46 protein-coding genes are annotated in these 57671 nt (G+C 55.3%); 22 read left to right on the forward strand and 24 right to left on the reverse strand.

The annotated features are described in order from the left end of the window. Positions 1–1116: 1116 nt before the first annotated feature. On the reverse strand, positions 1117–2085 hold the full coding sequence (locus BUE18_RS13325; protein ID WP_073476485.1) for a hypothetical protein: 969 nt from the start codon (positions 2083–2085) through the stop codon (positions 1117–1119). A 224-nt stretch (positions 2086–2309) separates the two neighbouring features. On the opposite strand from BUE18_RS13325, the gene BUE18_RS13330 reads away from it, so the two are divergent. From BUE18_RS13330 to BUE18_RS13345, 4 genes are all read left to right on the forward strand, one after another. Beyond that, complete coding sequence (locus BUE18_RS13330) at positions 2310–3206, forward strand: radical SAM protein (RefSeq protein WP_073476487.1); 897 nt, start codon at positions 2310–2312, stop codon at positions 3204–3206. Between the two features lie 3 nt (positions 3207–3209). Further along, entirely contained in the window at positions 3210–4385 is a 1176-nt protein-coding gene (locus BUE18_RS13335) for an MFS transporter (protein WP_073476488.1), read from the forward strand. 309 nt (positions 4386–4694) lie between these two features. Continuing rightward, the gene (locus BUE18_RS13340) at positions 4695–8939 is read left to right on the forward strand and encodes a diguanylate cyclase (RefSeq protein WP_073476490.1); all 4245 of its coding nucleotides are present in this window, start codon (positions 4695–4697) and stop codon (positions 8937–8939) included. 141 nt (positions 8940–9080) lie between these two features. After that, on the forward strand, positions 9081–10406 hold the full coding sequence (locus tag BUE18_RS13345) for a DUF4388 domain-containing protein (RefSeq protein WP_073476492.1): 1326 nt from the start codon (positions 9081–9083) through the stop codon (positions 10404–10406). A 284-nt stretch (positions 10407–10690) separates the two neighbouring features. Here the strand turns inward: BUE18_RS13345 and BUE18_RS27960 are convergent, their stop codons facing one another. From BUE18_RS27960 to BUE18_RS13360, 3 genes are all read right to left on the reverse strand, one after another. Then, positions 10691–12769, reverse strand: coding sequence for a methyl-accepting chemotaxis protein (locus tag BUE18_RS27960; protein ID WP_073476493.1), 2079 nt, complete (start codon positions 12767–12769; stop codon positions 10691–10693). Between the two features lie 329 nt (positions 12770–13098). Then, positions 13099–13632, reverse strand: a complete 534-nt coding sequence (locus BUE18_RS13355; protein WP_244549321.1) for a hypothetical protein — start codon at positions 13630–13632, stop codon at positions 13099–13101. Between the two features lie 390 nt (positions 13633–14022). After that, entirely contained in the window at positions 14023–14223 is a 201-nt protein-coding gene (locus tag BUE18_RS13360) for a hypothetical protein (protein ID WP_073476497.1), read from the reverse strand. Between the two features lie 600 nt (positions 14224–14823). Here BUE18_RS13360 and BUE18_RS13365 point away from each other — a divergent pair. Next, a complete protein-coding gene (locus tag BUE18_RS13365) occupies positions 14824–15615 on the forward strand; it encodes a DUF4197 domain-containing protein (protein WP_073476498.1) in 792 nt (263 codons plus the stop codon). 150 nt (positions 15616–15765) lie between these two features. Here the strand turns inward: BUE18_RS13365 and BUE18_RS13370 are convergent, their stop codons facing one another. The 5 genes from BUE18_RS13370 to BUE18_RS13390 form a co-directional block, all read right to left on the reverse strand. Next, positions 15766–16575 carry a class I SAM-dependent methyltransferase gene (locus BUE18_RS13370; protein WP_073476500.1) on the reverse strand — a complete coding sequence of 270 codons (810 nt, stop codon included), beginning with the start codon at positions 16573–16575 and terminating at the stop codon, positions 15766–15768. A gap of 25 nt (positions 16576–16600) precedes the next feature. After that, on the reverse strand, positions 16601–17143 hold the full coding sequence (locus tag BUE18_RS13375) for a type I restriction enzyme HsdR N-terminal domain-containing protein (protein ID WP_073476502.1): 543 nt from the start codon (positions 17141–17143) through the stop codon (positions 16601–16603). 78 nt (positions 17144–17221) lie between these two features. Beyond that, complete coding sequence (locus tag BUE18_RS13380) at positions 17222–17932, reverse strand: histidine phosphatase family protein (RefSeq protein ID WP_073476504.1); 711 nt, start codon at positions 17930–17932, stop codon at positions 17222–17224. 98 nt (positions 17933–18030) lie between these two features. Continuing rightward, positions 18031–18645, reverse strand: coding sequence for a flavodoxin family protein (locus BUE18_RS13385; RefSeq protein ID WP_073476505.1), 615 nt, complete (start codon positions 18643–18645; stop codon positions 18031–18033). 105 nt (positions 18646–18750) lie between these two features. Beyond that, positions 18751–19794 carry a TRAP transporter substrate-binding protein gene (locus BUE18_RS13390; RefSeq protein ID WP_073476572.1) on the reverse strand — a complete coding sequence of 348 codons (1044 nt, stop codon included), beginning with the start codon at positions 19792–19794 and terminating at the stop codon, positions 18751–18753. 274 nt (positions 19795–20068) lie between these two features. Between BUE18_RS13390 and BUE18_RS13395 the strand changes: the two genes are divergently transcribed. The 8 genes from BUE18_RS13395 (at position 20069) to BUE18_RS13430 (ending at position 31271) form a co-directional block, all read left to right on the forward strand. Continuing rightward, positions 20069–20734, forward strand: a complete 666-nt coding sequence (locus BUE18_RS13395; RefSeq protein WP_073476507.1) for a TetR/AcrR family transcriptional regulator — start codon at positions 20069–20071, stop codon at positions 20732–20734. Between the two features lie 30 nt (positions 20735–20764). Continuing rightward, the gene (locus BUE18_RS13400; protein ID WP_073476509.1) at positions 20765–22267 is read left to right on the forward strand and encodes an acetyl-CoA acetyltransferase; all 1503 of its coding nucleotides are present in this window, start codon (positions 20765–20767) and stop codon (positions 22265–22267) included. Positions 22268–22287: 20 nt separating this feature from the next. Further along, on the forward strand, positions 22288–23439 hold the full coding sequence (locus tag BUE18_RS13405) for an NAD(P)H-dependent flavin oxidoreductase (protein ID WP_073476511.1): 1152 nt from the start codon (positions 22288–22290) through the stop codon (positions 23437–23439). Positions 23440–23559: 120 nt separating this feature from the next. Next, complete coding sequence (locus tag BUE18_RS13410; protein ID WP_073476513.1) at positions 23560–25380, forward strand: acyl-CoA dehydrogenase; 1821 nt, start codon at positions 23560–23562, stop codon at positions 25378–25380. 655 nt (positions 25381–26035) lie between these two features. Beyond that, positions 26036–29479 carry a PAS domain S-box protein gene (locus tag BUE18_RS13415; protein ID WP_073476514.1) on the forward strand — a complete coding sequence of 1148 codons (3444 nt, stop codon included), beginning with the start codon at positions 26036–26038 and terminating at the stop codon, positions 29477–29479. Positions 29480–29663: 184 nt separating this feature from the next. After that, positions 29664–30191, forward strand: a complete 528-nt coding sequence (locus tag BUE18_RS13420) for a hypothetical protein (protein ID WP_170868363.1) — start codon at positions 29664–29666, stop codon at positions 30189–30191. Positions 30192–30453: 262 nt separating this feature from the next. Beyond that, a complete protein-coding gene (gene rpsU / locus BUE18_RS13425; protein WP_012609259.1) occupies positions 30454–30654 on the forward strand; it encodes a 30S ribosomal protein S21 in 201 nt (66 codons plus the stop codon). A gap of 101 nt (positions 30655–30755) precedes the next feature. Beyond that, positions 30756–31271 carry a hypothetical protein gene (locus tag BUE18_RS13430; RefSeq protein WP_073476518.1) on the forward strand — a complete coding sequence of 172 codons (516 nt, stop codon included), beginning with the start codon at positions 30756–30758 and terminating at the stop codon, positions 31269–31271. 24 nt (positions 31272–31295) lie between these two features. Here the strand turns inward: BUE18_RS13430 and BUE18_RS13435 are convergent, their stop codons facing one another. Together BUE18_RS13435 and larB are read right to left on the reverse strand one after the other, a co-directional pair. Further along, positions 31296–31781, reverse strand: coding sequence for a helix-turn-helix transcriptional regulator (locus BUE18_RS13435; protein ID WP_073476519.1), 486 nt, complete (start codon positions 31779–31781; stop codon positions 31296–31298). Positions 31782–32143: 362 nt separating this feature from the next. After that, positions 32144–32914 (reverse strand): nickel pincer cofactor biosynthesis protein LarB, encoded by a 771-nt coding sequence (larB, locus tag BUE18_RS13440; RefSeq protein WP_073476521.1) that lies wholly within the window; start codon positions 32912–32914, stop codon positions 32144–32146. Between the two features lie 213 nt (positions 32915–33127). On the opposite strand from larB, the gene kdsB reads away from it, so the two are divergent. Continuing rightward, entirely contained in the window at positions 33128–33865 is a 738-nt protein-coding gene (gene kdsB / locus BUE18_RS13445) for a 3-deoxy-manno-octulosonate cytidylyltransferase (protein WP_073476523.1), read from the forward strand. A 65-nt stretch (positions 33866–33930) separates the two neighbouring features. On the opposite strand, the gene BUE18_RS13450 is transcribed toward kdsB, so the two are convergent. Together BUE18_RS13450 and guaA are read right to left on the reverse strand one after the other, a co-directional pair. Next, positions 33931–34977 (reverse strand): hypothetical protein, encoded by a 1047-nt coding sequence (locus BUE18_RS13450; protein ID WP_073476525.1) that lies wholly within the window; start codon positions 34975–34977, stop codon positions 33931–33933. 16 nt (positions 34978–34993) lie between these two features. Then, positions 34994–36523 carry a glutamine-hydrolyzing GMP synthase gene (gene guaA / locus BUE18_RS13455; protein WP_073476574.1) on the reverse strand — a complete coding sequence of 510 codons (1530 nt, stop codon included), beginning with the start codon at positions 36521–36523 and terminating at the stop codon, positions 34994–34996. A 246-nt stretch (positions 36524–36769) separates the two neighbouring features. Here guaA and BUE18_RS13460 point away from each other — a divergent pair, with 246 nt between their 5' ends. The 4 genes from BUE18_RS13460 (at position 36770) to BUE18_RS13475 (ending at position 38559) form a co-directional block, all read left to right on the forward strand. Next, a complete protein-coding gene (locus BUE18_RS13460) occupies positions 36770–37534 on the forward strand; it encodes a beta/alpha barrel domain-containing protein (RefSeq protein ID WP_073476526.1) in 765 nt (254 codons plus the stop codon). 170 nt (positions 37535–37704) lie between these two features. Then, on the forward strand, positions 37705–38049 hold the full coding sequence (locus tag BUE18_RS13465; RefSeq protein WP_073476528.1) for a hypothetical protein: 345 nt from the start codon (positions 37705–37707) through the stop codon (positions 38047–38049). A 28-nt stretch (positions 38050–38077) separates the two neighbouring features. Next, positions 38078–38260 carry a hypothetical protein gene (locus BUE18_RS13470; RefSeq protein ID WP_073476530.1) on the forward strand — a complete coding sequence of 61 codons (183 nt, stop codon included), beginning with the start codon at positions 38078–38080 and terminating at the stop codon, positions 38258–38260. A gap of 11 nt (positions 38261–38271) precedes the next feature. Continuing rightward, positions 38272–38559 (forward strand): integration host factor subunit alpha, encoded by a 288-nt coding sequence (locus BUE18_RS13475; protein ID WP_073476531.1) that lies wholly within the window; start codon positions 38272–38274, stop codon positions 38557–38559. 354 nt (positions 38560–38913) lie between these two features. Here BUE18_RS13475 and BUE18_RS13480 read toward each other — a convergent pair whose 3' ends face one another. Continuing rightward, positions 38914–39387, reverse strand: coding sequence for a universal stress protein (locus tag BUE18_RS13480; RefSeq protein ID WP_073476533.1), 474 nt, complete (start codon positions 39385–39387; stop codon positions 38914–38916). A gap of 486 nt (positions 39388–39873) precedes the next feature. Between BUE18_RS13480 and BUE18_RS13485 the strand changes: the two genes are divergently transcribed. After that, the gene (locus tag BUE18_RS13485) at positions 39874–40323 is read left to right on the forward strand and encodes a universal stress protein (protein WP_073476535.1); all 450 of its coding nucleotides are present in this window, start codon (positions 39874–39876) and stop codon (positions 40321–40323) included. 107 nt (positions 40324–40430) lie between these two features. Here BUE18_RS13485 and BUE18_RS13490 read toward each other — a convergent pair whose 3' ends face one another. The 4 genes from BUE18_RS13490 to BUE18_RS13505 form a co-directional block, all read right to left on the reverse strand. Beyond that, positions 40431–41243: an enoyl-CoA hydratase/isomerase family protein gene (locus BUE18_RS13490; protein ID WP_073476536.1), complete on the reverse strand. Its 813-nt coding sequence runs from the start codon at positions 41241–41243 to the stop codon at positions 40431–40433. 434 nt (positions 41244–41677) lie between these two features. After that, positions 41678–44080 (reverse strand): DUF362 domain-containing protein, encoded by a 2403-nt coding sequence (locus BUE18_RS13495; protein ID WP_073476538.1) that lies wholly within the window; start codon positions 44078–44080, stop codon positions 41678–41680. 805 nt (positions 44081–44885) lie between these two features. Further along, positions 44886–45242, reverse strand: a complete 357-nt coding sequence (locus tag BUE18_RS13500) for a hypothetical protein (RefSeq protein WP_073476539.1) — start codon at positions 45240–45242, stop codon at positions 44886–44888. Between the two features lie 105 nt (positions 45243–45347). Further along, entirely contained in the window at positions 45348–45965 is a 618-nt protein-coding gene (locus tag BUE18_RS13505; protein ID WP_170868364.1) for a PAS domain-containing protein, read from the reverse strand. A 438-nt stretch (positions 45966–46403) separates the two neighbouring features. Between BUE18_RS13505 and BUE18_RS13510 the strand changes: the two genes are divergently transcribed. After that, a complete protein-coding gene (locus BUE18_RS13510; RefSeq protein WP_083611008.1) occupies positions 46404–48173 on the forward strand; it encodes an alkyl/aryl-sulfatase in 1770 nt (589 codons plus the stop codon). Positions 48174–48380: 207 nt separating this feature from the next. Here BUE18_RS13510 and BUE18_RS13515 read toward each other — a convergent pair whose 3' ends face one another. The 6 genes from BUE18_RS13515 to BUE18_RS13540 form a co-directional block, all read right to left on the reverse strand. Beyond that, positions 48381–49877 (reverse strand): succinyl-CoA:acetate CoA-transferase ScpC, encoded by a 1497-nt coding sequence (locus tag BUE18_RS13515; protein ID WP_073476542.1) that lies wholly within the window; start codon positions 49875–49877, stop codon positions 48381–48383. Between the two features lie 237 nt (positions 49878–50114). Then, positions 50115–51464: a phosphoglucosamine mutase gene (gene glmM / locus BUE18_RS13520; RefSeq protein ID WP_073476544.1), complete on the reverse strand. Its 1350-nt coding sequence runs from the start codon at positions 51462–51464 to the stop codon at positions 50115–50117. Positions 51465–51518: 54 nt separating this feature from the next. Beyond that, on the reverse strand, positions 51519–52742 hold the full coding sequence (locus BUE18_RS13525; RefSeq protein WP_073476546.1) for a hypothetical protein: 1224 nt from the start codon (positions 52740–52742) through the stop codon (positions 51519–51521). 25 nt (positions 52743–52767) lie between these two features. Beyond that, positions 52768–53475: a Bax inhibitor-1/YccA family protein gene (locus BUE18_RS13530; RefSeq protein WP_073476548.1), complete on the reverse strand. Its 708-nt coding sequence runs from the start codon at positions 53473–53475 to the stop codon at positions 52768–52770. Positions 53476–53561: 86 nt separating this feature from the next. After that, a complete protein-coding gene (locus tag BUE18_RS13535; protein WP_073476550.1) occupies positions 53562–55412 on the reverse strand; it encodes a tetratricopeptide repeat protein in 1851 nt (616 codons plus the stop codon). Between the two features lie 56 nt (positions 55413–55468). Further along, positions 55469–56455 (reverse strand): sigma-70 family RNA polymerase sigma factor, encoded by a 987-nt coding sequence (locus BUE18_RS13540; RefSeq protein WP_073476552.1) that lies wholly within the window; start codon positions 56453–56455, stop codon positions 55469–55471. A 259-nt stretch (positions 56456–56714) separates the two neighbouring features. Between BUE18_RS13540 and BUE18_RS13545 the strand changes: the two genes are divergently transcribed. Together BUE18_RS13545 and BUE18_RS13550 are read left to right on the forward strand one after the other, a co-directional pair. Next, positions 56715–57185 (forward strand): PTS sugar transporter subunit IIA, encoded by a 471-nt coding sequence (locus BUE18_RS13545; protein ID WP_073476553.1) that lies wholly within the window; start codon positions 56715–56717, stop codon positions 57183–57185. Between the two features lie 34 nt (positions 57186–57219). Then, entirely contained in the window at positions 57220–57561 is a 342-nt protein-coding gene (locus BUE18_RS13550) for a hypothetical protein (protein WP_073476555.1), read from the forward strand. Positions 57562–57671 lie beyond the last annotated feature (110 nt).

Raw genomic sequence — 57671 nt, forward strand, 5'->3', positions numbered from 1 at the left:
ATGAACTGTCTGGTTTTGCGCGAAGCGCATTTTGAAGTTCTTTGATGTTCTTGGGGACGTCTTTGATTAATTGCCTAACTTGACATCCAAAGTTGGCTTGATGGAACTCTTGGGGGCGTCCCTGATTAATCCACTAACTCTGACTTTAGGGGACGCCTTTAAGAAATTAAGAAACTCTGTAGCATTGTGACTTTAGGGGACGCCTTTGACTTCAGGGGACGCCTTTAAGAAATTAAGAAACTCTGTAGCATATTGATTTTGCGTGATGTTTGAGGCGGTTGGACTGGTTGGCAAGCCCTCAAAGAGGGGCCTGAAACATAAAATTTCGGTTTTCGCCCGCACGCAGGGAAGCGGTTTTTTTTTCGATCCCTGTATTGGGCAGGGTCTTTGACATTTGAATAAAAATACGGAGATAAATGCGGATGGAGAGGGCGCCGTTTGGTAGGACGGCGCCCTCTCCATCCGCTAATGATTGCACCCTTCGCCCGCCATCCTCAAGGGCGATCACAAGGATCTCCCCTACGCGGGCGCATTACGTAAGGTGCGAATCTGGTATTCGCCCAGGCGGTAGGGCGCGAATCTTGTATTCGCCCCAACAACGGCGATAATTTGTGCGATCACAAGGATCGTCCCTACGCGGGCGCAGCAAGCAGCAGGTGTGGGTTTTGGCCTGAACATGATAACTTATCGCCCCTACGCGGGCGCAGCAAGCAGCGCCCAATACAGGCAAGAAAAAGGGCATATCAAAGGCGCTATTCAGGCCGATCAAGTCCGTCAAGTGACTTCAGGGGACGGACTTCAGGGGACGTCTTTGATTATTTGACTAACTCCATCGTCAACAGCAGGCTCAACCCAGTCAGTCCCCCAGGCGGTCCAGCGGCATAAGCATCATGAGCCTTTGCCTTTGTTGTCCACCCTTCCCATGATGATCCCCTGGACCTGGTTCTTGACGATCATGGCGTCAATATGACCTGGGGGACATAAATTCGTCGTGGAATACTCAGGGATGTCCCCATAAGCCGTCTGCCGCGACTGCTTTGAGGAATTGTGTCAGGATCAGACCTGGCAAGACCAAATCAAAAAAAAGGACGAAACAGGGTGAAATCCGCGCTCTTTTTATAAAGCAGACCGCTCCTCGTCCTTTTCGGAGTGGGTCCAGAGCTTCAGGTTTCTGAAATCCTCGCGTGCCAGGCCGGTTTGGGTCAGGCCCAGAGCCGGATACAGTACGCCCCGCAGGAGCCACAGCAAAAAGGCCAAAGCGCCCAGGGGAAAAACCACGCCGTTCAGCAGCTTGATTACAAACAGCCGCGCCACGCTCAGGGCGATGTCCTTTGTCGCCGTAAGGGAGTATTGCATCAATTCCAGGGATTTGTCGTACAGGAACTTGGCCTTGTCGGTGATTTTGTCGATCCGGTGGAACTGGGACACGTCAAAATGCCGCCCCGCTTCTTCAAAGGACGAAAACAGCGAGGCCTCCAAGGGCGCGGTGGTCGCCTGGGAAAGGTTCGCCGCTAAGTATACGGACGAAGGCAGCACCAGCAAGAACACGATGGCCGCCAAAAGGGTCATTTTGGAAATGCGTTCCACGGAGACGGCCCAGGCGTTGGTTTCCTTCAGCCAGGGGCGGATCAGAAACCACAGGCAAAACCCGGACAGGGATACGATCAACAAAATATGGGCCACGGGATAGCAGCCCTGGAGCACGCTTTTGGTCACCGTGGAAAACATGATGCTCAGGATGAGAATGCGCCAGGCCAGGTTCAAATAATCCAACACGGGTTGGAGGGCGTCGCCCACCTCCATTTCCGTGCCTGCATTGGCGAAGACCACGCCGGCCTCAAACTGGAGGGTCGTGCCTTCGATGATGTCCGCCGCTCCTTTGGCCAGGCCGATGGGGATCATCAATTGAGCCGTGTCCCGCACCGAGGTTTCCAAAAAGGCGTCGTTGTATTCCGCCATGGGGCGCATGACGGCGCGATAGGCTTTTTCCAGCGGCCCTCCGGCAGCCAGGGCCAGAAAAATCAACGCCGCGGCCAGGGGCCAGTACATCAGGGCCAAACGCTTCGCCTTTGCCTTTGTCGCCATGCCTTCCTCCATGAAGGGCCGGTGTTTTTTCAATAAATTATTTTACACAAGATAATGCATATTTTCAATGACACAACAATTCCCTCCATCGCACGGCCCCTGCAGTCATCCCTGGAAGATTGAAAGGCTATGATAAATGCACAAATACGGTGACAAATCCGACCAAACCCATTAAATAGGGAAGGGGGGGAGGCAATCTATATCAGTACGGAGCAACAATCAGTATGAGCGAGAAGGAAATCCCCGACGGGTTTCATTACGTAGGCAATTGCATCCGGCCGCCCAGCGAGGCCAATTCCATCCTGCTGCAGGCCACCTTGGGATGCTCCCATTCCAAATGCACCTTTTGCGGCGCGTACAAGGACAAAAGGTTCGCCATCAAGGACCGCAAATATCTGGAGAGCGACCTCCGGTTCGCCCGGCATTACTGCAAGCGCCAGGACCGGGTTTTTGTCATGGACGGCGACGCATTCGTCATGCCCATGAAGCACTGGAAATGGCTTTTGGGCGAGATCAGGGACAAGCTGCCCTGGGTCAGACGCACCACCTGTTACGCCAATCTCAAGTCCATCATGTTGAAGTCGGACGAAGACCTGAAATGGCTGTTCGATAACGGCCTGAAAGCGGTGTTTTTAGGCTTGGAGTCGGGCCACGCCCAGGTGCGGAAGGACATCCGCAAGGGCGGAACTCCCGAGGAATTGATCCACCATTGCAAGAGATTGAGACGGTCCGGCATCAAGCTGGTTTCCATCGTGCTGTTGGGCCTGGGCCAGACCCATTTGAGCATGGAGCACGCCCGGGAGACGGGCCGCGCTCTTTCGGAGATCGACCCCGAGGCGGTCAGCGCCCTGAGCCTCATGCCCTTGCGCAACACCCCCCTGGGGGAAGCCTATGAGCGGGGCGAATTTGACATGCCCGATCCCCTGGGCATCATCCGGGAGTTGCGGGAGTTGGCGGCGCACACGAATTTGTCCCGGGGCTCATTTAGGGCGGTCCATGCCAGCAACTATCTGCCTATTGACGCCAAGTTCCCCCGGGACAAGGAGGCCGTCCTGGCGACGTTGGATCAGGCCCTGGCCGGAAACGTCCGGTTAAAGCCGGAATGGATGCGGGGCTTGTAGCCTATGGCCAGATCCTCTTCAGGCATCCTGGTTTTGCTGTCTGTTTCCGTGGGCGTTTCCATGATCGGGCTGGGCATCATCTGGCCCTTGATCCCGGTGTACGCCGTGGAGCTTGGCGCGGGCGGATTCATGGTGGGCCTGATCATCGCCAGCTTCAACCTTTCCAAGGCCGCGTTCGGGCCGTTTATGGGAAGGTTTTCCGACACCCTGGGGAGGAAGAAATTCATCACGGCCGGGCTGATCGCCTATACCTGCATGTCCGTCATGTACGTATTGGCGGGCAGCGCCGAGGTGCTTATCGCCGTGCGGGTCTTCCACGGCATGGCCTCCGTGATGGTGGTTCCCATCGCCATGGCCCTGGCTGCGGACATCGCCCCCAAACACGAGCTGGGCTTGTACATGGGCACCCTGAACATGGCCGTCATGCTGGGATTGGGGGCCGGGCCGGTACTGGGCGGCGCCCTCCGCGATCATTTCGGCATGAACTCGGCATTTTACGCCATGGGGCTTTTGGCCCTGGTCACGTGCATCCTGGTGATCATCGTCATTCCTTCGGACGCCGAAACCCGGTCATTCAAGGAAAATCACACCCGATCCTCGGTGGGCCAGATCATCCGCCACAGGATCGCCTTGGGCATTATTTTCATGCGTTTTCTGGCCGCGTCAGGCCAGGGCGCGGTATACACGTTTCTGCCCCTTTTGGGCTTGAAAATGGACATGTCCAGCTCCCAGGTGGGGATCGTGCTTTCAACCAACGTTTTCCTAATCGCCTTTTTGCAGCGGTTCAGCGGCAGGCTGTCGGACCGGTTCAATCCAAAATACCTGGTGATATACGGCACCTTTCTGGCCGGGTTCGCCGTGTTGGGCATGCCCATGGTAAAGGGCTTTTGGCTGGTTCTGGCTCTGAACATTGTCATGGGCGCGGCCAACGGGCTGGCCCTGCCCGGCGGATTGGTCATCACGGCTCAACTGGGGCGCACCATGGGCATGGCCTCTCTTATGAGCATTACGGACGCAGCCTGGAGCCTGGGCATGATCGTCTCTCCCATCTTGTCCGGGATCATCCTGGACGTATACGGCCTTCCCTACGTTTTTCTCATGGGAAGCGCCCTGATTCTCACGGGCGGGGCGGCGGTCTCCCTGTTTTTGCGGACCTACGATCCCGCCATGGAGTATTGATTTCAACCTCCCCTGAAAGGGCGGCGGGGGGGACGGCGCTGCATTCATTCGAAGGCCAATGCCTTGTGTTGTTTTGCGCCTCAACCGCTCCTAATTCTTCCCCGACTGTTTTATCCTTGAAGCCATTGGGATAATCCTGTAATATCCTAACCAGTTGCATTGTAGATAATTAGGAAGCCAGTCCCTGCCGGCGGTTATTCCAAAAAAGGCGAAAAACAGCCTGAACGGACAACGTGAAATTCATCCTGGCATTGACTTCCCGGGCTAAGGCCCTTCCATAAATCTTTTCATTATATAGGCCTGAAAAACATGGAAGAACTTGCGGATCTGGTTTTTTTTCTGGAAAACTCGGGTAAAGATCCCACGAGCATGATTTTCGACGACGAGCTTACGGGGCTTCGCAACCGGCGGTTTATTAAAAATCATCTGGAGTTCAGGGTCCAATGGGGGGACTTGAAAGCGCGTCCCACTTCCATGGTCTTTGTGGATATCGACAACCTTGACCAGATCAACGACGCCCTGGGCCGGGATCTGGGCACGGCAGTCCTCAAGCATTTGGCCGAGCTTGTGAAGCAAGCTGCTCCGGAAGGGTCCACCGCCGCCCGGTACGGCGCCGACGAGTTTGTCATCCTGCTGCCTGGGGAGCCCAAGAAAACCGCAGTCACCATAGGCAGAAAGCTTATCAGCGCGGTCCATGGGGCGCCTTATATTTCCGAGGACGCCACCCTGGAAATTCCCTTTACCATCAGCGTCAGCATCACCACGGCGCCGGAAGACGCCGAGTCTGACAAGACCTTTGTGGAAAGAGCCCTGACCGCCCTCAAAATGGCCAAGGACCTGGGCGGGGACCGGGCCATCAACGCTGCGGAAATCAGCCCGGAGAACGAAGCTGCGGAAAGCATGCTGCACAAGGATGCAGCGAAAAACGCCGGCCGCAAAAGCCAATTGGCGCAGGTTTCCCAGGCCCTCAAACGCTTTGGAAAGCGCGAAAGCCAGTTGGTGCTCGTGGAAGGCGGGCCCGGCATGGGCAAGACCTCTTTTCTGGACACCATCAACACCCAGCTGGCCAAGACCAAGGTCGCCCGCATCAGGCTCGCCGGCGTGACGCAGGAATTGTTCCGGCCCTATTACCTGGTTTCCAACCTGGTGCAGGAACTGCTTTACCGCCGCAAGGACAAGGGGGGGGAGGTCCTGGCGAACCTGGACCCCACGGCGCTGTGCGCCCTGTCTTCGGCCTTTGTGCCTTCGGGCGACATGCGCATACACACCCGGCAGGCGGCGGATGTGGACCTGGGAGACGAGACCCAAAAACGCGAGCACGTATTCAACGCCATGGCCTCGATTATTCCCAAACTGATCGAGAACAAACCCTTGATCGTCCTGGTGGACGACCTGCACCTGGTGGACGAAGCGTCTCTGCTGATATTCAAGCATTTGATTGCGCAAAAATCCCTGCCGTTGTTCCTGTGCGGAAGCGGTCCAGACGCCCTCCAGGCGGACGGCGAACACGGCCCTTTGTGGCGATTCGTGCAGTCGGTGATTGAAATGGCGCCATTGGAAACCATACACCTGACGCCCCTTTCGCCCCAGGAAATTGAAGCCCATTTCAACAAGCTCTATCCCGGAGTGAGGCTGCCCGAGCAGTTGTGCGAAGACATCGCCCAGGTCAGCCAGGGCAATCCCCTGTTTTTCAACGGGATCATGTTCAAGCTGGTTTTTGACGAAAAAATCCGGCGCGCGGACGGCCATTGGGTGGTGGACCCCATTGAGGAGGACTACCTGCCCCGGTCCATGGACGAAATCATCTCCCAAAAGGTGGCTTCCCTGGACCAGGAAAGCCAGGCCCTTTTGGACCGGGCCTCTGCTTTTGGAGACAGGGTGACCCTAAGCCTTTTGACCGGCAGTTCGGAAATGGACGAAGCCGCGGTCCTGGACTTTCTGGACAATGCGGCGGCCCAGGGGCTGGTCAGCGCCACCTTTCATATGAACGACGAGAACATCCGGTTCTTGGGCAACCAGGTTCGGCAGGTCATCTACGGAAAAATCGGCCAGGAGGAAAAAGAGCGGCTGCACGAGAACATCGGCGACTACCAGGAGGAGCTCTACAAAAAGCGCCTCATGCCGTCCCCCGCCATCCTGGCCTATCATTATCAGCGTTCCGCCAACCTGGAAAAAGCCAAACTTTACGAGCAAATCCAGGCGCAGCAAAACGAAATGATCTTCAACCCGGATGAGGCCGAAAGCTATTCGGGCCGCACTCCCGAGTGGGACGACGACGCCCAAGCGCCGGATCAGCCCCTGGCTCCCGAGCATTATCCGCTGGCGGCCAAGGTCATCCGCGCTCTGCTCATCGCCATTCGCAACACCAAGTTGTACCCCACGGGCAGCGACTTGACGGCCAATGCGGTCAACAAGTTCAAGGAAGTCCTGGAAACCGTGCTGGTTCACACGCCCCGTTTGACCATCGTGCTGGAAAAGGACGTTATCTACGCCAACGGGGACGCCCTGGAAATTCCGGAGATCAAAACCGTTTCCGAAGCCTTTTCCGGATTTATGGGGACCATGGACCTGAAGAGCATCGCCTTTTCTCACGGCGCCACCCTGGCGGAACTGGTCCGGCTGGTGGAAGGCATCAGCGAGGTGGATCCCAAAAACATCCACAAACGCTTCTGGAAAGAATTTTCCGTGGAAAACAGGCTCAGACGGGTCCAGGTCAAACAGGTCACCTACACCCAGGTGTCGGGCGAAGATCAGCAGGCTTCCGGAGCGCCGTCCAAGGAAACGGAACTGGGCGGCGAAGAGCAGGTATTGGCCGCCAAGGTGGTCAAAACTCTGCTCAGCTCCGCCAGCAAGCTCAAACTTTATCCCGCCTCAGGCCCGGTGGCCCAGGAGTCCATTGAGGAAGTGATGAAAATCCTCAAGGTCTTTTTGGACAAGCACGAAGTCATGACCCTGGCCGGGGTGGACCAATCCCTGCTGTTGAACGGCAACAAGGTGGACGCCCGGGTTTTCGACAAGCTAAGCCCCTTCATGCTTAAGTTTCTGGAGTCCGCCAGCCTGAAAAGCGTGACTTTTTATCAAAAGGCCTCCAAAAAGGAGTTGACGGTCTTTCTGGCCAACGTGGGCAAGCAGCCCCAGGACGGAACCGCCGACGAGTTTTGGGCCAATGTGGGCATGGACAATAAACTGTCCACCATCTATTTCAACATCAGCGTCTACGACGTCCTGGCCGACCAAATCGCCCTGCAAGCCGCCGGGGAAGGGCAGGGCGGCCAGGAAGAGGAAGAAGAGGTTGAAGAGCCCCTGGAGTTGGAAAGCGACGAAGGGGATCTGGAGATGCCGCCCGAGTCGGAGGAGCAGGATATTTCCCTGGAGCCGACGGTGGAGAACATCCGGGACCTTTTTCTCAAAGGCAATGAAAAAGGCGTGGCAAGAGTCCTGGAGGTTTTGTTCTACAAGTATTCCGAAAAAGAGGAAGGGCAAAGGGAGCAGGTTCTGGAGACATGCCGGGATTTGCTGAACGCCCCGGAGCTTTCTCCGGAGCCCCGGTTCGCGCCCCTGCTTGTGGATCCCCTTTTGGCCGTCCTGCCGGCGGAGGGCGACGCGCAGCTTTTGGAAAACATGGCTTCGCTGCTGTACGATACGGCCGCCAACTTCGTTCGCATCGGGGAATACTCCCTGGCCACCTGGATTTTCGGGCACTTTGCCAGACGCAGGGAAGCCATGGAAATGGAAGACCCCGAAGGCATCATACCCGAAGCTCTGACCCGGCAGCCGGAGGGAGACATGGCCCTGACCCTCATGGCCGACGTGGCCTCGGGAGAGGGGTTCCGCCAGCAATCGGCCTTCGCCCTGATCGGCGGCATGGGGGACTCGGGGGTCCGGCTGTTGTTGAACATCATCAAGGATACTGACGACGTCAGAACCCGCCAGATAGCGGCCAGCCAGCTGGAAAAGATCGGCTATCAGGCGGTGGAGAAGTTGAAACAGGAATTGGTCAACGAAAACAGCGGCAAACGAAAAGCCCGCATCGTGGAGGTTATCGACACGGCGACCACGGACCTGAAAACGGAGTTGACCTTTCTTTTGGCGGACTCCAACACGTCTGTCAGAAAGGCGGGGTTCGCCCTGGCCGAGCGCCTGAACGCTCCCTACGTGGTGGATATTTTAAGCAACCTCCTGGACGACGAAAGGCCGGAGATCGCTACGGAAGCAGTTGTCTGCCTGGGCAAAACCGCCGCTCCGGGAAGCGCTGGCATCATCGTCAAGCAAATGGATGTGAACAAGGCGCCCGAACTTTTGGAAGCCTGCTGCCAGGCCCTTGGCAGGTTGGCCGACCCGGAAGCCATTGTGCCTTTGTCAAAAATTCTTTCGTACAAAAAAACCCTTTTCTCCAAAAAGGAGTATGCGGCATCCGTTCGCGCCGCCGCCGCTTTCGCCCTGGCCGGCATTCCGCACAAGCTGGCCAAAGGCGCTTTGGCCGCCTATGCGGACGATCCGGAGCCCAGGGTGAGGGAGGCGGCGCAAAAGGTTTTGGGCGCTTCACAGGATTGACATCATTGGTATAATCCGTGCATGATATCCTTAGCACGAGGGTTGACCCAATCCGGGCCTTAAGATTCTTGACAAATGCCATAAAAAAGCCCAATCATATTCAGGAGAAATGATCGAGCGAACCAGGGTGAAGACCAGCTTATGAATTTAAAGGGAAATTTCGAACCAGCCTCCTTGGCCAGCATTCTCCAATTGTTGTCCAATGAAGAGCGAACCGGCACGCTCCACCTTACCAATGGTGAGAACGAGGTTAAAATATTTGTGCTTAACGGCGGCGTCATCTCAGCGGCCGGGTCCCAAAAGCAAACCCGCCTGGGCGACCTGCTGCGCAAGAACGGCATGATCTCGGCCAATGACCTGACCTATTGCCTCACCGCCTCCCAACAGAAAAAACAGGCCTTGGGCAGCGTGCTGGTGCAGCGCGGCTTCATCACCGAAGAAATGCTAAGGGAGACGATTCATAAGCAGGCGGAAGAGGTTATCTTCGACCTTTTTTCCTGGAAGACCGGTTATTTCGAATATCATGACTCCAACCTGGTTCCCCAGGGCGCTCTGGACACCAAAATCGACATAATGAACATCATTATGGAGGCCATGTACCGCATCGACGAGATGTGCTACTTTGTCAAGCAGATCCCGACCGAGGATCTGGTGTTCCGGGTTAAGCCCGAAGTCATGAAGAACGAGGAGAAAAACTTCAAGCCTCACGAACGGCGGTTCATCTCCCTCATCAACGGCGCAAAAACCGTGCGCCAGCTGATCAACACCAGCGGCTTCGACGATTTCAGCGCTTACCATCTTCTCCATACCCTGCTGACTTTGGAAGCCATCGAAAAGGCCGAAAAGGAAACCGTGTACGAATCCCAGGAGGAAGGGGATTACTCCGGCCTGATCATTTTCTACACGGAACTGCTCCTGATCATCTACGACAACATCCATACCGAACTCAGCGAATGGGTGGACGCCATGTTCCGGGAAGCCGGCGTGAACAGAGAGGAAAAGGAAGCCATCGGGCGCCTCCTGGACACCGCTCCCAACCGCTGGACCTATAATATTGTGGAAAACTGCAAGCCCCAGATGATGAAGCAAAAGCTGAGCATCTTTGCGGGCTATCATCCCCATAACACCCTGGCCGAAAATTCCGAGGCCCTGAATCAGGTCCTCAGACCCATCAAGAACCGGGAGAAGGGCGGCGTGTTCCTGCGTAAAAGCTTCAACCAGTTCATCACCAACCTGTTGAACACCGTGGTGGCCACCTTCGGCCCCCGATCCACGCGCAAGATGCTCCTGGAAATCAACAACATCCTGGTGCACGGCAACGAAAATCCGCCCCATTTCCCCGAGAAGCTCAACGCCATCAAGGAAATGCTGGACCTGCTCATCCGTATGGCTCAGGAAGGCAAGAACCAAGGCGATCCCAAGAAGAATTCCCTAGGCATTTTCGCGCTGTTTAATCAGAGGAGCTAATCAGACAAGGGATTTGTTCCTCAGGCATACATCCTTATGCGTCTTCCGGCTATATGAAGACTCTCGGGTTTAGCGGCTTCATGAGGCAAAACCATGCGTGCTCGCGCACCCGGGCCGGATGCTGCTCCGCCCGGGCCGCCCAATTAATTCAACCTGCGCCCCAGTATGGAGCGAGATAGGTTGGATAGAGCTTGCGAAACCCTATAAAAATGATGACTTATATATACATCGTCTCCCGTGAATTCATTCCGGCGATGAGATGTGTAAACCAGCCCTGTCCCCGGCTAATCCCCTGAGTACGGGATCTGCTTGCCTTCTGCTTCGGGCAGCTTTTTTCGCCCGCCGGCGGAATCGCTGGCGGCGCCGCTTCCAACGGGCGCCTGTGCGAAATTTTCTCCGGTGATCATGGTCAACAGCTTGGCCACCAGTTGTTGCATTTGCAGGGATTGGGACTTCAGCTCTTCGGAGGCGGAGGCGGATTCCTCGGCGCTTCCCGTGTTTTGCTGGGTGACCTTTTCCATTTCCGCGATGGCGTGGTTAATCTGCTCGATGCCGTCGGCCTGCTCGTGGGAGGCTTCCGCAATTTCAGACACCAGTTGAGCTACTTTGGAAGCCCTGCCCGCCACCCGGCCGAAGGAGTGGTTGGTTTCCGTGACCAGGCCGCTTCCCTGTTCGATTTTTTTTACGGTGCCCTCGATGAGCAGAGCGGTGTTTCCGGCGGCTTCCGCAGCCCGGGACGCCAGGTTGCGCACTTCGTCGGCCACCACGGCGAATCCTGCGCCGGCTTCTCCGGCCCTGGCAGCCTCTACGGCGGCGTTAAGAGCCAGCAGGTTGGTCTGGAAGGCGATTTCGTCGATTGTCTTGACGATCTTGAAGGTCTCGTCGCTGGCGCTGGTGATTTCCTCCATGGACCGGGTGAGCCCCTCCATGGCCTGATTGGCTTCCGTGACCACGCTTTCCACCTCTTTCATGAGTTTGTCGGCCTGGCCGGCGTGCTGGGCGTTTTGCTTGGTCATGGAGGACATTTCAACCAGGGCGGCGGATGTGGTCTCCACGGAAGCCGCCTGCTCGGTGGCGCCGTTGGCCAGGCTTTGGCTGGACGAGGCGACCTGATCGGAGGCGCAGGCCACAAAGCCCAGGCCCTCGTTCAGGCCTTTGACGATTTTCTGCACGGGATTGCTGATGCCTTTGGCCATCAGGAAGCTTGCCGCCAAAGCCAGGAGAATGATTCCCAGGCTGGCCCCTCCCAGGATGATTAAAAGCCTTTTGATGGTGTTGTCCACCTCCTGCTGGGCTTCCATGAAGTCCTCTTCATAGGCCCCCGCCCCAATAACCCAGTCCCAGGGCGGATAGTAGGTGAACGCCTGGATTTTAACCCTGGCTTTTTCCTCGCCCGGGTTTTTCCAGGGGACGGATTCAAAGTTGATCTCTCCGGGTTTGGCCTGGAGGCCCTTATCAATGACTTTTTTGACGAAATAGTTTCCATCGGAATCCTTGACGCCCAGGATGTTCTTTCCGTCGGATTGGCGATCCTTGGACACCACATACAAGCCTGCTTCCTTGCCGGATCCCGCCAGGACCCAGGAGTAGCCGGTTTTGCCCACGGACGTGGAAGCGATGGCGCTCTTGATGGATTCCAGCATTTTATCCTCGGGCGCGCCGACGTATAATATGCCCACAATTTCTCCGGCGTCGGAAGTGATCGGCTGGTAAGCGGTGAGATACCAGGCATTGACGACAAAGGCCCTGCCGAAAAACGTTTCCCCCTGCATGACCGTTTCAATCACTTTATTGGGTTCGCCGTTATGCATATTGGGGATGTAGGTCCCGATGGCCCGTTGGCCGTCCAGTTTTTTTACGGTGGTGCTCACCCGCAGCATATCCCCGGTTTCGGGGATTCTTTGAAAGATTGTGCAGGTCATATGAGTCAGGTCGGTAATATCATCCACCAAGGGAGAGGGCGCCGTAAATTTTGTATTCTGCCCGAGCCACAGATCGCCGGCCAGCATGGTGGGAAGGGAGATCGTCGTCTTTTCTTGGGTGAACTGATTGACGATTTCCCAATCCACCATGGCCCTGCCCATATTGATGCCGCCCATGTCCTGCACCATTTTTTGAGCTATGCGAAGATTGGACTCCATGGAGCGGCGAATCGCTTCGTCCTGATTGATGGCCATGCGGTATAAGCCCTGGACGATATTCGCCACTTGCTGCCGGGCCATGCCGTCCATCTGGCCTTTCATCTTTGCCTGCATTTGCTTGCCCTGCCAGGCAAGCAGCCCCATCATAACCAGGCAGGTGATTAATACTGCTGCGGAAGCAAGGCCCATAACCTTGGTGCTCAAATTGACTCGCCGTGCCATATGGCGCTCCTTTCCAAACCGGAGTTCTCGTTGTGTAGGAAAAAAAAGAAAAGCCCTGTGAAGATCAGGCTGCCGCTTCTATTGAGCAACATGCATGCCAGTATTATCCATTGGAAGTGCATCCAAAATACTGCAATAATATGCGGGCATTAGGATATTTTTTTAAAGAAAGCCTGCCGGGGGGATGGCGGAGGAAAGGAGGGGGAGGGCGTTATTCGTCAAAAATCTGACTTGGCGTCAATCTATTCGAGGAACCGCCTGTATGGGTTCTGATAGGTGAAAATGGCGTCGTTTGTCCTAAGTCCCGGCCAGGAAAAGGGCGCCAGGGGCTATTGGGAGGCGATGGCGGCGTCCATGGGGGCTTCCCAGGCTTTGTAAAAGGCGAACAGCGCCTCTTTTCCCGGAACGCGGACGGAATTGAGAACCTCGCGGGTTTTTTGGTGCACCCGGTTTTCTTCGGCCATTTTCTCTTCCTGGCTGGCGTGAAAGCTTTGGAGAAACTTGGCGAATCTCACAATGTGGATGAGTTCATGGCAAAGGATGTACAAGGCGAAGGGGAAAAGCCGCAGGTCCTTATCCGATTCCAGGGCTCTGAGAATGGTGTGGTCCATGAGGCAGATTTTATAAAAGTCGTACGAGGATGAGCCCAGAGAGGTTTCGGATTTTTGCCCCCGATACCGCACGATCTGGGCGAAGGGCCCCTCCACGATTTCTCCGGGGGCCAAGTCCGCCAGGGTCTTGACGTCGTATCGGTGCCAAAGCCACTGGCTGGCCGACATCTTGTACGAATTGGAAACCAACTCCTCGGCCATGGCTGCGGCGTCTCCCACCGTAAAAATCTGTTCCTTACTGAAATGCGTCAATGGCTCTTTCAAAATGCTTTTCGGCTCCCGGGGCGCAATCCGTAATCCAATGGTTTGGAATAATGGGAAAATGGTCTTGGGAACAACCTCCCTCCAATCAGGAATGGGCTTATCACAATGCTTTGGCTCCTTGCAACCCCTGGATCTCCAATTGGGGGGGCATGATTTTAGTTTTGCAATTATTTGTATATTTTACAATGTGTTATTGAACTGGGAGGTCAGGGCGCAAAAAGAGGGGCGGCTATCCTACAGGGCGGAGCCGAATAGCGGGCGCCGGAACCCTCGGGGAGGAGGCGGACCATTCCGCTCTCCCTGCAGAGTCCTGGCGAAGGGTGCGATGCAGGCCCGAAGCATTCAGGCCGTCTTGGCTGCGGCGATAGAGTGTGAGAATCAGCATTCGAAATTGGATGTCTCGTCCCTTCCGGCGCGAAGGTCAAACTCAATGGGTTCGCTGGCGATGCCGTCAAAATCAGACTCGGCGGCGCCATTGGTCACCTGGATTTCACACTCGGGAAACAGCACGTTGAGCATGGCCACCAGCAATGGATTGTCTTTGTCCGGCTGACTGCTTACGATTACGATTTTCTGCATCGTTCTACCTCCTTCCTGTTTACAGGGGGGTGCAGGGACAGAGCTCTGCACAAAATTGGATCAGGGCGGAAGCATCTATGTGGCGCTGGAAAAAATGATCCGGTGTAGTAGGGCTGCTTTCACTAATAAGCAAAGTGCGTGCCATTTTTTCCTCATTCAAATAACGCCCGGTATTAGCGGGTTTGCTCCACCCTCTTTACAGAACCCAGACACGACAGGCATTATTGAAGATTTAGGTTAAAATTTTAATAAAAAACAGATAGTTGTTTGTTAGGCGAACTGCGAGTCAGTGTATAGAAAAATCTCGTGTTTCAGGAAAAATCCTGCTGAGCAAGACGAACGCCGGCGAGGAGCATGGAGAGTAAGAATATGAGCAAGAAAGTATTCACTATAAGATACTCCTTCTTTTCCATTAGTCAAGATTCCGGACATGGAACTATCACTATTTTAATGTGCGCAGGCCTGAAACTTCCATGCGAGTCACATCCTGCTTGACCTTAAGAAAGCGACTATGGTCTATACAAAGTTACCATCCGCGGCGCGGCGCAGCGCCGTGTAAACAAACAATTTGCAAAGCCCGCTAGGGTCTTGGGAGAAATTATGAGGAAATCCGGTGTATACGTATTGGCAGTGCTGGCGTGCATCCTTTTTGCGGCGGGCGTCATGTCCCCGGCCATGGCCGGCTGGGCCGACGCGATAAAAGGCGTCGTGAAATCCGCGACCGGGGACTCTTCGGAAGAGACCGCGGAAAAATCATCCACAGCCTCCGATTCCGGCTTGTCGGAAACGGAAATGAATTCCGGCATCAAGGAAGCCCTGCATCAGGCCGTCACAACGGCCATCGCCAGTCTGGGCCGGGAAAACGGCTTTTTGAGCAATGACCTGGTTAAGATTCCCGTGCCGGACAAACTGGCGCAAGCCGAATCGATCCTGCGGAAGCTGGGGCAGGACGAACTGGTGGATAATTTTGTGGAGAGCATGAACCGGGCCGCCGAAAAGGCCGTGCCCAAAACCACGGAAATCCTGGGAGGCGCGGTGACCTCCATGACCCTGACTGAAGCGGCTGAAATCCTTCAGGGCGAGGACGATGCAGCCACCCAGTACTTTGAAACCAAAACCCGGGACCAGCTTTTTGCGGAAATCGAGCCCGTGGTGCAGGAAGCCACGGACTCCGCCAGGGTCACCAGCTACTATAAGGCCATGATGGATAAGGCCTCGGCCTCCATGCCTCTGCTCCAGTCCTACTCCCCGGACCTGGATGAGTACGTGACCGGCAAGGCCCTGGACGGCCTCTTTGTGATCATGGCCCAGGAGGAAAAGAAGATCCGCGATAATCCGGCGGCCAGAACCACCGAGCTTCTGGAAAAAGTCTGGGGCTACTTCGGCAATTGATGGAAGGCCTCATACAGTGCGGGAAAAATATTTCGCCGTCATCCCCAAGGATGGCGGCGAAATTTTTGGGAGGCTGCTAACCGGGACCCAGCGTTATTTTTGATTTACCCAGGGGTATGATTACTTGTTTGAAAGCAACGTGGTATGAGGTTATTTTTTTATCCCCATGCCCTTGAAAAAGGTATAGCAAAACACGCCGTCTTCTTCGGCGGCGCGGCGCAAGCCCCGGATGCCTTGCTCCCACGCCCTGGGATCCATCAAGCCTTGCTCCAGGGCTTTTTCCCTGACGCCTTCCACCATGGCCGTAAAGGTGTTTTTGGTGAATCCCTCCACAAGATCCGGTTTGGACCCATCCACATAAACCATGCGGGGCGAAACCTGAACATCCTGGAATCCCGCTTCCTTTAAAAGCGGGAACAACCGCCTTCCTATCAGGGAATCCCCGCCCATCTGGGACTGGAGGTAAACCAGGCATTGGACGCATTGGGCTGCGTAGGGATTCTGGGGATGAAAGTAGGTGGAGCCGTGATCCCCTTCAATCACCGTGATGGTTCCGCCTGGCCTGATCATTGTTTGCAGGGCGTCCAGGGCTTCATCGGGATTGGGCAGATGCTCCAGCACAAAGCACAGAAAAAGATGGTCGAACGATTCCGGTTCAAAGGGCAGGTCGAAAATATTGGCCTGCTGAAACGTCACGTTGGTGAATCCGGCCTGAATAATTCTCGCCTGGGCCGCCGCCAGGGATTCCGGGGAGATGTCTATGGACGTGATTTGCGCATCCGGGCTTTTTGCCGCCAGAGTTACGGTCTGGGCGCCCACGCCGCAGCCCGCTTCCAAAACCCGGCTCCCCGGCGGATAAACCGTGTCGTGGTGCAATAGCTCGGTCAGGGTATTGGCCTGATCTTCCAGGCGCTCCTTTTCGCGTTCCGAATAGCCGTGTACGTACAAGTTTTCAGTCATGATTTTTTCCGGGAGAGGGTAAAGGTCAGCAGATGTCGCAATTGCATGCGCCGACCGCCTCATAGGTGTAAATAATCCGGGATTCCATTTCCCGGCGTTTGTCGTCTATGGGGTCGAAGGCGGCGTCCCTGGCAAGCTCCTCCAGGGCGGCTTTATCCGGGATGGAGTCCAGGCCTTCGGCGATGACCTTGCCGGTCTTCACGTCCAACACCTGGGCGTCCTCTCCGTTGGTCACTACCACAAAAGGAACCTGATACGGCTCCAAAAGGCGGGCGGCGGCTATGCAAGGCCTGTGGCGGGTGACCAAAGATCCCGGGGCGTACCGGATGATCATGGCCGTCCTGCCATCGGCGCTGACGGCGAAATCCACCATCAATTGGCGGCGGTTTTCCCCGGCCTGGGCCATGAGGTCCAGACGAGGCCGGACGTCCTCCTTGGCGTAGCCTTTTTCCTCCACCAGGATGCGGGCGATCTTCTGCCGGTACCGTTCGTCGTGGGTGTCGGTCAACACCTCGCCGGTCAAAAAATCCTCGGTTTCTCCAAATACGTAATGATGCGCGTCAGTCATAAGTCGCCTCCTGATTTGCTTAGGTATAATATGCGGCACAAATCTCGGAGGCGCAAGGTGCAAGGCAAAATATGGGGCTTAACGATAGGTAAGCACGGTTTTGTCCTTCACCGCTTCCAAATGCCCGAACTGGTTGAAGGCGTACAGGTTGATCCGGTTTCCGCTGAACTTCAAACGGGTGATGGAGGCGTTCATGACCTGCCACGAAACCTCCATGGTCCGCTCATGGGAAAGATGCATGGTGCGCTGCAAGGCGACGGATATGGGGCCTCCCGAGGAAAAAACCGCCACGTTGGTCCCGGAGCCGTGGCTCGCCATGATGGCGTCCAGGCCCTTGTTCACCGTGGCCGTGAATTCCAGCCAGGGGGTGATGCCGGGAACGTCGTCCTGGCCCGAAGCCCAGGTTTGCATGGCCTTCTCAAAAACCAATTGAAAGGAGCGCCGGTCGGTGTAGATTTTGTCGAAATGCTCGGCCAGGGAAGGCTCCCTGGCTTCCAGCCTGGGCAGATAGCCCAGCAGCACTTCGTCCGAAGGGTATTCGTTGAACTCGGGCATGGTTTTGCGTTCAGGCAATTCCAGCCCTTTTTTATCGTAAGCGTCATATAAGGCCTGGGCCGTATGGATTTGCCGTTGGAGGGTCCCGGTGATGACGGAGTCGAACTTTACGCCGTGGTCGGCCAGCCGCTGGGCCACAATTTCAGATTGGCGCACGCCCAGATCGGAAAGTTTGTCGTAATTGTCTTCCCCAAATGAAGCCTGGCCGTGCCGGATCAAATAAATAACGCTCATTTAACGAATGCTCCTGATTAGTCAAAGAATGATCATCCGGGGCCGCCGGCCCCTCCCGCCGCACCGCCTCGTAGTTTTCATGAATAAACCCCTGTAAATCAGCCCGGCGCAACGTGTTGGGCGACCGCCTTGCCCGCCTCAAACGCCGCGTCCATGGCTTGTTGATCCTTTTTTACCGCTCCCTTGCTGAAATGCAGCAAGGCGCTCACCCGGGCCGCCGTCTGGCGCCCCAGAAGCGCTTGCAAGGGCATTTCCATGGCCTCCAGGGTAAAACCCATGTCCCGAATATCCTCCTGCTCGCACACGGCCATTACCGCGGCGCAACGGCCCTGGCCCGCCAGGCGGCTGGACCATCCTCTGGGCCTGTCGTTGGTGAAGTCGTAATAGCAGTATAAACGATCGATAAAGGCCTTCATCCAGGCGGTGACGTTGTAGTGATGGGTGGGCGAGGCCAGGATGATCCCTTGGCATTCCTCTATGAGGGGATACAAGAGCTGCATGCCGTCCATGAGCTTGGTGCACGCCTTGTCCTTGCGGCATTTCTCGCACCCCACGCAAGGCGAGAACTGGTAATCCCGCAGATGAACGATAGTGCAGGGAACGCCCTGGGCCTCCGCGCCCTGGGCTGCGGTCTGCAGCAGGGCGTCGGTGTTTCCGTTGGGGCGGGGGCTTCCTCCCACTAACAGGATTTTGGATTGGGGATGCAGGGGCATGATCGTCTCCTGATCTTGAAAGTTAAGGGGCTGCCTTCCACAAGTCAGGAGGAATCATACCAGGAACGAAAAAAAAGAGCAATCGCTCAGTTTTTTTGCCGGGCGTTATTGTTCGCCGTGCGCCGCCCTGTAGTCCTCAAGATGCTGCAGCAATTCGTCCAACAGGGCCCGAGAGTACAGCTTGCCCGCCAGGTCGGTTCCGATATGCCTTGTTGCAGCCTTGATGCGCCTTAATTCCGAGGGCGAAAATTCATCCTTTTTCATGCCGTAGGTGTACAAGGCTTGCAAGGACCTTTCGTTGTCCTCTCTGACCTTGGCGTTGAATTTTTTCATCAGGGCCTCCCTCCTTTTAAAATAGCTTTCCTTGGTGGCCTGGGGGACAGCGTCCCACGCCGCGTTGGTCAGCAGATCCACGGAAGGGGAGTAGCGGATTTTGCAGGGATTGATATTGCGCACCACGTTGTGCATCTGGGCGCCCAGCACAAAGGCGGCCGGTCCGATGGCGGCTTCGTATTTTCCCGTTTGGGCGGCCGGGGCGATCTCCGGGATGTCCAGGGGGACCAGGTCAGCTCCCAGGTTGGTGAGCAGTTTTTCTTCCAGGGGGCCGTACCACGTCATAAAACGGACGTCTTTAAAATCTTCCAGCCGGGTGAACGAAACGCCTTTGGAGATGATGATGTCGAAATCCTGGTCGCACCAGGCGAAAAGATAAAACCCGTTTTGGCGGAACAATGCTTCAAACACCGGGGTCATTTTTTCTTTAACGTAGTCCACCTCGTCGTAGTTATCGAACAAAAAGGGAAGCTCCACCACACTCATGGCCGGGCAGGCCTGAGTGGCTCCCTGGCCGCTCAGCCCCGCGCCCTGGAGAAACCCTTTGCGCATTTTATTGAGGATTTCCTCATCATCTCCCATGGCCCCTCCCCAGAAGACCTTGACGTCAAAGTCGTCTCCGGCCAGCTCCCGCACCACCGGCAGGACCAGGTTTTCGTAATGAACCGCCCATCCCACGCCCTTGGGCGCGATGGTGGCCAGCTTGTAGCGCTTCAGGGGCGTTTGGGAATCGCCTGCACAGGCGTAATTGAAAGGGGCGAGAAAAGACAGGGCCGCCACTAGGGCCGCGAGCACGGCGATTTTCACATAATGCATAATGTATCCTTCAAGGCCAGGTTGGAATCTTTTGGGCTGCAGTTTTCTTTTAATAAAAACCCTGATTTTTGTCAATGTTCCTGAACCAGGTTCAATTTTTTCCGGGGGCGCCCGGAACCGAATCCGGCCGATTCAAATTATAACTCTCATTCTTGAATCTACGTCCGGGCCGGTTCAAGAGAATTGAAGAATCTTGAAAGAGGCTTGAAAACAGGGTGTTGACAAATTCCATGGTCCGGGTTACAAATAGAATCCTAATTCTAAAAGGTGGAATATGGCGGGAAAAACAAGAAAAAAACAAATCAGAGGCGAGTACACCAGAATCAGTCTGTTGGAGGCGGCCACCGAGCTTTTCGCAGCCCATGGCTTTGAAGGCGCTTCGGTCAAGCAAATCACCGAACGGGCCGGAGCCTCGGTGGGTTCCTTTTATCATCATTTCAATGACAAGGCGGACTTGTTCACCCAGGTTCTGGACAACGGCAGCATGACCCTGCGGCGGTATTTCCGCAAGGTGCGCAACCTGCCCCCGGACGTTTCCCTGGAGGAGCGGACGCATCAGGCCATTTCAGCGCTGGTGGATTTCGCCACGGAGCACCGTTCCCTGTGGGTGTGGCTGCTGCTGGAAACCGACAAGCTGCCCCAGCCCATCCGGAAAATCGTGAAAAAGGACCAGGAATTGTATCTGAGGGATCAGGCGCAGGACCTGGAGGCGGCCGTCAGGCTGGGACGCCTCAAGCCCCTTGACGCCAAACTGGGGGCTCAGGCGGTTTTTGGAATGTGCGTTCACATGCTTTCCGTGTATCTCAACGACCCGAATCCGGACCGGGACGCCTATGTGGACGCGATCACCAAGGCCACGGTGGGCATATTGCGGGCCATGGCGGGGTCCAGGCAGCCGGCCTATACTGCGCCGGGCGAAAAGGCTTTGAAGGCCGGATAAGGCGGGGGACTCGCGCTCCAGGAGGTCAGGATGCCCCATGTCCCCGTGATAGTGGGAATCTCTCAACTCACACAATTTCCCGGATTGGAAAAGCCTCTGGATCCCATGAGGCTGATGGCCGAAGCCGCCCGGGCCGCTCTTGCGGACGCGGGGCCGCCGGCCCTCGCCCTATTGGTGGATTGCGTCTGGGTTTCCAATATCCTCAGTTGGGGGTATAAGGACGCCCCCGGCCTTTTGAGCGCCAATTTAGGCCTTAAGCCTTCCCACACCCATTACGGAATCCTGAGCGGGCACGTTCCCCAATGGTTCGTCAATCAGGCGGCCCGGCGCATAGCCTCCGGCGAAAGCCGGGCCGTGCTCATGGCCGGGGCCGAGGCCCAGCACTCGGTCAGGCAATCCTACAAGGGCGCCGTAAAATTGGATTGGCCGGCCAGAGAGAACCCGGAAATCATAGGCGGCGGCGCCAGCCCGGACCTGGGAACCAACAGCCTGGAAAACAGCCATCAACTCATGATTCCGGTCAATATGTACGCCTTGTTCGAAACTGCAATCAGGGCCGCCAAAGGCCGGGATCTCAAAGAGCATCAGGCCTCCCTGGGGCGTTTGTTCGAAAAGTTTTCCGCCGTGGCTGCAAAAAATCCCCTGGCATGGAACAGGCGCAAGTATTCCGCCGACGAAATAGCGGCCCCCGGACCGGACAATCCTGCGGCCTGTGAACCGTACACGCGGCGGATGTGCGCGGCCATGAACGTGGATATGGCGGCCGCAGTGGTAATGACCAGCGAGGAAACCGCAAAAAGGATGGGAGTGAATTCCTCCCAATGGGTCTACCCCATGGGAGGCGCGGACTTGAACAATATCAGGTACGTGACCCAACGCCCCAAACTGAACGACTCTCCGGCCTTGGAGCATTGCGTCCAACTGGCCCTGGACCAGGCGGGATTGGGTGTTTCCCAAATCCGGGCTTTTGATCTATACTCCTGCTTTCCCTCCATGGTGGAAATCGCCATGGAAGCCCTTGGCCTGGACTTGGAAGACCCCAGGCCTCTGACCCTGACGGGCGGGCTGCCCTTTTTCGGCGGCCCTATGGGAAACTACTCCATGCACGCCATAGCCGAGGCGACGGCGCAAATCAGGACGGGAAAGCCGGACAACGTGATGGTCGCCGCAAATGGCGGCTTTAATACGCGGCACTCCCTAGGAGTCTACGGCCGCGAGCCATCCCCTGAAGGATGGTCGCGGGACGACTCGGCAATTCAGGAATCGATTTTGTCCGCAGCCCTGCCCGAGCCTGTCAAGGAGGCGGCGGGGAGGCTTGTCGTGGATGGATGCATTGTGCGCAACACCCGGGAGGGCGTTCCGGAAAAAGGCCTGGTTTTGGGAACTCTGGAAGACGGGAGAAAAACCCTGGCCGTCCTGGACGCCGGGCCTGCCTTACTTGGACAATTCCGCAACAAAGAACTTGTGGGGGGCGCCGGAGCGGTCCGATTCGACCCAAACTCCGGCTGCAATATGTTTGTTCCTGAACTGTGAACATCAAAGGAGGATTTATCATGGCAAAAAGAGTGCTGCGGACGCCGTTGTGCGACATGCTGAACATCGACTATCCCATCTTAAGCGCAGGCATGGGGCCGACCCTGATCGGCGAACCCAACGGCGCGCCCGTGGAACTTGTGGTTGCTGTTTCCGAGGCGGGAGGCCTGGGGGTCCTGGGCGGCGCCGGATTCACTTTGGACGGCCTGCAGGAAGCTATCCGGGAAATCAAGGCGCAAACCGGCAAGCCTTTCGGCGTGGACCTTTTGCTGCCGAAGAATTTGCCCGGAGGAACCATGACCGGGGGAAAGGAAAACCTCACCCTGGCCCAGGTGATCGAATTTTTGCCGAAAGAACATCTGGACTGGTTCCGAAAAGTGGAAAAGGAAATGGGTTTCCCCGCCCTGGAGGATTTGATGGTGAATAACGACACCACCACCATGAATCCCAAGGAAGCCGTGGCCATCTGCATTGAGGAAAGGGTCCCCCTGTTCGCAGCAGGTTTGGGCGATCCGGGATGGATGGTGGACGAAGCCCACGCCAGGGGCATGAAAGTCCTGGGCGTGGTGGGCAATGCAAAAAACGCCGGCCGGGTTTCCAAGTCCGGCGTGGATTTAATCGCCGCCCAGGGCCATGAAGGCGGAGGACATACCGGACGGGTGGGCACATTCGCTTTGCTGCCGCAAGCCATAGACGCCGCCTATCCCGTTCCGGTTCTCGCCGCGGGCGGCGTGGGCGACGGACGCGGCCTGGCGGCCGCCCTGGCCATGGGATGCATCGGCGTGTGGGTGGGAACCCGTTTTTTGGCCACCAACGAGGGCGGCGCCATGGATCTTTGCAAGCAGCGCATTGTGGAATCCACGGACGAAGGCACCCGGGTCAGCAAGCTGTATACGGGAAAAACCTCCCGGGCCAATGTAACCCGGTTCCATGAACTGTGGGACTCCTCCGGCCTGGAAGCGCTTCCCTTTCCCTTCCAGGTGCTTCTGGCCTCCGCCCTTTTGGGCGGGCTCATCCGCTCCGGCCACGATGACCACGTGGGCGGCTTTGCAGGCCAGGTTTCCGGGCTGATTCACGAAATCAAGCCCGCGGCGCAGGTTGTGGAAGACATGGTGGAGCAGGCGGCGGATATACTTTCCCGCAAGCTGCCTTCCACGGTCAAAACCGCATAGGAGGAAAAATCAAGAAAACTATTGTTAAAAGCCGGTAAACATTTTACACATATGTATAATCCGTAAACGAGTTGTGTTTGCCGATCACCCCCCAACATATAGGAAAGGAAGTAACTAAAAATGGCTCAACAATTGGTTGACAGAAGAGACCTGGACTTTGTCCTGTGGGAGCAACTGGATTGCGAAGGCGAAATCCTCAAAAAGTACGACGCCTACAAGGAATTCAATAAAAAGACCTGCGATATGATCCTGAACGAAGCCAAGGCCTTGGCGGTGAAGGAACTCCTGCCCACCATGCAGGAAGGCGACAGGCAGGGCGTACGCTATGATAATAATGAAGTCAAGGTTCCGGACAGCTTTCATCGTCCCCACGAACTGCTGCTGGAAGGCGAATGGCAGAACCTGGGCGTAGATCCTGAAATGGGCGGCCAGGGCGCTCCCGCGTTCATCTCTTCGGCCACGGCTGAAATGTTCATGGCAGCCAGTTGGGCCTGCTATTCCTACGCCACCATGGGCAACGGAACCTCGGACATGATCGAGAAGTACGGCACCCAGGAGCAAAAGGACCTGTACATTCCCAAAATCACCACCGGCGAATGGGGCGGCACCATGCTGCTGACCGAGCCCGACGCGGGAACCGACGTGGGCGCGCTCACCACCACCGCCGTGAAGAACGATGACGGCACCTACTCCCTCACGGGCAACAAGATCTTCATCACCAACGGCGAACACGACCTGTGCGAAAACATCATCCATCCGGTCCTGGCCCGCATTGAAGGAGATCCTCCGGGAACCAAAGGCATCTCCATTTTTATCGTGCCCAAGTTCTTTGTGAATCCCGACGGCTCCCTGGGCGACCGCAACGACATCCTTTGCACCGGCGTGGAGCACAAGCACGGCATCAAGGCCAGCGCCACCTGCCAGATGTCCATGGGCTCCAAGGGCAAGTGCATCGGCTTTCTGCTGGGCAAGGAACGCGAAGGCATGAAGGTCATGTTCAACATGATGAACCACGCCCGCATGGCCACCGGCCTCCAGGCCATGGCTTACGCCTCCGCCTCCTACCTGGACGCCCTCAACTACGCCAGGGACAGGATCCAGGGCCGCAGCATAGACGACATGGCCAACCACGGGGCTCCTCCGGTCGCCATCATCAACCACCCGGACGTCCGCCGCAACCTGTTGTGGATGAAGTCCTACGTGAGCGGTTTCCGCAGTTTTTTTCAATACACCTCCCTCGTCGCCACCAAGGCGGCCATGGCCGAGGACGAAGAGGAACGGAAGCTCAACAACGGCCTGTTCGAACTCATGACGCCCCTGATCAAGGCCTACCTGTCCGACCTGGGCTACGAAGTCTGCGTTCAGGGCATCCAGGTGTACGGCGGCGTGGGTTTTTGCCAGGACTTCCTGGCCGAGCAGTACGCCCGCGACTGCAAGATCACCTCCATCTACGAAGGCACCAGCGGCATCCAGGCCATGGACCTTTTGGGCCGCAAGCTGGGCATGGAAAAAGGCAAGGTCTTCATGGCTTTCATGGGCGAAGTGGGCAAGACCATCGCCAAGGTCAAGGGACAGGAAGAGCTCAAGGGCCTGGCCGGGGATCTGGAAGCCGCTCTCAACCGTCTGGGCGAGACGGCCATGCATCTGGGCAAAACCGCCATGTCTCCGGATTTTAAGGCAGCCTTCGCCCACGCCCTGCCTTTCCTCTATGTCATGGGCGACGTGATCATGGCATGGATGCTCCTGTGGCGCGCCTCCGTGGCCGTGGAAAAACTGGCCGGCAAGGTCAAGAAAAAGGACGAGGCCTTCTACACGGGCCAGATCAAGACCGCCGAATTCTTCATCCAGAGCCTGCTGCCCATCACTCAGGGCAAGATGAACGCCATTTTCAACACCAGCAAGGCGGCCATTGAAATGCCGGACGACGGATACGGAATCTAATTCCCAATCCATAGAGCGATACAACAGGGGCGGTTCCTTTTTTAAAAAAAGGAGCCGCCCTTTTTGTTTGAATGGGGTCAAATCTACGTTTGACGTTTGAGCCCCAGGTTGACGAATCCGCCTTCAATGACAGGGCGGCCGCGGCGGCGCAGTTTGCTGCCTGGGCGCGTCAGCGCAGTAGGTGCGGCCTGCTTGACAATTGAAACCCAAAATATCGTGCGGACGAGTGATCCATTCAAAACCGAACAAAAACAGGAATTCCATCAACGCCATTCGCCCGCCGGCCATCTTTACGTTGATGGTTCTTTATGGGGCGCGCTGGTGGGCTGGTGGGATCGGAGACTCATCCCCTGCAAAAGGCAGGGCCGCACCCTTCCCGGGAGCGGCGTTTCCAGGGTTTTTCAGGGATTACATGCGACCTTCACTCTGCCAATCTGTGCAATTTTAGATAGGCAATAAACTGATTCGCCATAAAAAAGAAACCATGTTTTTCTTTACTGGAAAAAGATAATTCGATACCATATGTACAAAATCACACAAACATAGCGGCGTTAGATCTGTCATTTGCCATTATTTGCTTATCCTTCGCTTTTTTGTCGTCAAGCCCGGAACGAGCAGAATAAAGGGCGGCATGCAGCCCTGTAAATAGGTGACCATGTCTCATAAACCCTCTTATGAAGAGCTGGAAAAGCGGGTCCTTTCTTTGCAGCGCGACAATAGCCGATTGCGGGAGAGCGAAAGCCGCTGGCGGCTATTAATGGACCATGCTCCAGGGTTGATATGCACTTTTTTGCCTGACGGCGAGATTGTTCACGTCAATCAGGCCTACTGCACTTCATTTAACAAGGCTTATGCCGAGCTTGTGGGCTCCTCCTTTCTTTTGCTTCTTCCTGAGCCGGACAGGGAGGCGGTTCTGGAAAATATTCATGCTCTCACGCGAGAGAACCCTACCATGTCTCACGAGCATCAGGTGATCGCCGCGGACGGGTCCGTCCGTTGGCAGAGGTGGACCAACAGGGCCTTTTTCAACTCCAACGGCGAGGCGGAGATCTACCAGGCTGTCGGCGAAGACGTCACTGAGCGGAAGCTGGCGGCTCAGGCCGTTCTCGCGGAACGCAAAAGGTTTGAAGATGTTTTGGAGAAGTTTCCCTACGGCGTTTGCGTGGTGGACGAAAGCAGGCGGATCGAATTCGTCAACGCAAAAATCAGAACGGAATTCGGGGACCCCGGCGTCTTGCTGTGCCATCAATATTTTGAAGACATGCCGGGCTTGTGCCCGGCGTGCAGGACCGGGACGGCGTTCCAGGAAGAGTTTTGCAGAATGGAATGGCGCTCCCCGGAAAAAGACCGCCATTACGAGGTTTATGACATTCCTTTAAAAAGTGAGAACGGTTCCAAGTCGCGGGTTCAGGTTTTTAATGACATAACGGAACAAAAGCAGGCGGAAAGCTCTCTGCGGGAAAGCGAGGCCAAGTATCGGGCGCTTGTGGAAAACGCCGGCGAAGCCATCTACATTGTGCAGAAGGGCGTGATTAAGTTTGTGAACGCCAAGGCGGGGGAACTCACCGGCGTGGACGCCCAGGGCCTGCTGGCCAGGGACATGGAGGACTTCATTCATCCCGAAGACCAGGCCCTGGTGACGGAAAGGCATGCACAACGGTTGCGGGGCGAGGCTCCGCCTTCCAGCTATTCCTTCCGGCTGGTCCATGCTTCCGGCGAGATTCGCTGGGTGGAGTTGAGCGTCACCCCCATAGAATGGGAAGGCAAGCCGGCCACGCTCAATTTTTTGCGGGACATATCGGACAGAAAGAAGGCGGAGGGCGAGATAATAGAGCGCGAGAAACGGTTTCGCGCCACCCTGGACAACATGCTGGAAGGCTGCCAGATTATCGGTTTTGATTGGTCCTATATTTACCTGAACGACGCAGCCGCCAACCACGGACGCATGCACAAGGAGGATATGACCGGAAAAAGCATGCTGGAACTGTATCCGGGAATAGAGCAGACCCAAATTTTCGCCCTGATGCAGGACGGCATGATCAATCGCGTCTCCCATCAGGTGGAGAACGAGTTTTATTACGGAAACGGGTCGAAACGGTGGTTTGAATTGAGCATTCAGCCTGTTCCGGAGGGGATTTTCGTCCTTTCCATTGACGTGACGGAAAAGAAATGGGCGGAGCATTCGCTGAAAGAGAGCGAGAGCCGTTTCAGAACCCTGTTTGAGCAGTCGCCCATAGGCATCATTATGGCGGCGCCCAACGGATTTCCAATACGCTCCAACAAGGCCCTGCGTGAGCTGGTGGGCTATACGGAAGAGGAAATTTGCTCGCGTTCTTTTCTTGAATGGACCCATCCGGATGAAAGGGAGGCTAGCCAGCGGCTTATTAAAAGCATCGCTGCGGGCGAGTACGATCGCAAAATCATGGAAAAGCGCTATCTGCATAAGAACGGAGACATGGTCTGGGGACGAACGGCGGTTACGGCTGTGAGAAACAGCGCCGGGGCGGTGGAATACTTCATCGCCATGGTTGAAGACATTACGGAAAGCAAGATGGCTGAGCAAGTCCTGCAAGACAGTGAGAACCGTTACCGCAGCCTGTTCATGCACTCTCCGGACGCAGTGTTCGCCGCTCTGGACGGCGAGGTTTCCCTGGTAAATCAGGCCTGCCTGAGTCTTTTCGGCGCACAAAAGGATGAGGACATTGTGGGCAAGCCCATTCTCGATCTGGTCGCCCCCGAGTTCCGGGCTCTGGCAGCAAAAAGGAGGGACATCCTGGATGCGGAGGGCCGCCCCCTGCCGCTTGCCGAAATGCAGGTGCTTCGGATGGACGGCAAGCCCGTGGACGTGGAAGTTCTGACCTCCGCCTTTCCCATGGGAGACGCCATGGCGACTCATGTGATTTTACGCGATATCTCGGCGCGGAAAAACATGGAAAAGGAAAAGGAGCAACTGCAGGAGCAGCTTTCACAGTCGCAGAAACTGGAGTCCGTAGGACGCCTTGCGGGCGGCGTGGCCCACGACTTGAACAACCTGCTTTCCCCCATCATCGGTTTCGGCGAGATCTTATCCGACGACCTGGAGCCGGATGACCCCAAGCGGGAGGCGGTGGAAGAAATCCTCGGCGCAGGCTTGAGAGCGAGAAACCTGGTGCGCCAGCTTTTGGCTTTCAGCCGGAAGCAGACCCTTGAGTTCAAGCCATTGGATATCTCACAAACCCTTGGGGCGTTTAAAAATCTATTACGCCGCACTATTCCGGAAGATATTGAGATCAAGGTGGTTTCTTCAGAGAAGGTTTTGCCGGTCATGGCCGATGCAGGGCAGATGGAACAAGTGATTATGAACCTGGCGGTGAATGCGGCCGACGCCATGCCCAACGGCGGGGTGCTGACTCTGGAAACCGGCATGGCGGATCTGGATGCTGACTACGCCAAACTGCATTCCGAAGTTCAGCCGGGACGGTATGCGGCCCTGGTCATCAGCGACACCGGCCAGGGCATGGATCAGGCTGCCCGGGAAAGGGCGTTTGAACCTTTTTTCTCCACCAAAGGAAAACGCGGCACCGGCCTGGGACTTGCTACGGTATATGGAATCGTCAAGCAGCACGGGGGGAGCATCTGGCTGTACAGCGAGGAAGGGCAGGGCGCCACGTTCAAGATTTACCTGCCGGTTGCGGAAGAAAGCCGTCCTGCGGACGAGCCTGAAAAAAAGGCTGTCATCAAGCTGAACGGGGACGAAACAATCCTGTTGGTGGAGGATAATGCAAACGTCCTGCATCTTGCCGGAACCATCCTAAAGCGAAGAGGCTACAAAACCCTTGCAGCGAAAGGCAGCGCCGAGGCCCTGGAGATCATTAAGTCCGGCAAGGAGCCCATCCACCTGCTTCTCACGGACGTGGTCATGCCAGAAATGAACGGAAGGCAGCTTTATACCAAAGCCCTGGAAATGCTGCCGGCTTTGAAAGTGCTTTATATGTCCGGCTACACGGACAACGTCATCGCCCATAGAGGGGTGCTGGACGAAGGGGTGCAGTTCATCCAGAAGCCCTTTTCCGGCAAAGGGCTGGCCGAAAAAATCCGAAAAATTCTTGATGAAAAATAATTTCCCCAAGAATGATTTCTTTCAACCCGTCAATCAAGGCTTGTGGCGCCCTTAAGCAAGAATGCGTTGCGAACGGGGCGTCATGTATTAAGTTTTTGTTGGCGTCATTGGAATCGATTTGGTATGGTGTAAACAACGCTACTACATTATGAAGCATAAGAAGCCTTGAAAGGGCTTGGTATATATGTCTCTGAAAATATTGAGTTTGATTATAATTGTTTTGGCGGTCGTCCTTATTGCGGCCTGTGGGTTTATACTGCGTTTGCGTAAGCCGTTAAGCGCCAGGCTCAGTTCCATGGGGGGGATTTTCGACTTTGGCGCCAAGGTGCGCGGCGTGTATCCGCCCTTTGTGGAGGGGATGTGCGGCGCTTATTATATGCGTTTCAGGTTCGTTCCGGGCAAGCGGTTTAAAGGAATTGTGTCCGCCAAGATTGAAATTCCCGTGGATTCCCAGGTTGTCTGGACCTTCACCCCGGACGACATTGAAAACGGCGACCCCCAAGCCTTTGGGGCGTCTTTGGACTCCTTTAAAGCCCTGGCGAATATGGAGGGTTTTGAGGCCGTGCATATGGAAAAAGAGCTTCTTACCGCTGTTTTTTCGGCGGAAAAGGCGGGAGGGGAACTGGAACTGCAAAATGTTCCGGCTATGCGGCGGCGGGTTGTGGCCATGGGCAAGCTGGCCAGAAAATTAGGCTGCATGGCTAAATTATAAAAAAGGTTGCGTAGCGGTTGATGTTATGCTACCAAGGCGGATGCTCCGCCTAGGAGTATGGCCGTTCGTTTTGTTGCGGGCCAACGCGCAAATTATTGGGTGCGGACCGTAAAGGCTGTTTTTTCGAGTCTTTACGGTTTTTTTGCTGCCCCGAAACCAAGGAACGAAGGCCGAAATGATCGGCAGAGGATGAAGTTTTTTTGCAATTATGAGCGCAGACGGGAATCTAAACCCGAAAGCCTGAAATATAAGGAGGTACAATTTGCAGGTTACAGTTCAAGACAATCAACTGGAAAGAGCCGTTAAGGTCCTTAAAAAGATGCTCCGCAAGGAAGGCGTCCTCACCCAGCTCAAAGAAAAACGCTTTTACGAAAAACCCAGTGTGAAAAAACGCCGTAAAAGGGCGAAAGCCGCTAAAAGAAGGCGCAGGATTGAACTTCGGGCTAATCAAAGGCGCCGTTAACAGGACCGCGCTTTTACACAGCCTTGCTGGGCGGCTCGGGCGGGGCGCCGTTTGATTCAATGGCGCCGCCCGCACCAGCCGAATTGAGCAGGAGGATTGACATGGCAATGAACACTGTCTGGGGGGATTATCAGATTCCATCAGACATTATTGCGCCTGGGGCTCTGTCCACGGCGAAATCCGTGAGTCTGACAGAAACCAAAGACCTGCGGAAGGAAGACCCCTGCCATGTCATGAAAAAAATCCGCCAGGGAGGCGGGCCCTCCCTGGGCGCTTACATGAGCGATCGCCCGGTGGCCGATATTCTGCATCAAGCAGCTTCCCAGGCCTTTGAGATTGCAGGCAATGCAAAATCGCCGGGGCGGGCGGAGTTGAATCTCTGCTTAAAAATTCAGTCTCTCGACTTTAACGTATTGGTGGGTTTCGCCCAAGGCATGCTTAAATGCATTATCCAGGCGCAGGCCGTGTTCACGGACGCTTCTTCCGGCAAGGTCGTCTGGGAAGGAATTTGCGAAGGCGCGGGCAGAACCGGAACCGGAGACTTGGTCAAATCCGCCTTTACTTCCGCATTGAAAGATTTTATCCAAAACCTGTCGGCCTGCCCCGGATTCAAATAGGTTAACGGAGCAAGCCGGCGTCTTTTATCCCAAGGAAGCCAGATAGGCTCTCAGGTTCTTTTTGGTTTTCTTAAGCCCCAGTTTTTTACGCAAGCTGTCTCTGTGAAACTCCACCGCCCGCTTGGATATCTTCAGCAGTTTGGCGATGTCTTTGCTTTTCACCCCCATCCTGACCAGGTTGGCCACCTCAATCTCCCGAGGCGTAAGATTGGCGTGCTGGCTTCCGATGCGCCGCATGAAAGGCGCTACGATTTCCGATAAGTTCTGCTCAATCACGTTCACAAAGATGCTTTGATCCACGTCCAGGTTCGTGTCCTGCAGCCTGGCCACGTACACCATGACCAGGTCTTCTACGTTGGCCACTACGCGCTGTTGAAAATCCTGGGACGCCATGCGGGTTTGCTCGATAAGCGTTCGCAAAGCCTTGTTAGTCTCTTCCAACTCCCCGTTTCTTATTTCCAATTCTCGTATCTTTTTTTCCAGCGATGCAACAGTTGGCTTATCAGCCATGGGAATTCCTCCTGGACTTGTTAAACAATATCAGCGCGTTTACCGGTCGATCTACGGGCTGGCGAACAAACATTGAAGAAACGCCGCGTATCAGAGCGCTGGAGGCAGCGCCGCTGCACGGCGGACTGAAAAAACTGGATATTTGAACCTCTGTCATAATTTTCTAACACACGGTATATTTTCTTGTCATTTTTTTTTTGACGGAAAAATAACATCGATTACCACGGCCGGAACAGGGGCGATTCCATAAAAAAAGCCCGGGCGCAGGACGCCCGGGCTTATTGGCATGCCGATGGATATTTCAAAAAGCGGCCGTCAGTGTAAGAAAACGGCGTTCGTGGTTTAAGCATGCTTCTTTGTTCTTACTTGGCGGCCTCTCCTTCCATATCCATATTGATCATGGAGGCCATGTATCCCGCGCCAAAGCCGTTGTCTATGTTTACCACCGCCACGTTGGAGGCGCAGCTGTTCAGCATGGATAACAGCGCGGTCAGGCCGCCGAAGCTGGTGCCGTACCCCACGCTGGTCGGCACGGCGATGACCGGCCTGGGAACCAGCCCCGCCACCACGCTGGGCAGGGCGCCTTCCATGCCGGCCACGACCACCAGCACCGCAGCCTGGTCCAGGATTTCCCGATGCGCGTACAACCTATGCAGGCCCGCCACGCCCACGTCAAAGATATTGCGGACCCTGTTGCCCATAGCCCTGGCCGTCAGCACGGCTTCCATGGCCACGGGGATGTCGGAGGTTCCGGCCGAAAGCACCACAATCTCCCCCCGGCCTTTTTCCCGGATGGGGTTGGGGGCGTGCATGATCATCCGGGGCTGGGCGTGGTATTCGGCCTCGGGAAAGGCCTTTAAAACTGCATGGGCCTTTTCTTGGTCCACCCGAGTAACCAGGATCACATCGTCCTGGGCCGCCATTTTTTCCATGATCCCGCAAATCTGCTCCGCGGTCTTGCCCTGGCCGAAAATCACCTCGGGAAAGCCTTTTCTCAAGCCCCGGTGGTGATCCACATGGGCGAAGCCCAGGTCTTCGTGGGAAAAGTGGCGCAGTTTGTCCATGGCCTGCTCCACCGGAGTGTCTCCGGCGGCGACCCCATCCAGTATTTTTTTTAAAAAGTCGGGATTCATTACCTAAAGCCTATTCTATTTTTTTTCCGGGGGGTTTATGGTGCAACGTAATAATCATCACTCCACGTTAACACAAACAAACGGTTTTTGATAAGCGGTCTTTGGCCTTGGACGCAGGATTATGCTATAGAGATACCCCGTCGGGAGTCAACCGAAGTTTAACGATCGGATAAGAATAAATATGCACGATTTTTTCCATACAGGGAGCCGCCCATGAAAGTTGTTGTTATAATTCCGGCCAGGTACGGGTCCACCCGGTTTGAGGCCAAGCCCCTGGCCCTGATTGCCGGCAAACCCATGATCCAAAGGGTTTACGAACGGGCGGCTGCGGCCTCCAGCGTGACGGGCGTGGCCGTGGCCACGGACGACGAACGCATTGTCTCCGCCGTGGAAAAATTCGGCGGCCAGGCGGTCATGACCTCGGACGCCTGCCGGTCGGGCACGGACCGGGTGTTTGAGGCCGGGCGCACTTTGGGCCTGACCGGGTCGGATATTGTGGTGAACGTCCAGGGCGATCAGCCCGTGTTCGCCCCCGAGTGCATCGACGAGGTGACGGCCCCTTTGATCGGCGACCCCGGAACCGGCATGACCACCCTGGCCTTCGCCATCGTAAACGAACGGGAATTGACCGATCCCAAGGACGTTAAAATGGTGTTCGACCAGGACGGCTGGGCCTTGTATTTTTCCCGGGCCACCATTCCCCACGACCGGGACGGAAACATGGAGTTCGACACTTACAAGCATTTGGGCGTGTACGCCTACACCATGGATTTTCTGGCGGAGTTCTGCTCTTTGCCGGAGGGCCATTTGGAAAAGATAGAAAAGCTGGAGCAGCTTCGGGCTTTGGAATACGGCCTGGGCATCAAGGCCGTGGTGACCGCCTATGACTCCCCCGAAGTTGACCTGCCTGAAGACATCGCCCGCATCGAAGCGCTTTTGAAAGACGAATAAAAAAAACCGGCGGCGGATGCTTGGTTTAGCTCCCGCCGCCGGCCTTGCAGCTTCAATGCTTTCGCTTAATTGCCTAAATCCTGCTCCATAAAATCGCCGTCTCCGGGCAAAGGCACGGGGACCGTGCGAGGCGGCGCGGAGGGCGCGGGTTTTTCCTCTGTGGTTGATTTTGCGGCGCCGGGCGCGGCCGGAGGAGTCGTAGCCGGGGGCTTTGCTGTGGAGGAAGTCTGAGCAGCTTTTGAGGCTTTCATTGCACTCTCTAAAGCCGTAAGTCTCTTCTCAAAATATTCCAGCTTGCGCTCCACGGATTTTTCCATTTCCGACTTGGTGGCGCCCAGGACGGCTTCCTGCTCTTTGCGCAAGGCCTGGACATCCTCCTTGAGAGTTTTGATGTCCGCGGCGGTTTTGGCGCTGTCCTTTTTGACGGCGAATACGTCCTCGGAAAAGGCGCCAAGGTCCGTCCTGAAGGTCGTCAGGGCGTCTTCCTGATCCTCCAGCTCCCGCTTGGTTGCTTCAATGGATTTGGCCAGGGCGGCGACTTTTTTGGACTGGGCCTCGTCGTCGCTTTTCAAGCCCTTTTCCAGTTTCTTGAGCTCCTCGTCCATGGCCGCCAAAACAGCGGCTTTAAAATTGTCGGTTTTCACCCGGGCGTCATGAACGGCTTTATCCGTATATTCCCGTTCTTCCTTAAGGAGCTTTTGGACTTCGCTCCGATCCACCTTGGAAGCCTGGATGCTTTTGGTGGCTTGATCCAACAGGCCTTGCACCTCGCCCGCCTGTTGGGACACCGACGCGATTTTTTCCTGCAATTCGTCTTCGGCGCCGTCCAACTCCTTCATGAGGGCTTCCACCTTTTGGTTGACGTCCTTGGTCAGGCCTTCCACCTTGACGTCGCCCTTGTCTGCGATCGTGGTCAGGCGCTGGGTGAAGTTCACCGCCATGAACGAGGCCAAAGCAACCACCAAAGCCAGCAGGATCACCCACTGGACCGTGATGCGGCGCTCCATTTTTTGAAAACGCTCTATGGTGAGCTCTTCTCCATAGATGTTTTCGAATTCCTTTTCTTCCTTGCCCAGGCCGTCGTCCTGGCCGAACCCGGTTTCAAATGGCATGGCTCGTCTCCTGGCGTTACTCCCATTCGATGGTGCTGGGCGGCTTGGAGCTGATGTCGTAGACCACCCGGTTGACTCCGTTTATTTCGTTGATGATTCTATTGGACATGACTGCCAGCATGTCATGGGGCAGCCTGGCCCAGTCAGCGGTCATGGCGTCCGTGCTTGTGACCGCGCGGATGGCGATGATATTTTCGTAAGTGCGCTGATCCCCCATGACGCCTACGCTCTTGATGGGCAGCAGCACGCCGAAGGATTGCCACAGCTTGCGGTAGTAATCGTTCTTCCTGATCTCTTCTATAATCAGGGCGTCCACTTCGCGCAGGATGCTGAGCCTTTTGGCCGTGACCTCGCCGATGACGCGGATGGCCAGGCCGGGGCCGGGGAAGGGCTGCCGCCAGACCATGTCGCCGGGCAGGCCCAGCTCCTCGCCCAAAAGCCTCACTTCGTCCTTGAACAGATACTTGAGGGGCTCAATGAGCTTGAGCTTCATTTTTTTGGGCAGCCCGCCCACGTTGTGGTGGCTTTTGATCACCGCGGAAGGGCCGCCAAAGGCGGACACGGACTCGATGATGTCCGGGTACAGGGTGCCCTGGGCGAGGAATTTGGCGCCCTTGATCTTTTTGGCCTCCTCCTCGAACACGTCCATAAAGACCTTGCCGATGATCTTGCGTTTCTTTTCCGGGTCCGTAACCCCTTTAAGGCCGGACAGGAATTTGCGCGAGGCCTTGGCGTAGCGGACCTTCATGTTCAGGTTTTGGGTGAAGACCTCTTTGAGGCGGTCGGCTTCGCCTTTTCTCAAAAGGCCGTTATCCACAAATATGGGATGCAGGTTCTTGCCGATGGCCTTGTGAATGAGCACGGCCGCCACCGAGGAGTCCACGCCGCCGGACAGGCCCAGGATCACCTTGTCGTCCCCGGCGGTCTCCTTGATCTCCTCCACGGCTTCCTTCACAAAGGATTTCATGGTCCAGTTGCGTTTGCATGCGCACACGTTGAAAAGAAAATTTTTCAGCATGCGTTTGCCCTTGGGCGTGTGGGTGACTTCCGGGTGAAACTGCAGCCCGAACAGTTTTTTCTCTTTATGGGCGATGGCCGCAACCTTGGTGTTGTCCGTGGACCCGGTGATGACGAATCCCTCGGGCAGCTCCTTGATGGAATCCCCATGGCTCATCCAGCATTCCGTGGATTCGGGCACGCCTTCAAACAGGCCGGCCGCTTCTTTGGGATGGAACATGGCCAAGCCGTACTCCCGCTTGTCCGCCCTTTCCACCTTGCCGCCCTGAGTGTGCACCATGAATTGCAGGCCGTAGCAAATGCCCAGAACCGGGACGCCCAGGTTCAAGAGTTCCGGGTCGATTTTCGGGCTGTTTTCGGAATAGATGCTGGCCGGCCCGCCGGACAGAATGATGCCGTCCGGCGCCAGGGACTTGACTCTTTCCACGGTCAGGCTTGGCGGCTCTATTTGGCAGTACACCTTGTGCTCTCTCACCCGGCGGGCTATTAACTGGTTGTATTGGGATCCGAAGTCTATAATTATGATCATTGAGTTTCTCCCGGTTTGATTTGTCGCACGGCTTTTGTCCGCCAGCATCCGGTTGGGTTGAAGGGTTAAGGCGTTGGGCCAAAGGCGTTTTTCTAGCCTGGGAACATTGCTTTCGGCCATGGGGCGGTAATCCGCAAAATAAATAAATCGGCGCCGCCGCCTTTTCTTTTCTCGTGATTATGGTATAAGCCGCCGAAAAGTCAACCGCAATTTGGCCCCATGGGAAACACGGAGGAGAAAGCGCCTATGACGACCGTCCAGATTTACGAAATACAAGAAGCCGGGGAAGCCCGTGAAATGGCCCGTTTGGGCGTGAATACCGTAGGCTCGGTGCTCACTTCCCGTGAAAACTGGAAACAGGACTCCCTGACGGAAGCCATGGCCGCCGCCCGGGAGGAGGGGCTTGTGACGAGCCTGATTCCCTTGTTTTCGGAACCGGAGTTGGTTCTGGAGGTTCTTGACTTTTATCAACCGGACCTGGCGCATTTTTGCGACACTCTGACAGACTCCCAAGGCGTTCCCCTGGATTTAGCGCCCATGATTGACCTGCAAAAAAAAGTGCGCAGCGCTTTTTCCAACATAAAAATCATGCGTTCCATTCCCATAGCCCGGCCGGGCAGGGGCCATGTGGTCCCCACATTGGAGTTGGCCAGGGAGTTGGAGCCCCTGAGCGATGTTTTTTTAACGGACACCTGGCTGGGGGACGGCCAGGATAACGACCCAACGGACCCGGTCCAGGGCTACATAGGAATCACCGGCCTGATATGCGATTGGGATATAGCCGCGGAGCTTGTGAAACAATCGGGCGTTCCAGTCATTCTGGCCGGAGGGATTTCCCCGAAAAACGCCTATGAGGGCGTTTTGCGCGTACGGCCTGCAGGCGTGGATTCCTGCACCCGGACTAACGCCGTGGATGAAAACGGCGCGCCCATCCGTTTTAAAAAAGATCCGGCCAAGGTCAAAATGCTGGTGGAGGAGACGGCCAGGGCGGACCGTAAAATCACAGGTTGATGTTTGGGAAATATGTGGGGACGTTCCATACATGGAACTCAAAATATAAGGGTCGCGTCGATAGTTGGCCTCTAAGTCTTGACAATTGTTTTTAATACCTTTAACTTGCTTGGAGTCAGCCGTTGATAACGGGTGGGTCCCGAAACTAACTGGATGTAAATCATACAGCCATGAACTGCATTGATGGAATCGAAGGGGTGCTGAGGTGCATTCTGAGTGAATTCCAGGAACGCTATGTAGCGGGAACCCTGGATGACTCGGATTTTATTCTAAACCTGCGCGTTGTCATAGACGGTGCGGCCAGATTCCTGGAACAGAACGAGGAGCTTGGCATTGCGCCCGCCATTTTAAAAAAGGTCATGCACCAGGCATGCAAGGAATGGTGGCTGGAATTTGCAAAAAACCAGCAGGAGGCGGCGGCGGAGGAAGACAAGGATACTCCCAGCGGAGACTCCTTGGAATATTTGGAACACTATTTTGACCATATATTTCATCACGGCGCCTATCCGGACTAAGCGCCGGATCGTTCCATGGAGGTAAGGATTGCAGGACAAGGAGTTGGAGGACCTGGAAATAAAGGCCGAAATTGACGAGATTATGGAGTCTGTCAATCAAGTCGTCCAGAGACTGGAAAAACACGGCTTGCTTAATAAAAAAGAAGATAAATCGTCAGAAACTGAGGGACGTTCAATACCGGGCGCCGGCGCCGCCACGGTTGGAGAGTAATTGGAGGATCTATGGCGTTGACCAAGTGTGACATCGTGGAAAAGATCTATGATATGGGATTCACCAAAAAAGAATCCGTGGATGTGGTTGAGCAATTGATCGAGATTATCAAGGATTCGCTCGAACAGGGCGACGACGTGTTGATCTCCGGCTTTGGCAAATTCTGCATCAAGCAAAAAGACCAAAGAAGGGGCCGCAACCCGGCGACCGGCAGAGACCTTATGCTGCGGGAACGCAAGGTCGTCACCTTCAAGTGCTCCGGAAAATTGCGCGATCTGATCAACGATTCCCAGGAATAAAGACTGCGCGTCCCTTTGTCTCAAAGGGACGCGTTTTTTTTGTCCTTGGCGAAAAAACGAGCGGCCATTCGGTATATTTTTTCCTCTTCAAAGATTCCCGAATGATGCCAATGCCTTGATGCGGGATCAGAACCCGGCTCCAAGCCTTTTCTTTAGGATTTTTTCCTGATGCGGCGGAAAATCCCCTCATCCTTTTTGTTGTGACAAACTTCTACACCCGGCCAGTATGTTCATTGGTCTTATCTGCCTAAATTCTATAATATTTATTACCATACTACAGAGGCATCTGAGTTTAACGCCCTTCAATCTGCGCCTTTGAAAATCCGTCCTCCCCAAAACGGCCGGCCGGCAAAGTCAGTCCACAACAATGACCGTGACTCCCGAAGCCCCCTGAAGCACCTTGGTGGTTACGCTGCCGGAAAAAAACTCCTTAACCCCGGACAAGCCGCGCCTGCCAAGCACCACGGTGTCGTATTTTCCTTCCTTGATTTCCTGAAGGATGTCCCGGGCGACGCCGAAACGCTGCTCCTCCACCCGGGTGGTTATGTTGTCCGGCGAAAATCCGGCGGCGATCAGGCATTTTTCCGCCTCTCCCACGTACTCCTTCATGCGTTCCCTTTTGGCGTCTTCCATGTTGCAAAAAACCTGGCTGTTTCTATTGAATAAGGGAGTGAGGGACGGACTGTCCATGCCGCAGGCGGTCGAAACCTTGGGCAGGATGGTTATGATGGCGACCTTTGCCGAGGGGTTCATGTTGTTGGCCACATACTCCAGGGCCTTTTGTGCGTTTTCCGAGTCGTCCAGGGCTATCAGAATGGAATTTGCCATAATACTCCTCCTTTTGCGCTTAGTTCCGCCTCCGCACTTTAGTCCTTCCAAAAGGCGTTGCTCGTTAATTATGATGCAAGCTGTTCCATATGGTCAAATTAAATGTAAGCAGGAAAGCGCGGGCTGTAAAGGCGCATTTGATCGCAATAATGATCTAAAGCGCACGATTTGGCTCGGACACCGCGTCGTAAATGCAATTAACCGCTCATATTTTTACGGTTAACGGCTGTTGGGAATTAAGCGGAGAAATCGTGCATTTCTCGAGGACGCCTTTTGGCGGTGGGGGGGATGCCGCACGGCGCGGATTCCTGTCAAAAAGGAATAAATGCTTCATGGTGAAACAAGCCGCACAACGGCTCCCGTCAAGGATAGACGGTGATTTTGCTTAGGATTAGAGCAGGTTATTCTTTGACATCAAGGCTCCCGGTCTTATAGTAGGTAATAGGCCGTTAGGAATTAACAAGGATTAAAGGGAAAGGAGGCGCTATGAATATCAAGAATGTCAAGAATATATTGTTCCCCACGGATTTTTCATCCACCTCGGTTTCCGCTTTGCCATGGGTGTATTCCCTGACTGAAAAATACGGGGCGCAGGTGCATTTTTTCCATGTGGTGGAAAAACTGGGGCAATCCGGATTCGGATACGTCCCTGCGCCCACCCTGTCCAGTTGGAAGGATCAGATTTTCAAAAGCGCAGAAAAGACTTTTGAAAGGTTCTGCGACGAGCAAATGGACCAATGCCCAAATTTCATAAAGGTAATGAAAATCGGAAACCCCGTGGAAGAAATCATTGCCTACGCCAATGAAAATGACATTGACCTGATCGTCATGCCTTCCCGTGCGCGCAAGGGGATGGATCGCCTTTTGATGGGAAGCGTGGCGGAAAAACTGGTGCGCTCTTCATCGGTTCCAGTGCTGGTCGTCAATCCCGATTAGCCGACGCATGAGGACGGCCCGCCAATAGCAGCCGCCCTAAGCAGCGCCTGCCGGCGGGGCGCTGCATATAATGAAAACCGCCAAGGGCGGGATGCCTGCACCGGGCGTCACCGCCCTTTCCAATGGTACTTTTCGCCCTTAAGCCAGGCGCTCATGGCGCCGCCTGCGTCTTCCGACTTGAGGGCCGCGTCCAGGCCGTTTTGCTCAATAAGCAGGGCCTTTTCAAAGTCCGTTTCCAATACGCCCTGGCGGATGGCCTTTTTCGCCAGGGACAGGGCTACGGGCGAGCGGGAGGCTATTTTTCTTGCGAAGGCCTTGGCTTCTTCCACAAAAGTCTCTTTTTCATATAACCGGTGAACCACGCCCAGATCATAGGCCTCCTCTGGGGAATACACCTTGCCGTGAAGAATCAGATCCATGGCTTTGGCGACGCCCAGCAAGCGCGCCAGACGCTGGGTTCCCCCTGCGCCGGGAATGATGCCCACGTTGGTTTCCGGCAGGCCGTAGGTGTGCTTTCCCTTGCCGGCCAGGCGAAAATCGCAGGACAGGGCGATTTCCAGCCCGCCCCCGTGGGCCTGTCCGTTCATGGCCGCAATGGTGATGAGGCGGCTTTGCTCCAGGGCCAGGTTCAGGCGGTTGAAGGGATAGAGTTTTTGGGGCTTGTCTTGCGCCGTTTCTTTTGTCTTTTGCCTGCCTTCGGACAGGGACGCCAACTCGCCCACTTCATAATGGGCGATGAAAAACCGTTCATTTCCGCCCGTTAGCATAAAAACCATGAGGTCATCCATGGCTTCCAGATCCGCCAGAAGGCGCTGAAACTCGAACACGCCGTCCGCCGTGATGGTATGCCGCGGAGGGTTTTTGAAGGTGCAAAAGGCGATGTTCTTTTCTATGGATACATCAAAGTATTTGTAGTCCATCATTCCTCCTGGGCGTTTGTTTTGAATTGGGTTGCTCAATTAAGTTGGTATCGAATGCGAAAAGCCTGTAATCGCGGCCGGACCTTTACTCCCTATGGACCGTGTAGGGAGGCTATTACGGCCTGAGATGCTATCTTGTTGGGTTTCGCGGGAAGGAAAAAGTCACTTTAATCCAATTCCGCAAGATGCAGTTAATAGGCCTTCAACGTGCATTTCCATGCCCTGCCCAACCTATGTTTTATTAATAAAGATGGCAGGTTGGGTAGAGTTCGCATGGCTTTTTTAAAGAGACTGTTTTCTTGTGCGCCGGGAGCAACGCTGGAAGCCAAAAGCCTAGGAACGGAACCCAACAAATGGATTGCCGTCCCCAGAACTATCTTTTGCCCTGACAACTCGTCATTCCTGCAAGCGGGAGCCCAGCGCCTTTTTCGGATTTACTCCTCCAAGGGCCTGTCCGGCCACTGGATCTTTCCCCCGTCAAACTCGACCGTAAAAACCTTGGCCGGGTCGGACGTCTCCTGGACATGGGGAACCATGCCGCCGGCGCCGAATCCTTCAGGCACGTAAAGCATAAAATCCAGGGGCTTGATTTCGCCGTTCTTGAGGGCGTCCAAATACAAGTCGGGCGCCTTGGGGTTGGGAACGCCGAATTTCTCCCCCACAAACCGGCTGTTGTTCAAGTACCTGTCCGCATACCCGAATGCACAGCCCCACAAGCTGAACAAGCCTATGCGTTTGGGGAACTTCCAGCCGTAAGTAATCTGATGGATATGGGCGTTTTTAAGCTGGGCGAAGCTGGGCCAATTGCCGTTCCCCCAGGTCATGTCCGGAAAAAATTGGTCCGGGACGTCCTTTTTCATGAAGGCCATGGCCATGGCCGCCACGGCCTGGGAACCCCAGAAAAATTCCCGGTTGAAATAGTGGCCTTCAGCGCTCCACGCGGGATCGGTCCCGCGCAGGGGATTGGCCGTCAGGTCGAAAAATCCCTTGAAGACGTTTTTCTGGTCCTTCTCGCCCCGATAGCTGATGAACTGGCCGCCCAGGAAAAGGCTGGGCCCGAAAATGCCCTTTTTGCCGTTTTCCTCGTAGCTGACCACCCCGTCGCCGGTTTCATCAAAGGCTGCCAGGAATTCCTTTTTCATGTTCAGGCCTTCCAGTTCATCCACGGCGTCCAGGTATCCGAAAAAGGTCTTCTGCAGGTCCCAGGGCATTTTATAGATGTCCCAGTACATGTGCCTGGTGTGGATGTCCGTATACGCGCCGTCGTTCACAAACCCCAGCCTGCCTCCGTAGGACGCCAACGGAGCTCCGGAAACGTCGTCCCAGCCCGTTACAAAATAATCCGATTGCCCCATGCCCCACTCTATGGCTTTGGCGATGGAAAAATCGCGGGAGATGGGGTTGTCCAGAGCCTGCCCGGTGGTGATGGCCTTGCCGTCCAGCTTGGGAACGGGCTGAATCTGGGGGAAGAAGCCTCCGAATCCGTCGTCCAGGCCGGCTTCCACGGCCTTTTTCAGGCCCATGTTGCAGAACAGATATCGGGCGCACATCAAATCCACGGCCGCTACGTCCGAACTCGCCATGATAAGGCCTTCGGCCAAAGCCTGGCCCAGGCCTACCCCCTGGTGGTCCCGGTTGACGGTCTCGATGCCGTCCACAATGTGCAGCATCATCACGTCCTGGCTGGCCGCCGCCCGGATGATGTCCAGCATGGTGCCCGTGAGGCCGCCGGTCTTCTCCACCTTGTAGACGCCGTCCTCGCCCTTCACCGGAATCATCTGTTTGGGGTCCAGTTCAGGAACCCAAACCTGATGGGGGATGCGGCTTTTGATGACAGGAATGTCCGTGTCCGGCGTGCCGTACATCCATTTTTTGCAACCGGCGTGATTGGCCTGCAAAGGATAAAGCCCAATGCCCAAGTTCTTGATGGCGTTGGTGAACATGGCCTGGGAATGCACCTTGAGCTTGGGTACGTTGACCAGGACGCAGCCGGGATACTTGCGGCAGTCCTCGGGATCCGCGGGATCGCCGCCCACAATGGCCTTGTGCAGGATAATGGACTTGAAGCACTGGCCGTCGGGCAGGTCGATGGCCCGCCCCCGGTGGGGATCGTCATGCAGCCGGTTGAGGTCGTAGATCATCAGGCGGCCGCCCGCATCGCCGGGAGCGATGAACTCGCCGGTCAAACTTTCGTCATAGCCCAGCATGGGGTTTTCGTCCGAGCCTTGGGGAAGGGTGTCCGCCAGGTAGCGCCTGACAAAATAAAAGCCCCAGCCTCCGTAAAAGTCGTCGCACTTGCCTTCGTAAGCGGCTTCAGGCGTCACCGCCCGCCCGGTCTTTTTGATCCGGGTGTATTGGGCGGCCCGATAGGCGCTGTTGGAGGCCGCTTCGCCCATGCACATCTGGCCGTACCGGACGCCGCCTTTATCGTGGAACCAGCGCATAATCGCGGCCAAAAAGGCCCAGTCCGTATTGGCCACCGCTCCGTTGAACAGCAGGTGGGAATAGGGCTCGATGTTCTCCACGGTCACCAGGTTGGGTTTGAGCAACAGCTTCTTGCCTGTCTTGATCCTGGCCTGCACTTTCAGCAACAAGCCCTCGGCCTGATCCAGGGCCGACATGGCCTTGTCCATATTTTCGTAGGTGTAATCGATCTTGGCTTTGATCTCCGCCCAGGCCTCCTGGTCGTCCTCTTCGATCACCTTTTTCAAAAGCGCGGGCGAGCCGATATAAGATTTTTCAGGCGAAACCCTGGCTGCTCCGATGGCCGCGCCCGAGCTGTCCAGGGAGATTTCCCCCATATCCGATTGTACCGTGATGTCGTTTTTTTGCGTCATGATTCCCTTGCAGAATAAATTATGATTTTAAAGGGTTGGGGAGGATTGGGAAGCGTGGAGGCGCCGCCGCATTCCATTTTAATACGCTCTCCTATTATCTATGGATTATTTTCACACTCGTCAAGAAAAAATGAAAAACGAGCGCTCATTTTATTTTTGTGCGGCGCCCGCGCCGGCCAGTTCCCGGAGGGCTGTTAAGGCCAAGTTGCTGTCAAAATAGTAATATATTCACCTTTTGGATTGTAGTCCATATTGTACCAATAACCCACAACGGCGCCGGGTCCCCGTTTCCGGAAGTGCTTCACGGGGATGACGGAGAGCGGCCACTGAAGGAAGATTGTGGGGATGTAAACTGCATTCTTCAAGACTGAAAAATGCTGTAGGTGGAGACAATTGAAATCAGTATCGTCCCCCTGAAATCAATTTGTTGGGTTTCACAGCAGGGATGCAGGCCTTATTGGGTGTTCAGGCAAGGGGCCTTTTTTCCACTTCAACGCTCTGTTTCAGCGCTCTACCCAACCTACGTCTTTTCATGTAAAAATAGTAGGTTGGGTAGAGCTTGCGAAACCTTTCCTAAGGAGGCTGTCCATCTTTTGCCGGGGGAATGTTTAAAGCCAAAACCATGTGAGCGAAACCCAACAAATGGATTCTCCTAAAACCTTCTTCCCCTCTCGTAGCCCGTCATCCGGCAAGGGCGATTTGTTTTTCAGGATCGCTTCAAGCCGGGACCCATCGTTATGGATTTGTCTATGAATATAATTACTTTTTTGAACCAGGGCTTATCCTGCGAATAACAAGCGGGGGGTTACACTTTCCCTTTGAACAACAGGAGCAACAAGGAGTGGACGGCAAACATGATTGATAAAACGTGTATGGTCGTAATCCATCCTGTTAGGCCGCCGTAAAATGCTTTGGGCAATGTCTGGGAGGCTGCAACAGCGAACATAATAGCGATTACACTAAAAAAATTAGAGCCGGTTCTCCAAGCATGGAAATTGGCCATGAACCAAACGCCGCCTGCAATCATGGAGCTGAGAATCATCCCCATGGAAAGGGGATTGAGCATGAGGCTGGTGGATAGGATTCCTAATAGCGCCGCAGTCAGAAAGACCGGAGCCTGTATTATCAGGAAGCATACATGGTCTTCAAATTCCTGGTGCACGAGCTGTCCCGCCTAATCCTATAAAAGCATTATTTGAGCTTGATGACGGGCTTTCCACAATCAAAAGCCCTATTGGGTTGACATTTTCATAAATGGAAACGATGCTCAGGATGACTCGTTCATTTTTTTGTCCTTCATTTTTCTATACCACTCTTTGTCGCCGTATAGCTCTTCGGAGCATACCGGGCACAAGCCATGGCTGAATTTCGCCTCGGAGTGGGTTTCGATGTACGACTCGATGAGCCCCCAATACCCTTTGTCGTCCCGGATTTTTTTGCATCGGGAGCAAATGGGCAATAGGCCCCGGAGGGTTTGAACGTTGTCAAGGGCTTCCTGCAGTTGTTTAATAAGGCCTTTTTGGCTGTCCAAGGCGTTTTTCAGTTCCGTGACGTCCCTGGTGATGCCTTCCACGCCGCCGATTTCCCCCTTTTCATCCTTAAAGAAATGGGCGTTGGTGGAGGCCCACCAGACGGAGCCATCCTTGCGCCGTAATCGGGCCTCGAAGTTTTTTACATGCCCCTTTTCCGTCAAAAGGGCCGTAAATTTTTTTCTTTCCTCGGGAACCAGATAGACTTCCTCGGCCATTTGCATGCCGATAGCCTCTTCCACGGTGTAGCCGGACAATTTGGTTACTGACCGGGATATGAAAATGATCTCCCCCTGCAGATTTGTCCTGTATAAAAGATCCGAGCTGTTGTCGGCCAGTGAACGATATATTTTCACGCTTTGCTCAAGATTTTTTATTTTGGTTAGCAACTCGGAATACGTCGGCTTCGGGGCCATTGGGGACCATTTCCGTAACAGTAAAGATGGGGTAAGTAAATGAGTTCGTTGTATGGCAAATGCCTCAAAATTAATCAATAGTAACTGATATATGGCTATTTTTCAAGCCCTAATTACAGCACCATGGCGAGGAGCAGCGGTTTTATTTTTTGCAGCTTTTTGGTAGGCGGGCGCGCCAAAACCCTTTGTATAGCAACAGGCGCCGAAGACGGACAGCCTTCGCCGCCGTTCATGGCCCTTGCGGAAATCAACGTCTGGTTCAAAATTTCTTGACAAGCGTGCAACAGTAATGTAGTCAAGTGTGTACACTCATCGCCGAAAGGCCTTCTGCTTTCCGGCATAATCGTCAAAGTTGCAAGCTGTTAGGGGGATTCGCTCATGAAAAAAGTATTGCTGGTATTGGTTGTCCTGTTGCTCGTTGGCGCAGGAGGAGTGGGGCTTTTCATCAAGCTCCGCAGTCAGCCGTCCATGGAGAAGAAGACAATCGCCAATGTGCAGGCTGCAGGCAGCCTGAAGGAGCACACCAAGCATTTTGAACGCAAGGTGTATAAAATTGCGGACAATATCTATTCCGCGGTGGGCTTTGGCTTGGCCAATTCCATCATGATCGAAGGCGACGACGGCCTGATTATTGTGGACACTATGGAAAGCCTCCAGGAAGCCAGGGATGTTTTGGCGGAGTTCCGCAAGATTTCCGGCAAGCCGGTCAAGGCCATTATCTACACGCACAATCACACGGACCACATATTCGGCGCCCAGGCCTTTGCGGAGGGCGGCGAGCCCGAGGTCTACGCTCACGAAAACCTGGGCTATTACGTAAATCGTCTTGTCAGCAAGATGAAGCCCATCATCGGCAACCGCAGCATGCGCATGTTCGGCAATTTTCTGGACCAGGAAGGCTTGGAGAACGACGGCATTGGTCCGTTTTTGGGCATCGGCCCGGACCGGGAGCTTGGCTACATCCCGCCCACGCAAACCTTTCGCGATAAAATGGACGTGGAAGTCGCCGGCGTGAAAATGGAGTTGATTTACGCGCCCGGCGAAACCAACGACACCATCTACGTCTGGCTGAAAGGGCCCCGGATTCTGATGACCGGGGACAACCTGTACCGCTCCTTTCCCAATTTGTATACGATTCGGGGAACGCCTTATCGCAGCGTTAAAAGCTGGTATCAGAGCGTGGACATTATCCGGGATCTCAAACCCGAAATCATGGTCCCCAGCCACGGCCAGCCGATTTTCGGCGCGGAAAAGGTTTACGCCATCGCCACGGACTACCGGGACGCCATCCAGTACGTGCATGACCAGGGCATCCGGTGCATGAATATGGGCATGACGCCGGACCAGATTGTGGAGCAGGTCCATCTGCCGCCTCATCTGGCGGCCTCTCCCTATTTGCAGGAGTACTACGGCAAGGTGTCCTGGTCCCTCCGGTCTTTGTTCGACGGAAACCTGGGCTGGTTTGACGGGGATTCGGCCACGCTTCAGCCCTTGTCCCAAAAAGACAACGCCCAGCTTATGGCCGACCTGGCGGGCGGTAAGGACAATCTTCAAAAAGAAGCCCAGGCAAGGTTTGACCAAGGCCAGTTTCAGGCGGCCTTGCAGTTGACCGGATACATCATCGCCCTGGATCCGCAGAATCAGGACGCCAGAGGCCTGCGCTCCCAGGCGCTTATCAAAATGGGAGAGCGGGAGGAAAACGCCAACGCACGCCATTATTATCTGACCGAAGCCCTGGAAATCCGGGACAACTTTGTGGCCAGCACCGGAGACGTCAAGTCCAGCCCGGAAATGGTGCACAGATTTCCCATCGAGGGATTTTTCGAGTTAATGGCTGTGGGCCTGGATCCGGTCAAGAGCGCTGACCTGGATCAGAAGGTTGCCATCAGGTTTACGGACGCGGGCAAGGACTTCACCATCCATGTGCGCCGGGGCGTGGCAGAAATTCAGCCGCGTTTGCTGGATGACCCGGATATCCTTGTGAAGGTGGACTCCAAGATCTGGAAGGAAATGCTGAGCGGCCTGCGCAATCCCGTGACGACCATGGCGGGATTCGACTATGAAAAGGGCGGAACCATCGCGTTCGCCAAGTTCATGAAGATGTTCAAAACGCCCGCGCCCAAGCTGGCTTTTGAACCTGCTGCCTAAGGTTGGAAATATTAATCAGGGAACGCACTCGCGTTCCCTGATTTTTCATAATTCCTGATAGTTATTGAAAAAGAGGTAGGTTGAGTAGGGCCTGCGTTTGCGCTCCCAAAAGTTATTTCCTATTCCCGCCTGTCCGGCCGTATAGTTCCTGGGATTTTCCCGCGAAACCCAACAATCTGCTTTCCAAAGTCCTATTTTTCGCCATAATCATGCACTCAACCCCGGCAGCATGGAGCCCGTTTCCATCAGGTTGCGGTGCAGCTCAAAGCACTTGTTCAAATCATGGGGAATATGGCCGGCCCTGGAGTTTTCAATGTACCGGAACAAATAATCCCGATACATGGGGTGGGCGCAGTTTTCGATGATCTTTTTCGCCCGGAGCAGGGGGCCCAGGCCGCGCAGGTCGGCCAGGCCTTGCTCGGTAACCACCACCTGCACGGAATGCTCGCCGTTGTCAATATGGGGGCACATGGGCACCACCGAGGAAATCCTTCCGTCCTTGGCGATGGAAGGCGTCATGAACACGGCCAGATAGGAGTTTCTGGAAAAATCCCCGCTGCCGCCGATGCCGTTCATGATGTCCATGCCGTAAACATGGGAGGAATTCACGTTGCCGTAAATATCCATTTCCAGGGCCGTGTTCATGGCGATCACGCCCAAACGGCGGATGATTCCAGGATGGTTGGAGAGTTCCTGGGGCCTGAGGATCAGGCGTTTGGCGAAAAAGTCCATGTTATCTACGATCACGCCAAGGGCGTCCTCCGTGATGTTCAGGCTTGTAGCGCTGGCCCCGAGCAGCCTTCCTTGTTGCATGAGCTCCACCTGGGAGTCCTGAAACACCTCCGTATACATGGAGAAAGGCGGTATGTCCGGGTGAGTTCCCAAAACGCCCATGACTCCGTTGGCCACGTTGCCTACGCCCGCCTGGAGCGGCAGAAATTCCTTGGGAATGCGCCCGGCTTTCATTTCTGATGCCAGGAACTCCACCAGATGCCCGGCGATCTGCCGGCTCACTTGATTGGGTTGGGAGAATTCCGAAACCGTGTCCGGTTCGCTGTTCAACACCACGCCCGCTACTTTTTTGGGATCCACCGTAGCATAGGGCACGCCGATCCGGCTCATGGGATGGGCGATGGGAATGGGGTCCCTGTGGGGCGGCGGAGGCAATGTCACGATGTCGGCCATTTCACGCAGGCGAGGCGATTGAACCGTGTTGATTTCAATAATCACCTTGTCGGCCAGGGCCAGCATGGTGGGGGATATGCCGATGGAGGTGGTCAGGTACACCCTGCCGTCCGGAGTGACTTCCGAGGCCTCCACAACCGCTGCGTCCATCTTGCCGAAAAATCCGAACAGCATGGCCTGGGGAACGTGGGATAGGTGCATGTCCACATATTCCACGTCCTGATTGTTGATCTGCTTTCTCAGGCTTCTACCCGTCTGGTAAGGGGCGCGCCAGGAAATGGCGCCGGATTGGGCCAGCACCTCATCAATGGCAAGGCCGCTGGATGCGCCGGTCAGCACGCGCATGGCAAAGGGCCGGCCTTTGCGGTGCTCGCTTTCGGCTTTATCCGCCAGGGCGTAAGGCACGGCCTTGGCGCCGCCCGCCGCTCCGAACCCGGAAAAGCCGACTGTGTGTCCGTCTTTTATGAAACTCGCCGCTTCTTTGGCTGTGATAACTGGATAAGGTCCGTATTTGGTCATATTTTTGCTCCGTTCCGTTAAAGTTACGCTGCGACCGAGCAAAGATTTTGCAACCTTTGTACCAAGCTCAATTGGGCTTGTACATGCACCAAACAAAGGGCTGGCGGGGCGGGAGTGCGCCGTTGCTGCGGGGCGTTGGCGTCCGGATTTCTTACACCCCGGCCTATTTTTTTACAGGCCCTGCAAAACGTCCTTCTCGCTCGCAGGCGCCATGGCGCAACAGAGATAGGGGGCGCGTTATTCGCCCAACTCCTGCTGGACTGCTTCGGCGATGGCCTGGGCGGTCCCTTGGGTGGCTTCTTTGGTGGGGCCTTCCACCATCACGCGGCAGACCGGGCGCGTGCCCGAATAGCGCACCAAAATCCTGCCCTGGTCGCCCAATTCGTTTTCCGCCTTTTCAATGGCTTCGGCCACGGGTTTTACAGTGGCCAGGTCCGGCTTGGAAGATACGGGGATGTTGATCAGAACCTGGGGGAAGACGTCCATCATGCGTCCTAGTTCCGACAAGGGCTTTTGGAAGTGGAGCATGGCGCCGATCAACTGGATGCCGGAAAGAACGCCGTCGCCCGTGGTGTGGCAATCCAAAAAGATCATATGCCCGGAATCCTCGCCGCCTATGACGGCGCCGGACGCCTGCATGGCTTCCAGGACGTACCTGTCTCCCACGTCCGCGGCGATATGGCGGATGTCCATGCGATCCAGGGCTTTTTTGAATCCCAGGTTGCTCATGACCGTGCTGACAATGGTGTTTTGGGCGAGCCTGCCGGCTTCCTTGAGCCAGGCGCCGCAAATGATCAATATCTGGTCTCCGGAAATCCGGGCGCCCGTCTCGTCCACGGCGATGAGGCGATCTCCGTCGCCGTCAAAGGCCAGGCCCAGGTGGGCCTTGTTGGCAATCACTTCCTTCCGGAGCGTTTCGGGATGCTGAGACCCGCAATCCACGTTGATGTTTATTCCGTCCGGGGTGATGAACAAAGGAATGATTTCAGCGCCCAACCCGGAAAAGACCTGGGGCGCGATGGAATAGGTGGCGCCGTTGGAGGCGTCCAGGACGATTTTCATGCCCTTTAGAGGCTTGTCGCCGGGAAGCAGGGATTGCAAAAAGGCCGCGTAGGAATCCTGGGCGTCGGGAATCTGATGGGTTTCCCCTACCGGCCCTCCGGGGAAATCCTTGAACGCCAGGGCTTCTATCTCTTTTTCCACTTCGTCGGAAAGTTTAAAGCCCCTGCCGCCGAAAATCTTCAGGCCGTTGTCTTCAAAGGGATTGTGGGAGGCGGAAATCATGACGCCGGCGTCCAGGTCGAATTCCCGGATCACATGGGCCAGCCCGGGAGTGGGAATGACGCCCGCGAACATGGCGCCGGCCCCTGCGGAGCATATGCCGGCGGCCGCCGCGGACTCCAGCATATTTCCGGATATGCGGGTGTCTCGTCCTATGCCGATTTTCACGGCGCCGTTTTTACGGGATTGAAAATACAGGGCTGCGGCCCGGCCGATTTTAACCGCCATTTCAGGGGTGATGGGATGTTGATTGGCTTTTCCCCTCACCCCGTCGGTTCCGAATAGTTTTTCCGCCTTGTTATCCACGTCTTCCCCAATCGAATGAAGTTATCGGACTGAATGAATTTTGACAGATTCTTTTTATCGGCAGGAGGGGATGATGGCAAGGCTTTCTTCCAAAATCTTTTCAATAAAACCATTCAGCCACGCGGTTCCCTGGGCGGCTTGTTCGGGAGACAGGCTTTTGATGAAATCCAGGTAGGCGCCTTGTCCGGCCCGGGCCAGGGCGATGAAGGACTCTCCGCCGTTGGGATTTTGGGAGGCGCTTTTCCATTTTTTCAGGCAGGCGGAAATTTCGTCCGCCTTTTCCGCCAAGTCCGTTTTTTGCGCAAAAAGGGCGTCCGATCCCTGGCCGGCTTTTCGCAGCATTTCGTTGGATTTTTCCAGCTTGCCGCAAAAAGCGTTGAATCGTTTGATGCGTTCATCCAGGGCTTTGCCGCAGGCATCCAGCAGGCCTTCAAACAGCGCTTTTTCCAGGCCGGACCTGTAAAAGCAGGATCTGACGTGCACGTACCATAAACGCAGGGCCAGCAGGTCGGCGATATAGGCCAGATTATGGGCGGCGATCCTTTTGACCGCTTTATACACGCCGGGCGTGAAGGGCATGCAGGCCTTGGGCGCGGCGCGCTCCATAAGCAGGCTTCCGGGTTTGGAAACGTCCTTGCGCCAGACCGTTCCCGCGGCGGTTACGTTGCCGTATTCGATCCGGCAGGGGCCCACCAGGCCGCCCTGGCCGCCCAGGAATATGGGAGGCTGGTTCAGCATAACGCCCCGGGCTACGTCGCCGATCATGGACGCCGTGGCTTTGTCCTGCTGGGGCGTGTAATTGAAGTGGATGAACGAGGAGCCCACCTCGCTGTGATTCTTACGGTCCGTGCCTCCGGCCATGAGGCAGTCGCAAAAATTGATCAGGCTTCCCAGAGTGACAAAAGGAAACAGGATGGTCTGTTTAAGCCCCACGCTGTGGGCGCCGCTGGCCTGCTCCTCCAGGATGGTTCCCGGCCGTACATGGGCGCCGGACCCCATGGAAGCTCCTTCCAGAAACACGGCCCCCTGAAAGAAACCGCCCTTCAACTTGACCTTGGGGCCGATTTGGCAGTCCTGCACTGTCGCCGGGGCTTCCTCGCCAAGCACGGCGCCGTCCAGGATGCACGTGGATTCTCCAGAGATGCGGCATCCCGGATGGATGACCACGCCCCGGCCTGAAATGCGTGCGGGGTTGACCTCCTCACCCACGAACACGCTTTCGGGATGAGGCATGGCAACCCCGCGATTCAGCAATATGTCAATCTGTCTGTTGGCCATGAAAAGCCGCTTTCATCGGTCCTTGTTAGTCCCTGCCTCCGCCGAACAGGCGCAGCATCATCAGGAACAGGTTGATGAAATCCAGATACAGGGCCAAGGCGCCCATGATAGCGCCTTTGCGCACGGCGGATGCGCCGATGTCGTCGGGCTGGGTCAGGGCCATTTCCTTGATCTTCTGGGTGTCGTAGGCGGTGAGGCCCACAAAAATTGCAATGGTCAGGTAGGTGATCGCCCAGTACAAAGCGGTGCTTGCCAGGAATATATTGACCACCGAGGCGATGATCACTCCGATCAGCCCCATGAACATAAACCCGCCCATGGAGGTCAGGTCCTTTTTCGTGACCCAGCCGTATACGCTGCACGCCGCAAAGGTGCCGGCCGTGGCGAAGAAGGCCCCGAATATGGCGGTTTTGGCGTAGACCGCGAAAATAAAGGACATGGTCAGGCCGTTCAAGGCTGAATAAGCCACAAACATGCCCGTGGCTGTGCTGGCTTTCATGGTTGTGATTCGTGAGCTTAAAATGAACACCAGCGCCAATTCGGCAATGATTAAGCCGATAAAGACGCCCGGAGTGTTAAATATCAGCTGGGTCAGCGCCGGAACCTGGAACGTGGCGTAAGCCAGGACGCCGGTCAAAGTCAGGCCGATGAACATCCAATTGTACACGCTGGCTACAAAGGCGTTTACCCGCGCCTTGACTTGTTCCGGGGATTGATAGGTGATGGGTTCCATGGTGGTATCCTCCGTAAATTGTAATAATCCAAATGTTATGTCGTCTGATTATCGGCCCCCTCTTTAAAAACGGCCGATAACCTGCATTATTGCTCCAAGGCCCTGATTTTCTCTTTCAGTTCCGTGGGGTCGTCGCCCCGCAGGATTTTTCCCTGCAAGGAAATTCTGTACGTTTCCAGGGCTTTTTCAGGATCGCCCGTCTTCAAATAGGCGTCGCCCAAATGCTCCCGGATGACCGGGTCGTCCGGGGCGAGCTCCACAGCCCTTTTTAAATACCCGAGGGCCTTTTCAAACTCGCCCAGTTTGAAATACACCCAGCCCATGCTGTCCACAATATAACCATCATCCGGCGAAATTTCCAGCGCTTTCGCCACCAGTTTTTTCGCTTCTTGCAGATTTTGGCCCAGGTCCGCGTAGGTGTAGCCTAAAAAATTCAGGGCGTCGGCGTTTTCAGGCTCGATTTTCAGAACCTGCTTCATGGTTTCGATGCAGGCTTGCTTGTCGCCTTGTTTGTCATAGAGAACGCCCAAAGAGTAGAGCAGGTTGATATTGTCCGGCTCCTCTTCGATGCGGTCCGTAAGCGCTTTTACCGCCAATTCCTGGTTGCCGGCCTGTTGCTGCAGATTGGAGGCGTGGATGACGAATTCCGTCTCCAGGTGGTCGGCGGACTCCACGGCCTTGAGCGCTTCCAGGGCCGCCATAGCGTCTTCAGGTTTGCCGGTCAGGTACGCCGAGTAAATCAGCCCCTGGAAATAATAGGAGGACTTGGGCGGAATGCTTTGATAGGCCTCCAGGGCTTCCTGCTTGCGGCCCGTGGATTCCAGGGCGTAGGCCAAAAAATAGGACAACTCCCCGTCATTAGGCGCTTGTTTGTGCAGTTCCGAAAATATTTCGGCCGCTTCGGCGAAATACCCGTTGTTTATGTAAGAGTGGGCGACGCCCTTTGCAACCAGGGGATCCTGGGGATGCTCTTCCCTCAGCTTGCCGAAAACCTCGTTGGCCTTTTCCAACTCCCGCCTGGAAAGATAATACTGGCCCAGACCCAGATAGGGCAGGGTGTTCGAGGGGGCGTCCCTCATCATCTTGCTGTATATGGCCTGGACCTTTGCGTCGTCTCCCAACTCCCTGTATACCTCGGCCAGGTTAAGCTGAACCTGTTCAAAGTCGGGCTTCAAAAGAAGGGTTTCTTCAAAGGCTTGGGCCGCCAGGGCGAAATTTCCCATATTATAGGCGACTCTGCCGATAAAGAACCAGGCGCTGATCACGTCCGGAGAGTTGGGCAGCTTTTCGATGAAGCGCTGGTAGACGGAAATGGCCTTTTCCGGCTGGTTGGCCTTATGATAGGTCTCCGCCAACAGAAAATAAGTCTGGGATTCCTCCGGGGCTGTCTTGAGAACCTTTTCATAGGCCGCGGCGGCCTCGTTCCACTTTTTCAACTGCAGCAGGACCGCGGCCCGGGTCAGCAAAACCCGGACATTGTCCGGGTCCTCTTTCAAAAGCAGGGCGGACTCCTCCAGGGCGCCTTGGTAATTGCCCTTTTCCACGAGGATTTCCAACAGCCCTTGCTTTAAAAACCGGGATTCGGGGTCCTTGGCGATGGCTTTGTCCAGGTATAACGAAGCCGCGTCCAGGTTTCTATCCCAAAGCATTCTTTGGGACAGCAGGTAATTGTAATAGGCCCCGCTGCTTTCGGGAATAATGATCTCCTGGCGCTCCCGCGCCGGTATGACGGCCCTGGCCGGCGCAGATTGCCCGGGCGGCCGCATCTTGACGGCCAGGCCGGAACGGACGCATCCGGGCGTTATAAGCAGGGCCAGGCCCACTAAGGCCCATACGCCCGCGCGAACCGGAATTGAGGCGTTTTTGCGGGATGCGGGTTTTTTCGGCGGTTGTTCAGCCGGTTTGAAATCAAAGGCGCCTTTGGGTACGTTAAACATCGCGGCTCCAAAGCAAAATGACAAAAGGCCGGGCCAAAGGGCCCGGCCGGGATTTTTCAGGGATTTCCCTGGGTGTCGGGTTCAAAGCCGCCCTGGTAATTGGAAAAGTCGGGAATTTCCTTCTCCAGGAACGCTTTGAGCTTCTTCACCACGCCGCTTTCCACCTGCCGTACGCGCTCCCGGGAAATGCCGTGGCGATCTCCAATTTGCTGCAGGGTTACGGGAGAGTCGGAAAACACCCGTTCATCGAAGATTTCCAGTTCCCGTTCCTTGAGGGTTTTGCGGAATATGTCGATTTTCTCCCGCAGGATGGTTTCCATCTCCTTGCGCGCCACCTGATCCTCGGCCGATTCGCTGGGAGTGGATAAAAATTCGATGCGTTCGGAGTCGGAGTCGTCCTTCACCGGAGCGTCCAGGGACAAATCCCAGTTGTTCAGGCGCTGGTCCATGTCGACAATGTCCCGCTCCGAAACGCCCAGCTTTTCGGACAACAGCTTGGGTTTGGGGTCGAACCCCTCCTCCAGGAGCTTTTGCTTTTCCTTTTTCAGCTTGAAAAAAAGCTTGCGCTGAGCCTGGGTGGTGCCGATTTTAACCAGGCGCCAGTTGTCCATGATGAACTTGAGGATGTAAGCCTTGATCCAGAAGGACGAATAATACGAAAACTTGACGTTTTTGTACGGATCGAATTTTCTGGCGGCCTGCATGAGCCCGATATTGCCTTCCTGGATGAGATCCAGGAGGTTTTGCATCCACACCCGTTGAAATTCCAGGGCGATTTTCACAACCAAACGCAGGTTTGCGGTTACCAGTCTGTAGGCGGCGTCCGGATCGTCAAATTCCTGAACCCGGACCGCAAGCTCCCGCTCCTCTTCTCGGGTTAAAAGGGGATATTTACTGATTTCAGATAGATACCTTTGCAGGGGATCGTAGGAAACCAGAGCCCTTTCTTTAGACGCCTTGCTTACGACCGCAGGCGGCTTGGCCTTGGCCGGTTTTTCCTTTTTTTGCTCTTCTTCCAATGATTGGCCTTTATTTTCCGTCATATCAGCACTTTCTTAAAAAAAAGTCGCCTCCCTGTCGGTCCGCTTCTCCCGGATGTTTCCCCTTGCGTCCAGGATGGCCGGATTTTAACTAGGAAAGTATCCCACATATTGTTTACGGTGTCAATTGGGATGGAGCGCCTGGCGGCGCCGGCGCTTCATGGCTGGTATAAAGGAGGATAAATGATTGATTTTTTTCTGCACTTACGTTTATTGTATGGTCCATGATTAACAATAATACACTTCCGGGATTTGGCAAGTCATGAAAGTTACTGATTATATGTCGCCAGAGCAGGTTTATTTGGACGCTCCCATCCGGGGCAAGGAGGAAATCCTTCACTTTGTGTCCCAGGCCTTCGCCCAATGCGGGGCCGCGCCGGATAAACGCACGGTCTACGATTGCATGAAGGAAAGGGAGGACATCATGAGCACCGGCATCGGCGGGGGCGTGGGCATCCCCCACGCCGCGTGCGCCGGAGTCACCCGGCCGGCGGTGGTTATCGCCAGGCTCGCCCGGCCGGTGGATTTTCAAGCCCTGGACGCCCATCCCGTGGACGTGATCATCGCCATGGTTGTGCCCAACGCCCGGGTCAGCCTCCACCTTCGCCTGCTGGCCGCCATTTCCAGGCTGGTGAAGTCAACGAATTTTCTGGATGACGTGCGGTCCGCGTCCTCATCCGGGGACCTGTTTTCCCACATTAAAGAAATTGAAAATTCCATGGCTTTTCATTAAAGCGGGAGTTTTCCGGGATGCAATATAAAACGCCATGTACTTGCTAATCGCCGTAATAAATAACGAACAGGTTTTGGAAGACCTGGTCACCGGATGGATCGACATGGGCATCACGGAGGCCACGGTGGCCGAAACCACGGATCTCTTGCAGCTTATCAGCAACAACATCCCCATATTCGCAGGATTCCGCACCATGACCACCGGCGGCGCCACCCACAACAAAACCATCTTCACCGCCGTGGAGGACAAGGAGCTTTTGGACAAGGCCACGGGCTTCATCCAAAGCCTGTTCCGCCAGACCGGCAAGCCCTCCCAGGGCTTTTACTTCGTCGTCCCCCTGGTGGACAAAGGCGCCCTGGGCCTGGAAGCGCTTTAATATCAAGTCTCAATCAAAAGGGAAAAAACAGTTGACGGCCTGATCAATCATCACGAAAGAATGACGCAGGGCCCCCGCTTGCGACCGAGTCTGAAAAACGGATTGGCTTT

It is taken from the genome of Desulfatibacillum alkenivorans DSM 16219, assembly GCF_900142135.1.
Lineage (GTDB): Bacteria > Desulfobacterota > Desulfobacteria > Desulfobacterales > Desulfatibacillaceae > Desulfatibacillum > Desulfatibacillum alkenivorans.

Excerpts from the sequence above, each read along its gene's own strand:
- BUE18_RS13400 (WP_073476509.1), top strand. The coding sequence starts at position 20,765 with ATGCCCCATGTCCCCGTGATAGTGGGAATCTCTCAACTCACACAATTT.
- BUE18_RS13430 (WP_073476518.1), top strand. The coding sequence starts at position 30,756 with ATGGCAATGAACACTGTCTGGGGGGATTATCAGATTCCATCAGACATT.
- BUE18_RS13345 (WP_073476492.1), top strand. The coding sequence starts at position 9,081 with ATGAATTTAAAGGGAAATTTCGAACCAGCCTCCTTGGCCAGCATTCTC.
- BUE18_RS13380 (WP_073476504.1), bottom strand. The coding sequence starts at position 17,932 with ATGAGCGTTATTTATTTGATCCGGCACGGCCAGGCTTCATTTGGGGAA.
- BUE18_RS13450 (WP_073476525.1), bottom strand. The coding sequence starts at position 34,977 with ATGCCATTTGAAACCGGGTTCGGCCAGGACGACGGCCTGGGCAAGGAA.
- BUE18_RS13360 (WP_073476497.1), bottom strand. The coding sequence starts at position 14,223 with ATGCAGAAAATCGTAATCGTAAGCAGTCAGCCGGACAAAGACAATCCA.
- BUE18_RS13385 (WP_073476505.1), bottom strand. The coding sequence starts at position 18,645 with ATGCCCCTGCATCCCCAATCCAAAATCCTGTTAGTGGGAGGAAGCCCC.
- BUE18_RS13490 (WP_073476536.1), bottom strand. The coding sequence starts at position 41,243 with ATGGACTACAAATACTTTGATGTATCCATAGAAAAGAACATCGCCTTT.
- BUE18_RS13550 (WP_073476555.1), top strand. The coding sequence starts at position 57,220 with ATGTACTTGCTAATCGCCGTAATAAATAACGAACAGGTTTTGGAAGAC.
- BUE18_RS13325 (WP_073476485.1), bottom strand. The coding sequence starts at position 2,085 with ATGGCGACAAAGGCAAAGGCGAAGCGTTTGGCCCTGATGTACTGGCCC.
- BUE18_RS13435 (WP_073476519.1), bottom strand. The coding sequence starts at position 31,781 with ATGGCTGATAAGCCAACTGTTGCATCGCTGGAAAAAAAGATACGAGAA.
- BUE18_RS13340 (WP_073476490.1), top strand. The coding sequence starts at position 4,695 with ATGGAAGAACTTGCGGATCTGGTTTTTTTTCTGGAAAACTCGGGTAAA.
- BUE18_RS13475 (WP_073476531.1), top strand. The coding sequence starts at position 38,272 with ATGGCGTTGACCAAGTGTGACATCGTGGAAAAGATCTATGATATGGGA.
- BUE18_RS13495 (WP_073476538.1), bottom strand. The coding sequence starts at position 44,080 with ATGACGCAAAAAAACGACATCACGGTACAATCGGATATGGGGGAAATC.
- BUE18_RS27960 (WP_073476493.1), bottom strand. The coding sequence starts at position 12,769 with ATGGCACGGCGAGTCAATTTGAGCACCAAGGTTATGGGCCTTGCTTCC.
- guaA (WP_073476574.1), bottom strand. The coding sequence starts at position 36,523 with ATGATCATAATTATAGACTTCGGATCCCAATACAACCAGTTAATAGCC.
- BUE18_RS13335 (WP_073476488.1), top strand. The coding sequence starts at position 3,210 with ATGGCCAGATCCTCTTCAGGCATCCTGGTTTTGCTGTCTGTTTCCGTG.
- BUE18_RS13525 (WP_073476546.1), bottom strand. The coding sequence starts at position 52,742 with ATGGCCAACAGACAGATTGACATATTGCTGAATCGCGGGGTTGCCATG.
- BUE18_RS13420 (WP_170868363.1), top strand. The coding sequence starts at position 29,664 with ATGTCTCTGAAAATATTGAGTTTGATTATAATTGTTTTGGCGGTCGTC.
- BUE18_RS13460 (WP_073476526.1), top strand. The coding sequence starts at position 36,770 with ATGACGACCGTCCAGATTTACGAAATACAAGAAGCCGGGGAAGCCCGT.
- BUE18_RS13390 (WP_073476572.1), bottom strand. The coding sequence starts at position 19,794 with ATGCATTATGTGAAAATCGCCGTGCTCGCGGCCCTAGTGGCGGCCCTG.
- BUE18_RS13530 (WP_073476548.1), bottom strand. The coding sequence starts at position 53,475 with ATGGAACCCATCACCTATCAATCCCCGGAACAAGTCAAGGCGCGGGTA.
- BUE18_RS13535 (WP_073476550.1), bottom strand. The coding sequence starts at position 55,412 with ATGTTTAACGTACCCAAAGGCGCCTTTGATTTCAAACCGGCTGAACAA.
- BUE18_RS13485 (WP_073476535.1), top strand. The coding sequence starts at position 39,874 with ATGAATATCAAGAATGTCAAGAATATATTGTTCCCCACGGATTTTTCA.
- BUE18_RS13375 (WP_073476502.1), bottom strand. The coding sequence starts at position 17,143 with ATGACTGACGCGCATCATTACGTATTTGGAGAAACCGAGGATTTTTTG.
- BUE18_RS13395 (WP_073476507.1), top strand. The coding sequence starts at position 20,069 with ATGGCGGGAAAAACAAGAAAAAAACAAATCAGAGGCGAGTACACCAGA.
- BUE18_RS13410 (WP_073476513.1), top strand. The coding sequence starts at position 23,560 with ATGGCTCAACAATTGGTTGACAGAAGAGACCTGGACTTTGTCCTGTGG.
- BUE18_RS13545 (WP_073476553.1), top strand. The coding sequence starts at position 56,715 with ATGAAAGTTACTGATTATATGTCGCCAGAGCAGGTTTATTTGGACGCT.
- BUE18_RS13370 (WP_073476500.1), bottom strand. The coding sequence starts at position 16,575 with ATGACTGAAAACTTGTACGTACACGGCTATTCGGAACGCGAAAAGGAG.
- larB (WP_073476521.1), bottom strand. The coding sequence starts at position 32,914 with ATGAATCCCGACTTTTTAAAAAAAATACTGGATGGGGTCGCCGCCGGA.
- BUE18_RS13515 (WP_073476542.1), bottom strand. The coding sequence starts at position 49,877 with ATGACCAAATACGGACCTTATCCAGTTATCACAGCCAAAGAAGCGGCG.
- BUE18_RS13510 (WP_083611008.1), top strand. The coding sequence starts at position 46,404 with ATGAAAAAAGTATTGCTGGTATTGGTTGTCCTGTTGCTCGTTGGCGCA.
- kdsB (WP_073476523.1), top strand. The coding sequence starts at position 33,128 with ATGAAAGTTGTTGTTATAATTCCGGCCAGGTACGGGTCCACCCGGTTT.
- BUE18_RS13465 (WP_073476528.1), top strand. The coding sequence starts at position 37,705 with ATGAACTGCATTGATGGAATCGAAGGGGTGCTGAGGTGCATTCTGAGT.
- BUE18_RS13365 (WP_073476498.1), top strand. The coding sequence starts at position 14,824 with ATGAGGAAATCCGGTGTATACGTATTGGCAGTGCTGGCGTGCATCCTT.
- BUE18_RS13540 (WP_073476552.1), bottom strand. The coding sequence starts at position 56,455 with ATGACGGAAAATAAAGGCCAATCATTGGAAGAAGAGCAAAAAAAGGAA.
- BUE18_RS13330 (WP_073476487.1), top strand. The coding sequence starts at position 2,310 with ATGAGCGAGAAGGAAATCCCCGACGGGTTTCATTACGTAGGCAATTGC.
- BUE18_RS13405 (WP_073476511.1), top strand. The coding sequence starts at position 22,288 with ATGGCAAAAAGAGTGCTGCGGACGCCGTTGTGCGACATGCTGAACATC.
- BUE18_RS13480 (WP_073476533.1), bottom strand. The coding sequence starts at position 39,387 with ATGGCAAATTCCATTCTGATAGCCCTGGACGACTCGGAAAACGCACAA.
- BUE18_RS13415 (WP_073476514.1), top strand. The coding sequence starts at position 26,036 with ATGTCTCATAAACCCTCTTATGAAGAGCTGGAAAAGCGGGTCCTTTCT.